This window comes from Bradyrhizobium sp. I71 (assembly GCF_022354745.1).
GTDB classification, from domain to species: Bacteria; Pseudomonadota; Alphaproteobacteria; order Rhizobiales; family Xanthobacteraceae; genus Bradyrhizobium; species Bradyrhizobium liaoningense.
Genome location: NZ_CP059398.1, coordinates 5,090,552 through 5,146,838, shown reverse-complemented (window position 1 = coordinate 5,146,838; position 56,287 = coordinate 5,090,552). Strand labels below are relative to the sequence as shown.

The window sequence follows — 56,287 nt, the reverse complement described above, 5'->3', positions numbered from 1 at the left end:
GCTAAAGCATGATCTGGCAAGTGCGAATTGGGTTTCCGGAAGGATCATGCGCAAACGACAACAAGAGCAGCGACCACTTGGCGCGTAGCGGCTCGGTCAATCGACCTGCCAGGGACGCAGTTCCGGCATGGTGAGGCCGGGAATATCGACCTCGACGCCAGCCCGGCGCAGATCATTGCCCAACTGCCTTTTGTATTTGGGGCTGACATTGGCCAGCGCGGCCAACAACGTGTCGTGAATGGGCCAGCCGGCTCCCATCAGATTCGCTGCTGAGACGCCGATAAAGCCCGAATTGACGAGCGCGGCAAACTCCTTCACCACACTATCCTGCAGCGCCGGCGGCAACAAGGGATAGACGATCAAGGCATATTTGTTGCGGCGGAGCCCGATCCAGCCTTCATACGGACCCAGGTCGTAGGATTTCGACAAGTAGCCGACCAGTTCGTCGCTGAAGCCGTGCTGCATTCCTTCCAGCCAGAACAACGCGAACCAAAGAAACGGATCGCTCGGCGCGCAGCTCAGCGATTTTCTGATCATGGCATTCGCAGCGCCAGCTGATTGTCTGACCTGCTCGGGATCGGAGTTGTCGACTGCGATCTGGACCATTCGCCCCCGAATGATCGCAGCATTGTGCATCGCCTTCGGGAAGCAGCGATCCGCCTTCGCAATCGCGTCGAGCAACGGCAGAGTGTCCTCGAGCAACTCGACCGACAGATCGTCGCCCCTGACGATACGCGACGCAACCCCGTCGAGTGATGCGTAGGTCCAGAAGCGAGGACCAAATTCACCGGCCCACAGCAGGGCAATGACGCCGATCCCCCAGAGTGGGAGCAGCGCCAGCCAGCTAAGGAGCATTCTCATCGAGGATCAGTCAACGTATCCGTAGCGGTGGTAGTAGTTCTTGTAGTAGTAGTTGCCCCGGTAGGAATCGTAACGATTTAGGACACTCACATCGGCCTTGTTCAGAACCGTACCGATGATCTGGTCGTGCAGCATCGGCGCGTCTTTAAGTGAATTGACGATCGCATCGCGGTCCGTACGTCCCCACTCAATAACAAGCACATAGGCATCGATTAGCCGCGAGGTCGAGCGAACGTCAATCACCGGCGTCAAGGGCGACAGGTCGACGACAATCCAGTCAAACTTCTCGCGCAGCGCTCCTATGGTCTTGGCCATCGCGGAAGAGGCCAGAAACTCGGACGATTGGGCGACCCGCGACGGAACGACGGTCGGTAGGAAGCAGAGCTGGGTCTCTGCATCCTTGAGAATCGCGGCATCAAGGTCGACCTTGCCTAATACCACGTCGAGCAAGCCCTGTGTCGCCGTGGGAGCGAGCGACCGGGTCAGTGATGGATTGCGAATGTCGGCGTCGACCAGCACAACCTTGTTGCCGGCGAGCGCCAGTATCTGCGCGAAGGAGGCGCTGATCGTCGTTTTACCCTCGTTGGGCAAAGCCGAGGTGAAGCCGATTACCCTGGACTTGTGATCCATGAAGGCGATGTCGGCCGCGACCTTGATTGATCGCACCGCTTCCGTGAAACGGGAGAATGGAGAATCCTGAACGAAGCGCATCACGTCGTCGACGACCGTGAGGGCACCCGACGCTACGGGCGCGTTTGGTGGAGATATCGCAGTAAGGCCACCAGCCTCGCCCCGCGCGTAACGCTCCTTTCCGACACCGAGCAGCCAGCGGGAGGCCCGCATAATGCGCCCGACAAGGGCCGCCCTGTTCCCTGGCCCATCGTCGCCACCAATCCTCGGCGTCACCGCAAGGCAGCTCACGCCAAGCAGGGCTTCGGCATCATCGCGGGTGCGGACGACCTGATCGAGCGCATCCCGGGTCCAGCCCACGGCGAAGCCGAGCAGAGAGCCGCCAACGATGGCCGCCAGGATGACCAGCATCGTCTTAGGTTCGCTGGGCCTCAGCGGCGGCGACGCTTCCGTGATCAGCCGCGCATCCGTCATCGGGAATGATTGCTGCTGGACGGACAGCATGTAGAGCTGGAGGAAGTTGTCCGCCAGCGCCCGGGCGCTCTGCGCATTGCTGTCGAGGTCGCGCAACACGATTTGTGCCTGGCTCGTATCGTTCGACTGGTCGATGGTCGATTTGAGGCTCGCCTGCACCGACGCTTCGCGGGCGCGCGCGATCTCCAAGTCGCTCTTGTACGACTCGCCGATCCTACGGAGCTCGTCAGTAATCGACTTCCGGATCTCCCGCATCTGGTTGCGGATATTGATCACCGCCAAATGCTGAGGCCCGTAACGCTTGGACCAGTCCGCCTCGCGGGCCGCGAGGTCGAGATATTGCTGCCGCAACCGCGTGATGACGTCGTTGCGCAACGAATCAGTGACGGTCGCAATGTCCTTGAACAGATCGTTCACGTCCTTGTCTTCGTCGTTGAGGATCGACGACAACCGGTCATAGCGCGCCTGCGCTTCTGCCGTCTGCGCTCGCGCGATCGTCAGAGCACTGTTCGTTTCGGCGAGTTGCTGTTCGGTGAGCAGTCGGCCGCCGGTGTCGACGATGTTGTTCTTGGCTTTGTAGTCCGCGACCGCGCGGTCGGCGGCAGACGCCTGGGCGCGTAGCTCCTTCAGGCGGTCCTGGAGCCAGCTCGCCGCCCGCTTCGACGCCTGATACTTCGCCTCGAGCGCATCAACGAAATAGGCTTCGGCGATCGCATTGGCGATGTGGGCCGATAGCTGAGGATCCCGCGATTTGTAGGAAACTTCGATCACGTAGCTCAGCGCCTTGCGCTTGACGGAAAGGTTTCTCTGGAGCTGCATCAGAACGATGCGCGTCAGGGACTGCTCGGAGGGCGGGCTGCTTTCGAAAAACAGACCCAAGACTGATCCCAGCCAGCTCTTCTCGTTGCTGATGAATTCCGGATTGTGGATCAGATCGAGATCCTTGATGACCGCGAGCCCGACCTTCTCCGATTTCAGAATTTCGACTTGGCTGTCGACGGTCGCCGAATCCAGCGGCGTGTCCACCCCGAGCGGCGACGACGAGGACTGCTGGTTCAAGGCTTGGGTCTTGCGACTGTCGATGATCAGTGCCGCCGTGCTGGCGTACTTCTTTTCCGCCGTCATGCAGTAGGCGATGGCGAGGCCGACACACACGATGACAGTCAGCACGATGAATGGCAGCTGCCGACGGATCAGTGCTCTGAGGGCCAGCAGCGAATCCTGCGACGTTGCCGAGTCCCGTTGCGGCTGCTCCGGCGCAGTCGGGGAAGATCGAAGCGCTTTGGGGTCAAACTGAAGCATGAAGCGTCCTATTTATAGGCCCAACACCAACAAGCCGACCTTCGCCGGCCTATCGTTCGAGGTGCTTCGAGAGATCGATCAGGCGGCTATTGGCTCACGCTGCTCGATGCAGTTGTCGTGGACGACGCGGCGCTGATCCCCGAAACGCCGCCGCTGAAATAGCTCGTCCCGGTAGTCGGGGTCCCGCTGGACGAGAAGGGCGTGGCAGTGCCACCATTGGACCCAACCGTCGTCGGGTTGGTCGAGCCTCCCACGCCGCCTGAAGAAACACCGCCGCCGGCACCGCCAGCCGCAACGGATCCGATCGGCTTCCCGGTGGCCAGCGCGAAATTGGTCTGGGCAGGCGTCGAGGTCGCCTTGGCCAGCGCTTCTGCGATATCGGCTGCAAACTTCGGATCCGGAACGTTGCAATCATTGGCAGCACTGCCGAGGCCCGTACCTATCGCGCCCTGCTGCGCAACGTTGGCCGTCTTGAGGAGCTCGATGACCGCAGGCAGCGTGCGTGGATCCGAGGCGACTAGGTTCTCGATGATCCTGGTGAAGCTGTCGCCGGCCGCCTTCGGATTTGGATTCGCGTTCGCCGGATCGTTTAACATCGCGGCGGGATTATTCAGGAAATCGGAAATCGCCTGCGGAGACATCTGCTTGTCGGGCGACAGACAGGCAGCCATTGCGCCCTGGCTGATCAAGACCGTCGCTGCAACGGCCGCAAGAAAAGTACGTCCAAACTTCAACGCCCCCAGCTTACCCATAGCTCCGCACTCCTCTAATTTCCTTAATTTATACCATAGCTTTCAGGGCAATATAGCACATTTTGCGATGCAATATGGCCAGCCCTGGGGCGATTTGTTGCCAATTGCTTAATTCAGCAGAATTCACGCATTCTCTGAAATCACGCGTCCGTTAGCTAGGCATTCGCTAGGTGCGTCCGATCCCTTTTTAGGCCGCGACCGGATCGATTGTGACAGCCCCGTCCCCATGATCGCAAAGACGACGATCGAGAATGCCGGAATCTGAAGAGGAAAATCGACCATGGTATGCAGGGTAGTGGCGACCAGCACGCCAAGGGCAACCGCCGGACCGCCCTTTCGCCTCCGGCGTGTCAGGATACCTCGAACCAGCAACACGAACATCGCGAACCAGCCGAGAGCGAGCAAGACCCCGAGCGGAAGCCCCAGCTCGGAAGTCAGTTCGAGATACGTATTATGCGCGCGATCCCATACGCCCCAGCTCGAGATTGATGGACTCCGATAGGCCGGAAACACCCATGGAAAAGAGCCAAGGCCCGTGCCGAGCCAGGGGGAACCTTCGATGATCCGCCAGGTCGATCGGTAGGCCTGCCAGCGCCCCTCGTCCGACACGCCTTCGATACTCACCCGCTCGGCAACCCCACCACCGAGGAACTGCATCAGGACGCCCGCAGCGACTGCGGCCGCAGCTCCGGCAAAGACGACTGAGCGGCGGGAGGCAAAGGATCGATAGAAGAATCCCAGAAACGCAACGATCAGGCCGACGACCGACGCCAACGATCCTGCCCTCGATCGCGTCATGAACATGGCGACGATACAGATTAGCACCGCGATCGTCGGCGGCAGCAATTCGCTGGACAAGACCGCGCGCCAGTCTCGCAGATTCACCCTGCCGGGTTTCCTTCGCCGGACGCTCTCCAACAGAAAGACCAACCAGACCACTGCACAGCATCCGAAATAGATCGCTGCCGTATTGCGGTTGTAGAAGGTTGCGGTGAGCTCGCCGCGATAGGCAATCTTGTCGTAACCCAGGATCTTGGACGGGTCGATCAGATAGGAAACGATCCCAAAAATCGCATAAAGAAGCCCGCTCAAGGCGAAAGCGACTGCGATCGACCGCGCGTAAGTCTCCCTCGCACCGAGCACGAACGCACAGGACAAGGCCAAAACCGCGAGCAGGAATGGCCCCTGGGACAGGAGCGGCTGACACCTCAGCGCGGACGGGATCGGATCCAGGGCCGTCGAAAGGAGATTGGCCGTGTCCGCCCAGATCGGATTAACCAACCGGTCGGTCGCGGGGGATGGCCAGACCTGCAATAGCAGCACCATCACCCAGCAAGCGCAAAAGGCCCAGAGAGAGAGAAGGACGACGGCTCGCCTCGGCGCCAGCCGCTGGAAGGAGGCGAGCACGCCGGCTGTGCCGAGTACAGCGACCCACACCACGATGGCCGGTGACCCCACCGAGCCGAACGGCATTGGTGAGACGACTATCGCGATACAGAGCAAAGCTAGGGAGGCAAGACCCGACCCGCGGCGAAGGGTTCTCGCGAAGTCCTTCACTGCCGTGAGTTGATTCTCAGGATCTGCACGTTGTTCGCCGCGACGGTTGTGTCATTGGCGGTCGCGATGACCAGGCGCACATATTGGAGCCACTTGGCGGAATCCACCGTCGCCGCATTCGCAGCGAATAGAACATCCTTATCCCGCATCTCGAATTTGGTCGTCAAGAAGAACCCAGCGGGATCACGCAAGTCTACATTGTAGACGACTGGTACCAACGGGCCGACGAACTTGGAGCAATCAACACCAAGGCGTTCCGCCAGCTCCCGCGGCTCGCGGCGGTAGACATAGACGCCTGCAGGTTCGGCCTGCGCATCTAGCAGACCACCCGCCTTGGCGAGAGCCTGGCTCATGTTGATCTTCCACATATCGAAGGTGAACTGGCCCTGCTGGCCCTGGGCACCGAACGCTAGGAACACCTGCGGCTCACGGTAGACATAGATCGTGTCGCCCGGGTGAACCCAGACGTTGTTGGCGGGTTGATAGACCAGCGCCCCAAACGGCACCGTGGCCCGCTTGCCGCGCCGCTCGAGCGTCACCCAGGTCTCGTAGCCTTGGCCCTTCGGGCCGCCGGCGCGCGCGATCACGTCCAGAACATGTTCGCCGGCAGCATTGGCCTGTAAGCGCTGCGGCGTATTGACTTCGCCAAGGACGCTGATCAGCGACGTGTTCTGCGTGATCAGGGCGACGACGACCTGCGGCTCGATGGCGCGGTTGCCGATGGCGCGAACAATGTCCTGCTGGATTTCGCCCGGCGTGCGCCCCGCAGCCCTCACGGCGCCTGCATAAGGAACGGTGATATTACCCGCGGAATCGACATTCTGGTTCGGCAGCTGGACGAAATTGCCAGGACGGACGCCCGCTTCCGCAGGAATGAACAGACCGCCCGCTGCAGCTTCGAAAATGGTAACGGAAACGACGTCGCCGATGCCGAACTTGATCGATGCCGGAGGACGATTATCAGGGAATGAACCTGCCAGTGCGCCCGGCCCATATTCCTTAAGGATATCAACGACGGAAGCTGTGAGCTTCACCAGTCCATAGTCCGGTCCAGCCCTGGTGACTTCACTCTTGATCACATGATCTTCCGGGCCGGAACTCGGCATGAGCGAGCACCCCGTTGTACCCAGCATGGCGATCAGAGCCAGTGCCCCTCGGAAAGCGCCCCTCTTCAAAACTAATCCCCATTCACAATAAACGCCTCCGACGATTGGTTTAAATGTCTAATGGAGTCAACGCCATTTGGATGACAGCAAGTAAGTAAGCTGCACTTGTTGCGCCGCAGCTACAGAACACCAAATTCGAAGTTATGAGCCTGACCCACGATCAACTAATACGCGTTGCGTGGGCGCACCAATTCCAGGCACGTGAAGATCAAGATCTTCACGTCCAGGGTGAGGCTCCAGTTGTTGATGTACCAAAGATCACAGTCCACCCGTCCCTTCATCTGCTCCACGCGGGCCGTTTCGCCGCGGAATCCGTTGACCTGGGCCCAGCCCGTGATGCCCGGTTTGACGTGGTGCCGGAATGCATAGGCGGAGAGCAAGTCGCCATAATGGTCGTCATGGGCGAGCGCGTGCGGCCGGGGCCCAACCAGGGACATGTCGCCGAAAAGGACATTGAGCAGCTGCGGCACCTCGTCGATGCTGGACTGCCGCAGAATCCGTCCGACCCTGGTTACGCGTGGGTCGAACCGTTTGGCCTGCACCACCGTCGCGCCGTCCTCCATCACGCTCATCGTCCGGAACTTGAAGATGGAGAACTGCTTGGCGTTGAACCCGTTGCGCCGCTGCCGGAAGAAGACCGGCCCAGGCGAGTCCAGCTTGATCGCGATCGCGCTCAGCACCATGAGCGGCGCCAGGATGACGAGGCCGAGGGCGGCCCCCATGATGTCGACCAAGCGCTTCGACAGTTGCTCGGCACGGGACAGCGGCCCGCGTTGGATTTCGATCGACAACGACCTGCGAAGTCGGAAGGAGGGATTCTCGGCGAGCGAACGAATTCGGCTGTCGGGAAGGAGCTGGACCGAAAGCGGAGAGATCCTTAGCCGGTCCCGTACCAGCTCAAGCTTGCGGGTGTCATTCCAGGGAAAGGCCAGCACGATCTCGTCGGCGCTGCATTCGCGCGCAATCGCCAGCGCGCGCTCGAGCGACGAGGATTCATCATCGCTCATCGAGAACCGGCTGTTGTTACCCGGGAACAGAACACGATCGACTTCCGTGAAGCCAAAGCGCTCAAGGAGCTCGTCGACGCCGAGGGTTGCGAGCTCATTGCGCGTCCCAAGGACGATCGCGCGGCGCCCCTGCGCCTGCCCTTCGGTCACAGCCGAGGCAACCAGGCGCTTGGCAATCCGCCGCGACAGCAGCAGCAGGAACAGCGCCAGCAGGCCGAAGCAGATGATCGATCCGCGGGAGAAGAGCGCGCCGCTCTTCATCAAGAAGGCGAACAAGGCCAGCAGGAGGCTGACCAGCGACCATTGGGCAAAGATGCGCCCGGCATCCTTCCGCTTCGAGAAGGCGGCACGCAAATCGTAGAAGCCGCTTGACTGGCCGATCAGCACGTAAAGCAATGCAGCGATCAAGCCCGCACCGAGCAATTGATCGACGTTGCGGAAATCGCCCATCACCACGACCTGATAGAGTCCGCCGCCGACGAGGCTTGCGGAGATGATCAGACACGCATCGACGAAGGCGAGCGCGTTCTGGAGCGCAAAATAGGGAATCTTGAGCTTGTGCGCCGCAGAACCAATCTGGGCGTTATGATCGACCGTATGCAGACGGCCAGCCTCCTCGGCGGCGGGTTCGGAGGAATTCTTGTCGAACGGCGACTTCGGTTCCAGGTTGGTCGAACTTTGAGCAATCAAGATCGCCTCCCGCTACGAACAGGTAACTGTATTTTTAGCTTCAAAAATCACAGATTTTGTTGCAATGCAATAAATTTGCGCGATGCAGCGCATCAAAACTTTATGATAAATTACTGCCAACAATTTAGTCGTAGCGTCAAGCCGGTCCTTGTGAACAGACACCAACATCCTTCCTCGATCTCGAACATGCATTTCAGCATCTTAGGCGTGCTGGCATTCGCGGCACTGATCACCCTGTCCGTTGGGCTGGCCCACGCGCAGCGGTTGCAGAACTGCCGTCCCGGCGCCAGCGCCGGACAGATTGAAAGCTGCGACGAGGAGGCATCGAGGCTCGCCAACGCCAGAACCCAAACCACCATTCTCGGCGACGGGTGGCGATTGGTCAAAACGCGCGACACCGGCAGCAACGCCGAAATCGTCTCGGTCATGCACGTCGCCGACATCGCCAAATCGGACATCAATTTGGCCGGATTAAGTCTCCGCTGCACCCAGGACGGACTTCAAGCCGTGCTGATCTTGCTGGAGCCGCTACCGCGCTCCAGTCATCGCTCCGTCGTCGTGAAAGCAGATACGAAGACGTTCGAAGTCCAGGCGGCCGTTGTTCAGGGCGGCGAGGCTCTGTTGCTGCCGGGCCTTGAATCCAGGCTGACGAACGGCGCCTGGCAAACAGCGGCCGAACTGTCGATCGAGATTGCAGCACCCGGCTCGATCCGCGGCGTTGTGCCGATCCGCGGCCTCGCCGCCGCCCTGCGTTCGCTGCCTTCCAACTGCTTAACCAAGTAGAGAAGTCGTGACGTCCCGGCTGCTCATTTCACAGTTTCTTAGGGAACCGGGTGAAATGGTGGCGCTGGAGATGCAGCATGATGTCGGCCGCCATATTTTCGTTTCTCGTGGGTGCCGTCCTGGCGTGGGCATTCCGCGTCTGGATTCTGCTGCCGCTGTCGATACTGGCCTTCCTGCTGGGATTCGGTTTCGGCATTGCTTCGGACGCAACGGTCCTAGAAGCCAGCGGGTACGGACTGCTGGTCGGAATGACGCCGCAATTCGGCTACGCGTTCGGTCTTCTTGCGCGATCGACGCTGACAGGTTTGCGGGCGCCGCTGCGACCGAATTCCTCACGCCCAGCCTCCGTCGCGGCGCTCTACAAGAAGAGCGCGATGAAGCGGCCTCACTGACGGGCGCTAATACGACTGACAAGCGCAGGCGAGCGGTAGGTTTGGCGTCGTGCCTCGGATATGCAATAGTCGAAGACCATTGCGTCAGATGTGACGTTTCAAACCGTCGCATCGCTAGCCGAAGCCTTTGAACTTGCTGATCGCCTTCCGCCTCCTGATCGTATTCATCGCCACTATTCCCGCATTTGCAGCCGTCAACGACGCGCTAGCACGAGGAGGAATCGCACAGATTGCAGCGGTCCTCGTGACCCTGTCCGCGGCGACCGTTCCGCTCGGCGACCTCTCCATCGTTTGGCCGCTCCTGCGCCGCGTTTCACTCGCAATCGCTTTTCCCATCGCCTGGATGGTGCTCCAGATCGTGCCGCTGCCGTTCACCTCGCTGGTGAACCCGATCTGGTCAATCACAACGGCCGCGATGGGCGAGGCTTCGAGATGGGGCCATGTCAGTGTCGATCCCGGCGCCACGTTGCGAAGCCTAGTCTTCTATTTGGCAATGCTGGCGCTGATGATCTCGACGGCATTCATCGCAAGGGATCGCAAACGGGCAGAGACAGCCTTCTTTGTCGTGACCACTGTCCTGACGATCTTGTCCGCCGAAGTTCTGATCGGTCAGGCCAAGTCCTTTGCGGGAATGATTCCGCCCGTCGGCAGCGCGGCGTCAGAATTGTTCATCGCGACGAGTGCGCTGGCAATGCTTTGTAACTGTGCAGTCGCCATCATGGCCGTCGAACGACATCTGAGCCGGAAGGAGGCCGACAACTCCTCGCCCGGCGCCCTGGCGATCCGGCTCGGTCCGGCTCTGATCGGGATCATCATCGCGGGTGCGGCCGCCCGGATCCTTGCGCCGAATTTCGCGATTGCCGCCCTCGTCCTGGGGCTCTCCGCGCTGTTCTTCGTCGCGGCCTTCCGTCGTCTCGGCCTTCAGCCGTCGGCTGCCACGATCGTGTTTCTGATCGTCGCCGGAATCGCCGTTGCGATCGTCTTTCCACATTTACAGGGCAACACCGCCGACGGGATCGCCGGATTTGCGAGCTCTTCGAATGCCGAAGCGCTTTCGGCTACGACGCGAATCCTATCTGCGACGCCCTGGCTGGGCAACGGGGTCGGGACTTTCCGCACTTTAATGCCGGCCTATGGCGATTTTGGCAGCGTGCCGCAGGGGGCTCCGACGACGGCCCTGTCGGTCGCGATCGAATGGGGGTGGCCGGCATTGGCTGTCCTGGTGGCGCTGGCCCTCCATCTCTTCGTTTTCTTGTTTCGCGGCGCGTTACGGAGGGGCCGGGATTGGCACTTCGCCTCGACGGCCGCGGCCAGCATCCTTGTGATGCTCGCCGAAGCTTTCTGTGACACGAGCCTGCTTTCGCCTGCGGTTCAGGTCATCGCCGCAGTGATCGTCGGAATCGGCCTCTCTCAGAGCGTAGGCCGAACCAGCAAGCTGAAATAGCGCTCCTTATACGCCACGACCTGCGATCGTCGCCCAGAGACGGTGATGGCTCGGCGTCTGGATCCGGACCCAGCGATAGGGCGCGCGCGACCACGGGCGGATCTGCGGCGTCAGGTTGTCGAGCACGAAATCGCCACCATTGGTTCGGACCACTAGAACCAGATGATGCTCGCCGGAATTGACGACCACCTCGCTGAGCAGAAGGGCACGCGCCGGCCAGCCACGCCTGAGAAGCTCGTGCCGCTTGCTGACGGCGTAGTCGTTGCAATCGCCGCGATCGGGATTGATCAGCCATTTCTCGGCGGCGAGGCCGAGCTCATTGTGCTCGGGAATGATCTCGCGGTTGACGCTCTGGTTGACCTGCTTCAGCTCGGCCCAACGCTCTTCCGTCAGTTTGACCGGTCCGCCACGAAACATCGGCCGCTTGCGGCACTCGACCTCATATCGGACGCAGAACTGTAGGAAGGCAAAGGGCGGCATCGTCGGCGTCTCGAACTTGATGCGCTGTAGAGCAGCCTGCAGGCCCATCGGCATGCCCAGCAGCCCGGCTTGAGCCCCCTTCAATCCCATCGACATCGCCACGAGCGCCGTGGCAGCCAGTACAGTAAGCTTACGCATGTGCCGCATCCCCAATTTGCTTTGCTGGGGACGCTAGACGTAAAGTTTTGAAATTCCGGGTAGATTTGCCCGTCAATTAGGATCAAATGCGCCGAATGGCGTACCACAATTGTTTACTCATGTGGGTATGGTCAGACTAGTCGAATCAAGCTCCTGCGCGGGTAGCCAGAGTCCCTCCAGATGTTCAAATGGCCACGTTCGAAGATGCCGCGGCGGAAGCCGAGACTGCCGGAGGGGATTCGCGTCTACGCCATCAGCGACATCCACGGATGCGCCGACCTGCTTCAGCAAATGTTCACCGTAATCGACAAGGATCTGACGACCATCGGATCGAGACGTCCGATCCACGTGTTTCTCGGCGACTACATCGACCGCGGTTCGGACTCCCGCCGGACCATCGAATTGCTGATCGAGCGCGGTCGCAAGCATGAATCGGTATTTCTCAAGGGTAACCACGAGGCCTTTCTCGCCGACGTGCTGAAAGACCCCTCACAGCTCGACCAATGGAAGCAGTTCGGCGGCCTCCAGACGCTGACCTCCTACGGCCTGAGACCCTCGCTCAACCCGGATGCGGCCGAGCAGACTGCACTGGTGCAGCAACTCGCGATGAAGATACCGCCGCGCCAGCACCGCTTCTTCGAGAGCCTGCGGCTGCGCTTTATATGCGGCGATTTCTTCTTCGTCCACGCCGGCGTCAAGCCCGGCGTGCCGCTGGCGCAGCAGCAAGAGCAAGACCTGCTCTGGATCCGTGAGGAGTTTCTTCAGAGCGAGAGACAGTTTGGCAAATACATCGTGCACGGCCACACGCCGGTCCAGGAGCCGGATATCCGCCCCAACCGGGTGAACATCGACACCGGCGCCTACGCCACAGGCAATTTGACCTTGCTGACTATCCAGGGCGATAGTCTCCTGGCCCTGTGACGAGAGCCCGGTCCAGATGAAATCTGTCATGAATGCTCGCATCTGCCTGGTTGCGCTTGGTCTGGCGTTAGGCAGCTATGGCCTCGCATCCGCTGCCGCGGAGTTGAGCGGCGCGCCGCGCCCGGCCTTCCCCACCGATCCCGCCAAGATGGTGGCCCCTGCCGGCGACGTGTCGGACTGGCTCGAAACCATTCCGCTGTTCAGGTCGGATCTGGCAAGTAACCACGCCCTGATAGCGGCGCTGCAAACGATCCAACGCGGCAAGCCGGGAGACGCTTCGTCCGCCGACAATTTGCATGCCCGTTCCCGCGTCAAGCAGGCGCTTTCCGCGACACCTTACGATGCCGACCTGTGGCTTGCCCTTGCCTTGCTCGAAAGCCGATACGACCCGAGAGGGCCGGGCGTGATCGAGGCGCTAAAAACGACATACTTTACGGCACCCAACGACGCGCGGCTGATGCCGGTGCGACTTGACACCGCGACCCTGTCCGACGCGCTGATCGATCCGGACCTTGCCGAGTTGGTGCGCGGCGACGTCCGGCTCATGCTCACACGACGGGTGGAAATGAAAGCTGCCGTTCTGCAAGCCTACCGGCGGGCTTCGAAGCAGGGTAAGGAATTTCTTGAGCAGGCGGTCAAGGCGATCGACCCGGCCTGGGCCACGACCTTGCGTCGGTAAGGCGGTTGGATCACGCGTGAGCGCCAGCTTGCCCGTTTACGCCAGACCGTCTAATGTTAGCACCGATTGGGGAAAATACAGCAATGCGATCCTTTCTTGGAATTCTTGCGTTAGCGTCGAGCTTGACTGTCTCCGCCGCGCCTTCCTTTGCCGCCGATTACGCTGTCCAGCCCGTTGCGGCGCGCCACGCGACCCGCGAGCCCTTCATTAATCGCGGCCCGAATCCCTATTGCGGTCCGCGCTGCGGCTGCCCAATCGTAGTTCACGTCCGGCATCGAACCCTGGAGCGCTATTATCCGTCCGGTTTCGATCCGCGCACCAAGAACGAAGATCCGAACTACGCCTATGGCCGGGTCAAGACCTACGTCCGCTTTGCGCATCCGGCCTTTCCCGATCGCGTTCTGGAATATTGAGCTGGTTGACTGACGCCAGCTCGCGGCGCTCCGGTGCGCCATGACGTTGGCCGAAGCGAACGCAACGGCCGCTAATTGTTTTTGGCGGGCGGCGTGAACTGCGGAAACCGGCTCAGCATCGCCGCCTTCAAGAACTTGAAGTGGGCGATCGAGGTCCCCAGCTCTTTGAGACGGCGCTGGCCGTTTAGGATCTCCTTGTCGAATAGATCCTGGTGATAACTATCGAGTGCTTCGCGCTCGAGATATTCGTCGTCACCATTGCCAAACGTCACCGCAGCCCGCGCTAACACATCCTCAACCCGGCGATGCAGGCCCGATTGCTCGCGCTCCGCGGCGTGCAAGGCCTCCTCTATCGCGGTCATGATCGCTCCGATGCGCGAGCGGTCCGTCTCGGCGTCACGCTCGGGCGAGCGAGCACGGAATTGCTGCTCTCCCGCACTGCGATCCTTTAGGAAGTTGTGGGTCCGAGCCCGCAAGAACAGCTGGAACATGTTCGCTTTCTGGTTGGAGGCGACGGACCCGAAAATGGGTCCGGGATGGTTAATAAAGCCTAAAGCCCACCCGACCTCTCCTTACGCCTTTTGCGCCATCCAAGCCTTCCAAGCCCCTTCGTGCTTGGAATAGAGCTCTTGCCAGCGCTCGCCAGCGAAGTGCCATAGACCGCTTCCGTCGCGGGTGACCTGGCTGTCCGGGAGATCCGCGGCCGGCTGCCGATCCAACCGTTCGAACTCGAACGTCTCTTCAAACGTCAAGCCAATGAGGACTCGCCGCCCGCCTTTATCGACGAAATAGCGACGAGGAGCATTATTTCTCAATTCAGTCATGGCGCGCTTCTTCCCAGATCCACGGCCCGTTCAACGCGCGGAGGCGCCGAGCATAGGTCCAAATGAAGAGCGGCATGCCAACAGCGGGTACGGCCAAAGCAACGAGCCAGATCATCAAGTGCAATCCTAACTCAACTGCGCACAGAGGCAATCATTGATCAGCAAAATCCGTGCGCAAGCTAGCTACCACCGTCCCGACGGACAATGGTAGCCGCGATTTAACCTAACCGGACATGGTTGCCTCGATTGTCGCAGAGACGTTTCACCCCAACTCACTTCATACACACGTCGGGCTAAGGCAAGCCATTACCCTCTGGTTGTATATCCTCAGAACGCCCGCCGCGTAGCCGGCCGGGGACCATAGGGCGCGTAGAGCTGTCTCATGAGCTTGCGCCGGCGAGACTGCCAAGCGCGTGCAGCGTAGCCAACTCCGAAACCGGCGGAGAAGATTAAGATCAGGATCAGGACTGGCGTCATTCGGAAGTCTTTCCATTTGCGGAGCGTTTCCTTCTCCCAGACGCAGCATTCTCATCGTGCAGTTGTGTCGACATGATGATGAGCGCTGCTGATTTCGTTGTCAGGCGCGAGAGAACTTGGGCAGCAGTCTGCCTGCGGATCGATCATCCGTTTGCAGTCAACTAAAAAACCACAGGATCATTCTCACCAGCAGCAGCGTGATGAAATAGACCCAGCCCGCCATCGCGATCAGCGCCACGCTGAAGAAGGCACCTTCGAAGGCCCGCTCTCTGATTCTAGTGAGAGGCAATGCCGCCCAAGCTTTCTGAAGCATCTGCGTATTCGCATTGTTTGTTTGGGCGATCATAGCCGAACAAATTCGACGATCTCGTGACGCTCGCCCCATCAAGTGTGTCGGGCGATCATCTAGCAGCGATCTGACCGAAGCATTCGATCTCTGACGGCAAGAACTCGCACGGCGCGGGCATAGCGGAGCACCAAATCCTGTTCAAAGCCCAACGCGGGACAATTGGGACGACATCCGCGGCTTGGCCATCGGCGCCGGAGCGACCGCGAAAGAGCAAGTAGCCCTTCGTCGTCGAGACGATATCTCCCGGCTGCAACGTATCGTCACTCAGCAAACGCTCGGTAGCTATCTTTTCCGGCGGATCCGGCACGATCGTGCGCAGCGGCGCATTTAGCCGCCAATCCCGTCGCGCCTGCTCTGCCCGCGCGCGCCTGCCCGATCCGCTGCTTCCAATCCTCGCGAGAGATTGGGCTATCCGGCGACGAAGCAACATCGTCGGCCCGTTCCTCGGCCACCACGCGCATGGTCGAGGCTTCGTCGGCCGCCCGGCTCCAGCCGCTCCAACCCAGGACTGCCGCAACGAGCACCAATATGGCACCGAAATGCGCATTCATACCGAAACATCGCGGATCTCGCGCGATTTGGCGGCATGGTAATTGATTGTTGCGGCGATGTCTGCCCGCCATTGAACCGATCGCAAGTTGCACCAGCCCCGCTGTGACAAGCCGGTGCGGCTTCGGTCACAGGGCGTGACTCCGGCTCTAGCGTGGCGAACTAGCGCGACAACATCACCCAACGCCGTCCCATGATCGGTAACTCCCGACGGCTTGCTGATTCTCTCACTGGTAGCATATCTTAGATATACTAGTTTTGAATTCTTGCGTCATCGCCTTCGCTGCATCCAATCAGGGCAAGAGTCGCATTTGTACGCAAGGCAATCCGCCATGCACACAATCTCTCGCCAAATTTCTGCTCGATAACCATCTCATCATCCCCTCAGCATGGAACTTGAACGAGGATGACAGTCATGAGTTACGCGAAACGGCCGCTGCTCGCTTCGATCTCGTTCGACTTGGATTGCCGCCGCATTCACTCAGAACGATCGGGTTCTGCCGCCGGTGGCCTTCACTCCTTTTTGTACGCGTTCCCGCGGAATGCAGCCAGTGCGCGGGAACGCAACAGACGACGAGCCGGCTCGACTACGTCGCGCTCTGGCATGACCTGAGCGAGGTCAACAGGGTCGTGAAGACGAACCATGCACCGAGGAACCACGCGATCGTGCGGGCAGAGAGCGATGTAATATCGAAACTCTGGACGTGCCGTTGCACCTAGCCGAAGCCGTAGCGATTTTCCGATTGAGATTCGCCAGGATTGGTCGGAGAACGAGCTGGTTCAACGGATAGAGCAATAGAAATGCGACCAGCAGTATTCTTCGATCGTGACGGCGTTCTTAACGAGGATGATGGCTATGCCTTTGAACCGAGCAAGATTCGCTGGATCAAGGGCGCACCGGAAGCCGTCCGGGCCGTCAACCAATCCGGCTACCTTGCCTTCGTCGTGACAAACCAATCAGGGATCGCACGGGGATTCTATGGAGAACACCAGGTTCACGCACTTCACGAATGGATGGCGGCTCAACTGGCGGATGTAGGCGCGCGCATTGACGAGTTCGCCTACTGTCCTCATCATCCCGAGGGCACCGTCACCGAGTATCGGCAGACATGTTCTTGCCGAAAGCCACAGCCAGGCATGATCAACGAACTGTCAAAGCGACATTCTGTTGACATCCACCGCAGCATAATGATCGGCGACAAGCAGAGTGACCTCGAGGCTGCATCTGCCGCGGGAGTTACAGGACATATGTTTCGAGGGCCGGATTTGAAGGAGTTCGTCGCTCCGCTCCTGAAGCAACTGCCGCGGATACGATGACTCAATCTCGGGACGCGGCCGTCATCTCGAGATGCAGGAACCTCGATCTCGACGTGGCGTAGTCTGAACTGCAGCAGAATGATCGAGGCTGCGATGTCTCGCAACAAAAGCACGCGTTGGACTGAAGACCAGGAAACGTTGCTCCTCAAACTGGATGCCGCGGGAGATTCGCCGCGACTGATTGCCGCAAAGCTGGAGCGCTCCGAGCGATCGGTCGCAATTCGGCTGGCTCAACTCAAGAAGGCTGCGCAGCCCAAGCCACGTTGATTGGCACACAAAATGCTTTCCACATCGCATGCTGGCCCTCGCGTTGCTCTCGAGAGTCTTTGCCATCGGCTTTGCCGCGGGCTACGGCATCCGCGAAGCGCTCTCGCGAAGACGCCGCCGCTTTGGACGACGGACGACATAGACGCGAGATCTGGAGCGGGAGTTCGGGTGCCGTTGCCTTGACGTCATGGGAGTGCTGATAATGAGGCGCGATATTGCCCTCCGACAGAGCCGGTTCCAGGGCGGGAGCACGTCGAAGTGATCGCAAGTCGCCCCGATTCCGCAAAACCGCCTTATCCAAGTTGGATAAGGCCGCTCAAATAAAGTTAAAGCTCGTCCACGTGTCAGGACATGTTCAATGCTCGGCTCCCTCCTCTTGATCGTCATGATGGCGACTTCGTTCGCGGCGGGCTATTGCACTCGTTCCCTCGTGTCACACAGACGCCGCACGAAATACATCAAGTGGGAACCATATGTTCGGCCATCGCGCTCCTCCCAGCCCCCCCAATTCCTGATGCGATCGGGCGACCGCAGCGTCGCGTCGCTGAAGCGATTTGCATCTGGCAGTAGTCGCAACAGTTGATGCTGAATATTTGGTCAACACGGCGAATTTAACGGCCCCGCAGACACCTTCCGTCCAAAAGTCTGGTTGGAAACCATGGGTATCCAGTTCATGCTATAGGCTTATGTAGCGGGACTGGAACCATGACGAGCGCACATCGCGTCCTCCTGGCTGGAGCCATGTTGATCGGAACATCCCTGAGTGCCGAGGCTCAGGGCACCTACGCACCTACCGCGCGTAGCGGGTATGGCAGTAGCAACTCCAATACGTCGAACGCCTTCCATCCGTCGTCGACGCCCTCTTCATTTGCCTCCCAGGCCCCGAGAAATTTGGGAACCGGGCAAGGACGCACGGAAGGCGCGATGGGGCTGTCGCCACAATTGCAGAGAGAGATGGGAATTTCTCGCCAGCAGTAGCGCGTCCTACCTCCTCACGTCCTTCAGCGGAGGGTCAGGAGCCGTTCAAAACCGGAAGACCACGGGCCGCCGATGGCTCAAAAGGACGAATGTTTGCTCTGAAGCAGATCCCTGCGGCAGTTTGAAGGACGTCCCAGATGCGCTTATGTCTTTCCGTCTCCATCGCAATCTTCTCGATCGTCGAGGCCGCGGCCCAGGACAAGCTGCCTCAAGATAGGACACGCCCGCCGGAAGGCGGTCAATGCAGCTATACGGTCGCCGGAAAGCAGTACGAGGTCGCCGTTGGCAGCAAGATCTGCTTCCGGTCGCCACCTCCCTACGGGGATCAATATTCCCTGCAGCAGTGCTTTCCGCCGCTGGACGAGATTGCTCTGGTAAAGCGTGGCGACCCGCGCTGCGATCGATATGAAGACCGACAGTGATCGCCAGAAATATCGGCAGCCGACGGAGCCAATGGAGATCGGGCCGAGACCGCTCCGCCGATTGGCGGGCCGGCGATCTGCTCGACGACATCTTTCCTCGCGCCGATGTACGCCGCGACCTGATCGAGTTCGTGGCGCGACCCGGCCATGATCTCCGCTGCGCCACGGGTCCTGGCAAATCGAGCGCGAGTCGGCCCACGGCCCCGCGAAGATTTCAGGAGCGGGCTTGCGAAGACTGTCCGTTGGTTCTGCGACAACTGGACATGGCGGCGGCAGACCATCCTCGATCGCGGCTATCGAGGCGCGCATATCGGTCTCGATTAACGCAAACCCCGTGATACTACGGAACGACGAACGCCGATTTCTTCTCGGTAAGGTTGAGAGGTTAGCTTAATCCGCGTTGTTTGTTGCGAACTTTCACGCATTCCTTATCCATCTCTCGCACCGGGCTTCCCCAAGGCCCGGCCCCGCCCAAGCAAAGCCGTCGAGCGAATATGGGTCCGCTTGGCGGCTTTGTCGTTGTGTCGACGAGAGGATCATTTCGCTATGGCACGCAGGCCCTGGTCGTTCAAGGAAGACCGCCGGCTCATGGAGCTGGCGAAGTCTTCAGCGTCGCTGGAACAAGCGGCGAAAATTCTCGGGCGCTCACCCGATGCAGTCAAGCGCATGGCGTTACGGCTTGGCCTTTCGTTGAAGTCGAAGACGGGCAAGAAGACCTGACTTCGGCGCGCAGCGCTCGCCTCACGCCGCACGCCTCACTCCGCACAGTGCGTCGCTGCGCCTACAACGTCGAACCGCCCGAACGTATCACCTTGAAAGCAGGCCTGTGCGAGTGGCGCCTTGACGGCGGCAGACGCCTTTAACGATATTCTCGGCTTTCGAACCTGACGAGCGACCAACCTTGTATGTTGGCGTCATGCGCAGGAACCACCTCATAGCAGCTGCGAGCATCTGTCTTGCGCTGATCGTCTATGCCACCCTGGCGAGGCTGGCGGGTAGACCCGCGCTCATGGGGCATCACGAGGCCTATTGGGTCGTCGTGATCGAGCGCTTCAGTGCCTATGGGCTGCTCGGCTTCCTGCTCTCCTTCCTGCTGCCGGGACGGTTCGGCCTGGCCTGCTCGCTCGTCATCGCTGTCGCTATGGGGCTGGAGCTGATGCAGGCGTTCATACCCGACCGCGACCCGGGCTTCCTCGACGTATTGCAGAAGACGGCGGGAGGCACCGTGGGCGTCATGCTCGCCCAGATGATCTTGGCGTTCTTGCCCAGACCACCTTCCTAAAGCGGCATACGTCCCCCGGCGAAGCTGCCGTGGAGCGTCAGATCCTTGCGGACTGCATTGGTTCGGACTTTGCCTTGGCCGGCGGCCACGTGCCGGCTCAAGCCACCCCACGCCTGTTGCGGGACTCGGAAGGAGCCAGGAGTCCAGCCATCTGCCGATGGGTGTTCTGCAGCGCTTCAATGGCGAGATCGAGATCGAAATCCGCCTCGCGAACGGATGCAAAGAATTCGGCCATCAGTGCCAGATCGAGTTTGACGCGTGTCATCCCATCGCGGCTCTTGCGACGATCGAGTGACAGATGGATGGCGCGGTCCCGGGCCTCCATGGAGCCGCAGCCGCAAAGCGCACCGAGTTCGTCGTATGTCATCCAGATTTGAGGCATGTTCTTCCACCACGCTTGACCAGCCGCAATACTAGCTCTCGTTTCTAAAGGCAGCATTGCTTCAGCGCGGCTGCGACGCGACTTCGAGACAACAATGTCAATGCAACGCTAATCAGGGCGGCAGGTGCGAGCTTCTTGTGGCGCTGCGCGGATCGTCGTCGATCTGCCTCTTACTTGGGCGAGCCAGCCGTGAAAGGACGCCGCGTGCGGGAACGGCCGTCGAGCCCCTTGGGCAGCTTATCGGCCTTGAGCTTCACGACCCCGCTGCGGACGTCGGCAGCCGGCGGATCTTCCTGACTATAGATCAGCGTCACCTCGAACTTCACGTCAGGCGCTTCCCGGGCCGTTCCCGAACAAGTCGCCATCGCACCGGTATACACGCCGGAGAGTTCGACCTCGACTTCGTCCAACCCGAATACGGTCGGCGGGCCGTCGGCATGTCGCCGTGTGGTCAGAACGGCCGTGAATCGCTGGTCGTCAAGGAACTGATAGGAGCCGCCATAGGTGAAGAAGCTGTCACTGCCGGAAATCCGACCCTGGGCCACATGCACGATACCGGTGCCTTGCGCTTGCGCGGTTCTGAACCACGCCGCGTATTTGCCTTCTTTCAGCATGGAAACATCCGTCGTGAATTCCACGCGTATTTGCAACGAACCGTAAGGCGCGACAATGACCGACGGGGTGAGCATTCCGCCACGGTTAACGCCGTGCAAAGTCAATCCGTCAAATTTTCCGCCGGCGCAGGAGGTGGCGCCCGCAGCAGGATCAGAACAATTCTATGCCGTCGTCCGCGGTCTCGACTGCCTCGACCCGGCGCACCGTGGCGATCGACGCCAGCCCGAGGGCTTGCAGGAACTCCCGGTGCACGTCGCGCTCGCGTTCCATCGTGTAGCGCGCAAAGAGCTGGTCGAGCACCGCTTCGTCCTGCGCTTGCGGCCGCGGCTGCTGCGCGGCTGCGCTCGCGGCCTCGAGCCGCGCCGCGACCGCGGGTAATGCCGCGGAGCCTTCGCCGAGCGTGGTCATCAGGCCTTGCGCCGAGTTCATCAGGCCCTCGAACTCCGCACCTTCATCGACGAGTCGGCTCATCAGCTTGCCGAGCCGTTCATTGCCGGCCTCGACCTCGCGCAGCGCCTGGAGGATCTGCGGTTCGAGCTTGGCGAGCTGCGTGGGATCGCCCTGCACGCGGAGCTCCTTCAGCTCCCCGGCCGACCGCTCGATGCCGTCGAGCACGGGCCTCAAACGCCCCGCTCCCACCGAGACATGGTCGGCGGTCGCCTTGAGCTCGTTGGCAATGACGACGAAAGCGCTGCCGCGGCTGCCGAGATGGCTGGCCTTGAGGCCCGCATTCATTCCGATCAGCGTGATGTCGATCGTCGCCTCGGCCAGCCCGGCGATCGCCTGGCGAAATTTCGTCAGCGTATCCTCGACGATCGCGAGCGCCTCGTCGACCGAGCGGCCCGCCCCCTCGCAGGTGGCGATCAGCGTCGATGCGTGCGCCAGCGTCTGCTTGATGCGTGTCAGGAATGACGACGAGCCGCCATCCTCGCCGCCAAACAACGTGCGGCCGTGCCCGACGACGCTGCCCGCATCGTGCAGGATGGCGGTCAGCGCGCGAACGATCTGGCCGATGTCGCCGCCGAACTCGCGCTGGGCGTCCCTGAGCTGGGCCGCCTGCAACTGGCAGGTCGCACGCGCGCCGTCATCGCTCGCGATCGGCTCGGGAACGAGGCTCGGGGCGGCTCCAGACACAAGGCCGAGACCGTGGGAGACGTGCTCGAGACGCTGACGCGTGCTGTCGCCCGCCTGCAGGGAAACGATCGCACTGCCGACCGCCTCGGCGATCTTCCTGGTGCTGGAACTTGCGCGGTCGGCCAGATGGCTGCTGTTGCGGCGCTGATCATGCAATCCGGAATAGGCGGAGCCGAGTTCGGCGCTCTCCGCCGCCAGTTGATTCCGGTAGCGGCTCTCGAACTCCTTCTGCCGGCCGAATGCGGTGGCGACCGCCTCCGAGAGGCGCTGCTGATCCCGCGCACAGCCCTCGATCGCGCCCTGCACGGCCTTGCCGAGATCATAGGCCTCCTGCGTGAAGGCGAGAAAGCCCTCGCGATCGCCGTCGAGCGCGGCTGCCTCGATCCGCGCGCTGCGGGCGATGATGGTGATCATCTGGATGTGCTTGAACAACGGCTTGAGCAAGGCAGACGCCTCCGCCGTGCTCTTGCCGATCGTCTCGAGCAGGGCGCTTTCGGCCGGCAGCGCCTGCGCCAGGTCGCTGAGCCGCGCTGCGATCTCCTGTAGCGCGGTCGCGGCGCCTTCGATCTCTGCGCCGGAGAGTTCCGAGGAAAGCGTTGCGAGGCCCTGGTTCAGCTCCTTGAAGATGAGATGTCCGCGTCCGAGCTCGTGACCGACGCGCGCGAACACGTCCTCGATACGCGAGGAGACGTCCTCGATCGCGGCGATCGCCTCGGCAAGGGTGTCGGCGGGAATGACGGACATTGCGCTCAACCTGCCACCGCAACGTGCCCGGTCTGATACCAGAGCATGATTTCGCGCGGGATATGGTTAAGCGATACGACCTTCTCGACGCCGCCATGGGCGATGGCTTCCTTGGGCATGCCGAACACCACGCAACTCTCTTCATCCTGAGCCCGCGTCGAGGCGCCGAGCTTGCGCATCTCCAGCATTCCGCGCGCGCCGTCATCGCCCATGCCGGTCATGATCACGCCGAGCGCGTTGGCGCCGGCATGTTGGGCCGCCGAACGGAACAACACGTCGACGGACGGACGATGCCGGGACACCGGCGGCCCATCCTTGATCGCGATCTGGTAGCGCAGGCCGATGCGCTGGAGCAGCATGTGGCGGGCTCCCGGCGCGATATAGGCACAACCCGGCAGCACCGGTTCGCCGTCCTCGGCCTCCTTGACCCGGATCTGGCAGACGCCGTCGAGACGCCTGGCAAAGGCTGCGGTGAAGCCTGCCGGCATGTGCTGGACGATGACGATGGGCGGACAGTGCAGTGGCAGCACCTCGAGGACGTCATTGAGCGCCTCGGTGCCGCCCGTCGAGGCACCGATGCACACGATGCGTTCCGTGGTCGGCCGGACCTTGCCCTGCACCGGCGGCGGGATGATGGCATCGGCAGTCAGCTTCTTCTCGATTGCGCGACGCTCCGCGCGCGGGCGCACCCGGGCGCGGGCGGCCGACTTCACGGCCTCACGCAGCCGCGTGGAGCATTCGAGCAGCGCCTGCCGTGTGTCGATCTTCGGCTTCGGCACGATGTCGACTGCACCCGCCTCGAACGCCTCGAACATCACGTTCGAGCCCTCCTCGGTCAGCGAGGAGCAGATGATCACCGGTATCGGACGTTGCGCCATGATCTTGCGCAGGAAGGTCATGCCGTCCATGCGCGGCATTTCGAGGTCGAGGATGATGACGTCAGGCAGCTCCTTCTCGAGCCGCTTGGCCGCCACGAACGGATCGGACGCGGTCGCCATCACCTCGATCTCGGGATCTTCACTCAGGATCGTCAGCAGGATTTGGCGGACCGACGCCGAATCGTCCACGATCAGCACGCGAACTTTCTCCCTCGGCATTCTGGTTGTGCTCCGGCTAGATCTGGAAAATGGTTGGCTGAACCTGCTTCAGCCCAGGGACGGCACTGTGAATCATCGATTCCGAATGCCCGACCAGCAGATAGCCGCCCGGACGCAGATGGCTGCACAATTGCTCCACCACCTTGCGCTGGGTCTCGCGCTCGAAATAGATCAGGACGTTGCGGCAAAAGATGATATCGACGTCACGATCGACGGGATAGGACTTGTCCATGAGGTTCATCCTCATGAAGTGCGTCATGCGGCGCAGCTCGGGCACGATCCGCACTTCGCCGCGCGACTTGTCCCGCGACGACGAAAAATATCGCTTCACGAATTGCTCCGGCACGGGGGCGAGCACGTCGCGGTTGTAGATCGCCGTCCTGGCGAGGCGCAGCACCGCGGTCGAGATGTCGGTCCCGAGGATGCGGTACTGGAAGCGCGAGCCGCTCCGCGTCATGTCGTCCAGCACCATCGCGGTCGTGTAGGCTTCCATGCCGGTCGAGCTCGCCGAGCTCCAGATCTTCAGATTCGCGTTTCTCCGTCCACGCGCCTTGAGCAGGGCGGGAATCGCGACTTCGCGCAAGAAAGTGAAGTGCTGCGGCTCGCGGAAGAAATCGGTCTTGTTGGTCGTCACCACATCGATGAGATGAGTGAGCTCGGTGTCGAAATGGTCCGCCTCGAACAGGTTCTCGACATATTCATTGAGGTCGGAGAAGTTCAGCGCGCGCACGCGCTTGTGCAGCCGTCCCTCCAGCATCAGCCGCTTGCCCTGCGGCAGCTTGATGCCGACCTGGCCCTCGATCAATTCGGCGATGGTGCGGAAATGGCGGTCCGAAAGATGCACGGCCGTGTCCTGCATGGCAGGCATCATGGCCGCCTGCCCCGCCCCGGGACGGCCACCTGCATCGCATAACGGGCCATACGGAGCATCTTGAATCCTACACTTTAACTAAAATTGCCGAAGACGGATCGGCCCGCCAATGGGGGGGCCGATCCGTCAGAATCCTAGCGCTGGAAATCCGCGTCCCGATCGTCCTCGCCGTCGTTCATGTCGAACGCGAAACCGCCGCCGCCGGCAGCCTTCACGGCACGCGCCGGCTTGGCCTGCGGCTTCTTGGCCGGCCGCTCGGCCGCCGCCATGGAGGCCGCCTTGGCGCGCAGCTGATTCACAGCCCGGTCGATCGGCGCGGCGGCGTGGCCTTTTCCACCCTGCTCGATGCGGAAGTAGGCGATGGTGGACTGGAGCTGCTCGGCCTGCGAGGCGAGCTCTTCCGAGGTCGAGGACACCTGCTCGGATGCGCTGGCGTTCTGCTGGCCGACCTTGTCGAGCTGCTGGATCGCCTGGTTGATCTGCGCCGAACCAACGTCCTGCTCGCGGCAGGCCGCGGTGATCTCTTCGACGAGCTCAGCAGTCTTCTTGATGTCGGGAACGAGCTTGGACAGCATGGTGCCGGCCTCTTGCGCCACCTTGACGGTGTCGGTCGAGAGCGTGCCGATCTCGGCCGCAGCCGCCTGGCTGCGTTCGGCGAGCTTGCGCACCTCGGAGGCGACCACCGCGAAGCCCTTGCCGTGCTCGCCCGCGCGCGCGGCTTCGACCGCCGCATTGAGCGCGAGCAGATCGGTCTGGCGCGCGATCTCCTGAACGATCGTGATCTTCTCGGCGATGGTCTGCATCGCGTTGACGGCGCGACCGACGGCTGCGCCGGAGGCTTCCGCATCCTTGGCCGACTGCGCGGCGATCTTCTCGGTCTGATTGGCGTTGTCGGCGTTCTGCTTCACGTTGGAGGCCATCTCCTCCATCGAGGACGAGGCTTCCTCGGCGGAGGAGGCCTGCTCGGTCGCGCCCTGCGACAGCTGCTCGGCGCTCGCGGAGAGTTCCTGGCTGCCAGCGGAGACGTTCTGCGCTGCCGTCAAAGCCTCGGACACGATCTGGCGAAGCTTCTCGATCATGCGTTCGAGCGCGAGGCCCAGCGTATCCTTGTCCGACAGCGGCTTGGCTTCGACCGTGAGGTTGCCCTGCGCAATCTCGTTGGCGACGGCCGCAGTCTGGTTGAGGTTGACCGTCATCGCATTCAGCGACTTGATGAGGTCGCCGATTTCATCATTGCTGGACGAATCGATCTTTTGGCTGAGATCGCCGATCGCCACCGCATCGGCAAGGCCGACCGCACTGGAAAGCGAACGGCTGATATTCAGAGCGATCCAGACCGCGGCAGCGATGGCGATGACAAGCGACGCGAGGATCAGGGAAACGAGAATTAGGGTGGCGCGGCCTCCATCGACCTTGGCCTGCTCGCTCTCCCCGGCCATCTGCTTCTTCACAAAATTGATGTAGTCGCTCGCCGCCGTGAGTGCCGGCGTGGAGGCCTTCAGGCCCTCGGTCATCGACCGCTCGGTCGCCTTGGCCTTGTCCTGTTTGGCGAGCGCAAGCGTCTGATCCTGTACCGCGTTGGAGTTCGCGTAGGCAACGGCGAAAGTATCGATCATTTTCCTGCCGGTCTCGCTCGCGCTGGAATAGACCTCGTCCTTTATCTTCATCGCGCGTTCGCGCAGTTGGGCGATCTGGCCGATGAACTTGCCCTGGTCGGCTTCCGCCGCGAGGATAGTGTTCTTCTCGGCCCGCACCTGAAGCAGGACGGCCTCCTGAAGCTCGCCAACCTTGGCCAGCCGGCCGGCACGGGCAGACAGATGCTCGGCCGTCGCGACCATGTCGTTCAACTTCAGATACGCGACGCCGCCGGCGATCATCGACAGCAGGATGACGATGCCGAAGGCGCTGGCGAGCTTGGCTTTGACGGTGAATCTCATGTTCAGTCTCGTTGGTTCGAATTGGGGTGTTTACGCGTGATCACGCTTCACTCTTGCAAACTTAGGCGGCGCGAGGCGCGTCCGCGCCGGCATCGCGCCCTTCCGGGATCCTGTCGTTCGCCATCAGCTTGGCGAGGTCGAAGATGACGACGAACTTCTCGCCCTTGCGTCCGATGCCCGCAGCGTAGTCTGACTGCCACTGGCCGCCGATCTCGGGGATGGGCTCGATCGCCTGCTCGTCGATGTCGGTGACCTCGAACACGCAATCGGCGACGAAGCCGACGCCGACCAGGCGGTCCTTCATCGGCACGTCGAGGATGATGATACGGGTAGCTTCGGTGGCCGGCACGCTCGGCAGGCCGAGCTTGATCCTGAGGTCGACGATCGGATAGCCGCTGCCGCGCACGTCGATCATGCCGAGCAGGAAGTTCGGGGCGTGCGGAAGCCGCGAGATCGGCCGCATGTCGAGGATCTCACGGACATTGCGGATGCTGATGCCGAACGTCTCGCCGGCGAGCCCGAGCGTCAGATATTGCGAGGTTGCGGCCATGATGCAGTCCAAGGATCCGAAGGTTGGCAAATGAATGCGGTCCGGCATAGCGGCCGGACCGGGTGATCAACGCTGGAACTCGGCGTCGCGGTCGTCTTCGCCGTCGTGCATGTCGAAGGCGAAGCCACCACCGCCACCGGCGACCTTCATCGCGCGTGCCGGTTTGCGGACGGCGGCCGGCTTCTTCGTCTCGCGATCCACAGCCGCCATGTGCGCAGCCTTGGCCCGGAGCTGACCGACGGCGCGGTCGATCGGCTCGACCGCGGCATTCGCCTTGCGTGCCGCGTGCTCGATCCGGAAGAACGAGATGGTGGACTGGAGTTGCTCGGCCTGCGAAGCGAGTTCCTCCGAGGTCGAGGACACCTGCTCGGAGGCGCTGGCGTTCTGCTGGCCGACCTTGTCGAGTTGCTGGATCGCCTGGTTGATCTGCGCCGAACCGACGTCCTGCTCGCGGCAGGCCGCGGTGATCTCCTGCACCAGCTCCGCGGTCTTCTTGATGTCGGGCACGAGCTTGGACAGCATTTGGCCCGCCTCTTGCGCGACCTTGACGCTCTCGGTCGAGAGCGTGCCGATGTCCGCCGCGGCCGCCTGGCTGCGCTCGGCGAGCTTGCGCACCTCTGAGGCGACCACCGCAAAGCCCTTGCCGTGCTCGCCTGCGCGCGCCGCTTCCACCGCCGCGTTGAGCGCGAGCAGGTCGGTCTGGCGCGCGATCTCCTGCACGATCGTGATCTTCTCGGCGATGGTCTGCATCGCCTCGACGGCACGACCGACGGCGATACCGCTGGCCTCGGCGTCCTTGGCCGATTGCGCCGCAATCTTCTCGGTCTGGTTGGCGTTGTCGGCGTTCTGCTTCACGTTGGAGGCCATCTCCTCCATGGAGGAGGAGGCTTCCTCGGCCGAGGAGGCCTGTTCGGTCGCGCCCTGCGAGAGCTGCTCGGCGCTGGCGGACAGCTCCTGGCTGCCGGCCGAGACGTTCTGCGCCGCCGTGATCGCCTCGGTGACGATCTGCCGGAGCTTCTCGACCATCGCGTTCAGCGACCTGACGAGATCTCCGATCTCATCGTTGCTCGCCGAGGGAATGGTCCGGCTGAGATCGCCCTCCGCGACCGCGCCCGCAAGGCCAACAGCCCTTCCGAGCGAACGGCTGATCGAGATGGAGATCCAGAGCGCGGCCCCGATCGCAACCGCCAGCGAGATGCCGATCAGCGTCATCAGCAGGAATTGGGCCTGGTGCCCCTCTGCCTTGGACTGGACCGCCTGCTCGGCCATCTGCTTCTTCGTGTTGACGACGTAGGCGCCCATCGCTTCCATCGCGTCCGCGACGACCTTGCGGCCGTCACCCATCGAGCGCTCCATGGCCTTGGGCTTGTCAGTCTTCGCGAGCCGAAGCGTCTCTTCCTGGTACGTATTCATCTTGGCGTATGCGGCTGCAAAGCTGTCGAGCAGCTTCCTGCCCGCCTCGCTAGCGAGCGCGTAGACCTCATCCCTGGTCTTCGTCGCTTCGTCGCGAAGCCTCGCTGCCTCAGCGGCAAACTGCTCGGCTTGAGATTCCGCTCCAAGAACTGCGTTCTTTTCGGCGCGCAGCTGAAGCAGAATATCCTTTTCGATCTGCGTCGCCTTCTCCATCCGGTTTGCACGCAGGACCATGCTGTCGGCGGTGGTCATCATGTCGCCGAGCTTCATGTAGGCGACGCCGCCCGCGAGCCCGGACAGGACGATGACCAAGCCGAACGCGGTGGCAAGCTTTGCCTTGACGGTAAATCTCATTTTCCAGCCCCTACAGGTCTCGCCCCCGAGACCTCATTTCAATTCAGAATGCGTTCCATGTTGGGAACGATGACGAACTCTTCACGCCACTTCGCGATGAAGCGAATGAACTCCGGCTTCCAGTGCATGCCGACGCGCGGCGTCTGCTGCACGTCGGTCTGCGCGATCTCCGTGACCTCGTAGACCTTGTCGGCCGTGAGGCCGACCAGAACCGGCTCGCCGTCGAGATCGAGCTCGATGACAACGATGCGCGTATCGGCCGAATCATCGAGCTGCGGCATGCCGAAGCGGATGCGCAGGTCGGCGAGCGGAATGACGTTGCCGCGCACGTTGATCACGCTGGGAACGAAGGCGCGCGCCCCCGCCACTTTGGTCACCGGGACGGGATCTATGATCTCGCGCACGAGACCAGCATCGAGTGCAAATTTCTCCTCGCCGAGGCCGATCATCACGACCTGCATTGCGCCGGACTGATCCTCGCCCGCCAAATCCTGGTTCATCACGCCGCCTCGCTGATATGCTGCTTCTCGACCTTCGACTGCGCCAGCGAGACCAGCTGCGCGACGTCGAGGATCAGAGCCGCCGTGCCGTCACCGAGGATCGTCGCGCCGGAGAAGATCGTGACGTCGGAGTGCAGCTTGGAGAGCGACTTGATCACGGTCTGGTGGTTGCCGATGATCTGGTCGGCGACGAGGCCGACGCGGGTCTCGCCCGTGGAGATGATGATCGTCTTCTGGTGCTTGTCGGGCGAACCCGTCGAAGACATGATCTCGCGCAGGCGAAGGAAGGGCACGAGGTTGCCGCGCACATTGAGGAAGTTGCGGCCGCGCGAACGCTCGTCCTCGGCCGTCAGCTCGACGCACTCCTCGACCGCCGGCAGCGGAATGATGTAGCGACCTTCGCCGACGCGGATCAGGAGGCCTTCGATGATCGCGAGCGTCAAAGGCAGGCGCAGCGTCACGGTGGTGCCCTGTCCCGGCCTGGTCGACAGATCGATCGAGCCGCGCATGTTCTCGATGGTACGTTTGACCACGTCCATGCCGACGCCGCGGCCCGACAGCGCCGAGATGGTCTGGGCGGTCGAGAAGCCGGGGTGGAACAGGAATTGATGGATCTCGTGATCGGTCAGCACGGCGCCAGCCGCGATCAGGCCCTGCTCTTCCGCCTTCGCGCGGATGCGCGCGGTGTTGAGGCCGCCGCCATTGTCCTTCACGGTGACCAGCACCTGCGCGCCGGAGTGGACGGCGGCGAGCTCGATGCGGCCCTGCTCGGTCTTGCCATTGGCAGCGCGCGTGGCGTTATCTTCGATGCCGTGGTCGATGGCATTGCGGATGAGGTGCACCAGCGGATCGGCCAGACACTCGATCATGGTCTTGTCGAGCTCGGTATCCTCGCCCGTGGTGACGAATTCGACCGGCTTGGACAGATCGCGCGACAGATCGTGCACGAGGCGGCGGAAGCGGCCGAACAAGGAGCCGATCGGCACCATGCGGGCGCCCATCGTGGTGTCGCGCAATGACGAGGCAAGGCGCTCGATCTCCTCGGCGATCATCTTGATCGAGAGGTCGGAGCCGGACGCGGCGAGCTGGGTCAGCCGCGCCTGGGCGATGACGAGCTCGCCGACGCGATCCATCAGCTCGTCGAGACGTTCGGCCTGGACGCGGACGGTGGCGATGCCGCGCTCTTCGCGCTTGGCTTCGGGTTTCGGCTCCGGCCTCGGTTCAGATTTGGGCTCGCTCTTGGCGACGGGCTGGTCGGCGACCGGCGCGGCGGGAAGCTCGGCCGGGGGCGCAGGCGTCTCGGCCATGGGCGCCGGCTCCTCGTCGAGGAGCTGAAAGAGCGGTGCAGGCGCGGGCGCTTCGACATGCTCGAGCGGCGAGAGGGTGAGCTTCAACTCGTCCTGGACGAACATGAAGACGTCGTCGATCGCGTCCTTGTCGCAGGCCGCGTGCAGCTTGACGTCCCACTTCAGGTAGCAGTCTTCCGGCTCCATCTCGTCGAGGAACGGGATGCCGTCGGTGACGGGCACGACGAAGCAAGGTCCGAGCTTGCAGAGATCTTCCAACAGGTCGAGCGGATTCGAGCCGTTGCGCAGGATGTGGGATTCGAACTCCAGGTAGAGGTGCCAGCCGGCCTGCTTGCTCCCGCCAGGTGCCAGCGGCGGCGCCTCGGCGATCTCCATGACCGCAGCGGCGGGCTGGTCGAACGAGACGAAGCGCTTGAGGTCGTCGAGGATGGCGTCGCCGATGACGTCGTCGGTCGACTGCGGATCCTCGATCAGCGCGCGGATGTAGTCCTTGGCGGCGAGCGCGACCGAGATCAGCTCCTGCGTCGGCTTGATCTCGCCCTTGCGGACACGGTCGAAGGCGGTCTCGAATTCGTGGGTGAAGGAGGCGACCTTGTCGAAGCCGAACATGGCGCCCGAACCCTTGATCGTATGCAGGGCGCGGAAGGCGGAATCGACCAGTTCGCGGTCATCGGGACGCTGGCCGAGGTCGAGCAAGGCCCCTTCGAGAACTTCAAAGAGCTCACTGGCTTCCTGACGAAAGACCTCGGTCGGGTCCATTGCGCTCATGTGCGCACCAACTTGCCGACCACGGCGAGCAACTGCTCGGGCTTGAAGGGCTTGGTGATCCAGCCGGTGGCGCCGGCGCTCTTGGCCTCCTGCTTCACCGTCTCGTTGGATTCGGTGGTCAGGAACACGATGGGCATGCCGATCGCGCTCGGCAGCTTGCGCAGTGCGCGGATCAGCTCCAGCCCGTTCATGACGGGCATGTTGAGGTCGGTGATGACGAGGTCGAGCTTGCCGGCCTGGGCCTTGGCGAGTCCTTGCGCGCCATCGCCGGCCTCGATCACGTTGTGACCGGCCGGCTCGAGCACGACCTTGATCATCTGCCGGATGCTGGGGGAATCGTCGACGGTAAGAATCGTGGCCATCAGGTGCCATCTTTCTTTTGCGGGAAGTGCTGATCGATCATCGCCTCGCTGGCGAAGCCGGCGCGGCGAAGGGTGTTGCGCAGAGACTGAGAGAATGACGTGAGCACCACCGGGCGGCCTTGGGCCTCGCCCGTCTTGGCGGTCGACAGCAGAAGCTGGATCGAAGTCACGTCGGCCTTGTCGACGCTCGAACAGTCGATCTCGAGCCGCTCCTGGCGGCCGAACGCCTCGCGAATGAGCTCATAGACGTTGCGAATGGCCGCGATGCTGCAATCGGCGGGTAACCGCAACGACCACTTCGGCTCCATGGGATTGAGCGCCATCGCTGCACCCGCCTTTGCTAGAATTCCGATACTCGTTTGACGCGAATCGAGTGAGCAAACTCCTAACACGGGCATCCGTACAACTACGGGTGACACTCGCTCGGAATTCGCGCAACCGTGTGCAAGCATGCACAATCTGCCGAGAGACATCGAGACGTGCGCATCCGTGCGGCCGTTTGCTTCGCGTTAAATTCGCTTGGGCTATGGCTGGAGTTCGTGTCTTTGCCAGCGAAGAGAGCCCCGGCCACCGATGCTGACCCAAGCGCTCGTGGTTGATGACAGCCGCTCCGTCCTCAACTTCCTGAAACGTCACATCGAGGCTGAAGGTCTGGTCGAGGCCACCACCTTCCTCGATCCCGTGGAGGCGCTGGCCTGCGCGCAGGAGCGCGCCTTCGATCTGGTGCTGGTCGATTACGAGATGCCGCATATGGACGGCATCGGCTTCATCCGCGCCTTTCGCAGGCTTCCCGGCTGCACCGACATCCCGATCGCGATGATCACCTCGCATCAAACCGATGACGTCAAGATGGAAGCGCTGCAGGCCGGTGCAACCGATTTTCTACCCAAGCAGCCGCAAAGCCTCGAGATGACGGTGCGTCTGCGGAATTTGATTCAGCTTGGTGCAGCCGTGCGCAAGCTCAACGACCGCGCCGCGCATCTGGCCAGCGACGTCGCAGCAGCAACACGAAAGCTCGGCGAGCGCGAGGAGGAGATCATCCTGCGGCTCGCGCTCGCGGTCGAATACCGCGACAACGACACCGGCGAGCACACGCTGCGGGTCGCCAGATACAGCCGCATCATCGCCGACCAGCTCGGCCTGCCGGCCCGGCTCTGCCGCGACATCTACCTGGCCGCTCCCCTGCACGACGTCGGCAAGGTCGCCATTCCCGACAACATTCTGCTCAAGCCGGGCAAGCTCACCGACGAGGAGATGGCCGTGATCCGGACGCATGCGACGATCGGCGAGCGGATCCTGGCCGATTCCAGCTGCGAGCTGATCCGGCTCGGTGCGCAAATTGCCGCAGGACATCACGAGCGCTGGGACGGCGCGGGCTACCCGAACGGCCTCAAGGCGGACGAAATCCCGGTCGCCGCGCGCGTGGTTGCGGTTGCCGATGTCTTCGATGCCCTGACGACGCGGCGGCCGTATAAGGAGCCGATGCCGCTCGAGGCGGCGCGCAATTACCTGGCTGAGAACGCGGGGCGGCAGTTCGATCCAGCCTGCGTTGAGGCCTTCCTGTCGCGCTGGGACGAGGTGGTCGAGATCGCCGCCGGCCAGCGGACGACTCCTTTTCAGTGGACCGAGGCCCCTCTCGCTCCGTCGCGGTGAGTGCGGCGGAGAGCGGTTCGACCGAGGGCCGTTCGGCCGGGGCCGCCCCGACCGCGTGACCTGATCAACTGGCCAACAGCTTGTTGCGGCTCCATTTTTTCTCTAGTCGCCGGTTTGAACCTGTTCCTGCTAGAGTGGTACCAACAACTAAGAGTGATTTTGGTCACACTTGCTTCGGGCACCCTGCTGTAAGCATCGAACCGGGACGGGCCGATAGAGCATCGTCGAATTGGATGAGACTTCCCATGAAAAGCCTGATCGGCGCCTTGGTCGGCGCGTTCTGCCTTGCCGCCCCCGCTTTGGCGCAGACTCCTGCCGCGATCGTCGAGGACGTTCAAGGCAAGGTCGACGGCATCGCGTTCATGGACTATGTGGCGCCGGGCAAGATCATCAAGCTCGGACCGAAGGCCAGCATCACGCTCAGCTACCTCAGATCGTGTGAGCGCGAGACGATCAGCGAGGGCGTCGTTCTGGTCGGCACAGAGCAGAGCATCGTACAGCTGGGCGAGGTCAAGCGGGAGAAGGTGCCCTGCGATACCAATGCGGCAAAACTGTCGGAGCGCCAGGCGAACCAGAGTGCCGCAACGTCCTTCCGCAGCGTGGGGCCGGACGCCAAGAGCACCCCGTCCAAGCTGCCGACGCTCTACGGTGTCGCACCACTGGTGCAGGCGAGGAGCGGGAGCACTCTGGTGATCGAACGCACCGACGGCAAGGAGCCCACGATCACCGTGCCGCTCAGGAACGAAACCATGGTCGGCGGCAAGTTCTATGACTTCGCCAAGGCCGGGAAATCGTTGACCCCGGGCGGCAGCTATCTCGCCATTCTCGGCACCAAGCGCTACGCCTTCCAGATCGACGCCAGCGCCACGTCATCGCCGACGCCGATCGTCGGCCGCCTGCTGCGGCTCGAATAGGCGGCTCCGCGAAGGCGCGATGCGGCGGATCGGCAGGCGGGACATCGTTGCGACGATCCTGATTGCGCTCCTTGCGGGCGCGGTCTTCACGTCACCGCCGCTTCAGGCGCTGCAAGCTCTCTCCCTCGACATCCTCACGGCGCTGCGCGGCAAGATCATTGGCGATCGCCGTGATCCCGCCACCTCGCCCGTCGTCGTGGTGGCGATCGACGGAGAGACCTATGACACCCAGCCTTTCAAGGGATCGCCGACGCAGACCTGGACGCGCGAGATCGGCCGGGTGCTCGGGAGCATCGCCGAGGGCGGGGCCAAGGTAATCGGATTCGACGTCATCTTTCCGAGCTCGATCGAACAATCCGAGATTTCCTTTGGCGACGCGCCGCTCGGCACGCGCATGAAGGGCTTTGACCGGGACTACCTGATAGCCCTGCGGCAGATCTCCGACACCGGCAAGCTGGTGCTCGGCGAAATCCTGAGCAACGACCACCCGGAGAGGCCCTACCGCGCGCAGCAGCTGGCAGTGAAGAACAACATCCGCGCTCTCAACGTCCATACCGACCCCGACGACGTGATCCGGCGGATGCCGCTGAGTTTCTCCATCGATGGCAAGCCGGTGCCCACGATGGCCGTCGAACTCGCCGCGCGGGCACTCGGCGCGAAGCCCGCGATCGGGCCATCCGGCGCGATGGAGCTGTCCGGCTACACGATTCCCAGCGCGGTGCCCAACACGCTGACGCTCAACTTTCGCGGCCTGGGCCGCGACGTCCCGACCTATTCTTTCGCCGACCTGCGCGCTTGCGCCGAGAAGGGCGACCGCGATTTCTTCCGCCGCGCCTTCGACGGGAAGGTGGTATTGCTCGGCACCATCCTCAATTTCGAGGACCGCAAGCTGACCTCGATGCGATTGTCGGGCGGCTATGACGGCTCGCCCGCGCCACGATGCGCCCTGCCCGCCCGCGCCGGCACCGCGCAGCAGGCCCGTAGCGACATCGCGGGTGTGTTCGTGCATGCCGCTGCGGTCCGAAATCTGATCGAGCAAGACGCGGTGACCGAGCCCGGCTTTGCCGCGCGGACCGTTCTCACGATTGCGCTCGCGGCGATCATCGCCTGCGCGGCCTGCATGCTTGCACCTGTCGGCGCGGTGACCGCCTGGCTCGCCGTCATCGCCGTTTACGCAGCCTTCGCCGTCGCTGCGTTCGTGCATGCGCTGGCGCTGCCTCTTGTCGAACCGGCCCTGGCAAGCCTCGCCGCGCTGGCGATGATGATCGGCTACCGATTCGTGCTGGCCGATCGCGACGAGCGCTTCCTCCGCAAGAGCTTCGCTTATTATCTCGCGCCCGAGGTCATCGATACCATGGTGGCGTCCGGCAAGATGCCAGCGCTCGGCGGCGAGATGCGCAACGTCACCATGTTCTTCTCCGATCTCAGCGGCTTCTCCTCGATCGCGGAGACCATCACGCCGGTCGAACTGGTCACGCTGATGAACGAATATCTCTCCGCCATGACCGACATCATCGAAAGCCATGGCGGCTACGTCGACAAATATATCGGCGATTCCATCGTCGCCATGTTCGGCGCGCCGGCCGACGATCCCGCGCACGCGCGCAACGCGGTTCGTGCCGCGCTGAAGTGCCACGAGAAGCTGGCGGAGCTCAATGCCGGCCATCCCGCCTTCGCCGGCCACGGCCTGTCGCATCGCATCGGACTCAACAGCGGCGAAGCCGTGGTCGGCAATATCGGCTCGCGGCGCCGCTTCAATTACACCGTGATGAGCGACACCGTGAACGTCGCCTCGCGGCTCGAGGGCGCCAACAAATATTACGGTACCGCGATCATGGCATCGGAAACCACGATGGCGCAGACCGGCGACACCTTCGCCTGGCGCGAGCTCGATGCGATCAGGGTCCAGGGGCGCGGCGAGGCGATCAGGGTGTTCGAGCCGCTGGCGGAGAAGGACGCCGCGAGCGACGAGCAGGCGAAGGTCGCCGCGGCGTATGCGGAAGGGCTGGCATGCTGGCGGGCAAGGGAGTTTGCGAAAGCGGCTGATGTGTTCGACGGCGTCGCGAAGATCGATCCTGCGTCAGCCCGGTTCGCCAAGCGTGCGCGGGCATTCATCGTAAATCCGCCACCTTCGGATTGGACGTCAGTCAACACGCTGGAAGGAAAGTAATACAGCCAGCCAAGGCGCCGACTTCCCCTCTCCCGCAAGGGGAGAGGGGAATCTATCCTCACGAAAAGCATTGCGATCGGGGAGAACCCCTCATCCGGCGCTTCGCGCCACCTTCTCCCACAGGGGGAGAAGGAAGAAGAGCGACGTCGATATCACCCTAAAACGGCAGCCCCACGTAGTTCTCCGCGAGCAGGCGCTGCGCCGTCTCGGACGAGAGCAGGTAGTCCAGCTCCGTCTGCTGAAGCCGGTCCTCGTATTCGAGCCGGTCGGGAAATCGGTGCAGCAGCATCGTCATCCACCAGGAGAAGCGTTGTGCCTTCCAGATCCGCGCGAGCGCCTTGGCGGAATAGCCTTTGAGACCGGAATCGTCGCCGCTCTGATAATGCGCGAGCAAGGCGTGGTAGAGATAGTAGATGTCGGAAGCGGCACTGTTCAACCCGCGTGCGCCGGTCGGCGGCACGATGTGGGCCGCATCGCCTGCGAGGAACAGCCGGCCATAGCTCATCGGCTCGGCGACGAAGCTGCGCAACGGCGCGATGCTCTTCTCGATCGACGGCCCCGTGATCAGGCGGCCGGCGACCTGCTCCGGCAGGCGGCGCTTCAGCTCGGCCCAGAACGCATCGTCGCTCCAGTCCTCCACCTTGTCGGCGAGCGGCACCTGGATGTAATAGCGGCTGAGCACCTGCGAGCGCAGCGAGCAGAGCGCAAAGCCGCGCTCGTGCTTCACATAGATCAGCTCGGGCGACACCGGCTTGGTGCGCGACAGCACCCCCAACCAGCCGAACGGATAGACCTTCTCATATTCACGCAGAACGTCCTTCGGGATCGACCTGCGGCTGACGCCGTGGAAACCATCGGCGCCGACGATGTAGTCGCAATCGACGCGAACGATGTCGTCGTTCGAGCGATACGTTACGTAGGGACGGTCCGACGTCAGATCGTGCGGCGTCACATCCTCGGCATTGTGCACGACCTTGCCGCCGAGCCGGTCGCGCGCCTCGTAGAGGTCGCGCGTCAACTCGGTCTGGCCGTAGACCAGCACCGAATTGCCGCCGGAATGCTTGTGCAGGTCGATCTTGGAGAGCACACCGTCATGGGCGATCTCGAACCCGCGGTGGATCTCCCCCTCGCGGTCCATCCGCTCGCCGCACTGGGCTTCGCGCATCAGCTTCGCAAAGCCGTGCTCGAGCACGCCGGCACGGATGCGTGCGAGCACGTGATCGCGGCTGTATTTCTCCAGCACGATTGTGTCGATGCCCTTCAGGTGCAGAAGCTGGGACAGCAACAACCCGGACGGCCCACCGCCGATGATACAGACCTGAACTTTCATTTTTGCATCCTCCCGTCGGCACTTTTTTGCAGATCCAGCGCTGCAAACCGATGGAGGGTTTTGCCTTTGTCTTGTACTATTCGAACATGAGAAGCTCAGCCCCTGCCCCGGGGATCCGGGTTTACAATCTGTTCGGCGAGTCCGGCGATCTGCCCGACGTCGTGCATTGCGAGACGATCGCGTCGCGCTCGGTGCTGCACGACTGGACGCTGGCCGTGCATCGCCATGCCCGGCTGCACCAGGTGCTGCTGATCGAGCGCGGCGGCGGCGAGGCGACGCTCGACGGACGCGTGATACCCTTGAGGCCGATGCAGATCGTCAACGTGCCTGTCGGCCACGTCCACGGCTTCCGCTTCGTGCCTGATACCCAGGGCTGGGTGCTGACCATCGCGGCGGAGATTCTGGACGAGGCGCTGCTCGCCGCCGAGGGTCTGCGCGGCCCGCTGTCGCGATCGGCCGTGGTGCGCGGCACGCCGCAGATCCGCGCCACCATGAAGCAGATCTTCGCCGAACACGCCGCCCGCGATTTCGGCCGTGCGCACGTGCTGCGGGCCTTGTCGTCGGCCATGATCGGGCTCGTGGCCCGCGCGCTCACGGGCGAGAGCGGCGGCAACGGCACGGCGGAAAGCGGACTATTCCGTCGCTTCGAGGCGCTGCTCGAACAGCACCATCTGGAGCGCTGGAGCGTCGCGGACTACGCTGGTGCGCTGTCGATCACGCCGACCCATCTCAACCGGATCACGCGGGCGGCGACCGGCGACACCGCCTCGCATCTGATCCTCAACCGGCTGATCCGCGAGGCGCGGCGCAACCTCGTCTACACCAACCTGCCGGTCTCGACGATTGCCTACGCCCTCGGCTTCGACGATCCCGCCTATTTCAGCCGGATCTACGCGGCGGCCACGGGCGTATCGCCGCGCGCGTTTCGTGCGCAGCTGCATGACCGCGAAGGCTGAACCATCGGACGAAAGACCACGCGTGCTGATGGTCGGAGGCCACGCCGCAGTCGCGTTGGTTGCCGGCGCACCCCACTTACCTTCGTATAAGGGGAGCCATCCTTTGGATAGGGGCCCTTTACCTCCGTACAATTGAGCGGCGAATGCGCGCGCCTTAGCGTGACTGTATTCAGCGCCCTGGCGCTGGTGGCATGGAACCTCCCTAACCTCGGCGCAAGGCGGCCCCCCTGTCCGGTCGTCTGCGCCGCCTTTTCGGCAAGCCATCGGCGCCTTCAGTATTTTTCGGCCGACACATCGCGCCATTTCGGCCGGATCGCGTCGTGTCGAACTCGGGATCTGTGCATAATGTCTTCGTTTGGGAAGATCGCGCTCTTTATCGATGGCTCCAATCTCTATGCCACCTCCAAGGCGCTCGGCTTCGACATCGATTACAGGCGGTTGATCAGCGAGTTTCAAGCCCGGGGTACGCTGCTGCGCGCCTTTTACTACACGACCATCGTCGAGGATCAGGAGTTTTCGTCGATCCGCCCGCTGATCGATTGGCTCGACTACAACGGATACACCGTCGTCACCAAGCTCACCAAGGAGTTCGTCGACGCCACCACCGGCCGCCGCAAGGTGAGGGGCAGCATGAATGTCGATCTTGCCGTGAGTGCGATGGAGCTCGCCGAACACGTCGATCAGATCGTACTGTTCTCGGGGGATGGCGACTTTCGGTCGCTGGTCGAGGCCCTGCAACGCCGCGGTGTCCGCGTGACGGTCGTCTCCACACTCTCCACTCAGCCGCCCATGGTCGCCGACGACCTGCGCCGGCAGGCGGACGCGTTCATCGACCTGGCAGACCTGAAACCGAAAGTGGCGCGCGATCCGGTCGACCGGCCGGGATCGCGCGAGGTGCGGCAGCCACCGCAATTCCTCGCGCGCGGATTCATCAATCGGAGCGACCGGGTGGAATGAACCGGGGACGGCCGCTGGCACCTCAGACGTCGAAGAACACCGTCTCCTCCGGCCCCTGCAAATTGATCGTGAAGGAGTACACGACCTTGCCGGCACGCTCGCTGCGCGTTGCGATCAGCGTCTTGCGACGGGTCGGCTGCTCGATCAGGTTGAGCACCGGATCGGCGGCGTTGGCTGCCTCTTCGTCCGAGAAATAGAGCCGCGTGTTGAGGCCGATGTTGATGCCGCGCGCGACGACCCAGACATTGATGTGCGGTGCACATTTGCGGCCCGCCTTGTCGGTGATCGCGCCCGGCTTGATGGTCTCGAAGGTGACGAGGCCGCTCTCGAAGTCGGAACCGGCGCGGCCCCAGCCGCGAAACTCCGGCTCCAGCGCGCCCGCCGAGCGATCGGCCGGATGGTTGTAGCGTCCAGCCGCATTGGCCTGCCAGATCTCCAGCAGCACGTCGCGCAGCGGCGTGCCGGTGCCGTCGAGCACCTTGCCTTCCAGGGTGATGCGTTCACCTGCGGTGTTCGGCGTCACCAGCACGTTGGAGAAGTTCTTCTCGAAGATGTCGAAACCGGCCATCGCCGGGATCAAGCCGATATGGACGTAGGGCCCGGCCGTCTGCGAGGCGGTTTCCTTGAGATAGTTGAGCGGCTGCGGCATGGCTCAGTTCCCCTCGGTACGATTTTCGAAATAGGTGGAGCGCTGGCCGCGCAGGACGATGTCGAAGCGGTAGGCGAGCGAGTCGAAGGGCGACGAGGCGTTGAGGTCGAGCGGCGCGACGAGGCGGTCGAGCGCATCCTTGTCCGGAATCGTCGTCAGGATCGGGCAGACCGGGATCAAGGGATCGCCCTCGAAGTACATCTGCGTGATCAGCCGCTGCGCGAAGCCCGAGCCGAACACCGAGAAGTGGATGTGGGCCGGGCGCCAGCTGTTGACGTAGTTGCGCCAGGGATAAGGACCCGGCTTCACGGTGCGGAAATAGTAGTAACCGGTCTCGTCGGTCAGCGCGCGGCCGCAGCCACCGAAATTCGGGTCGATCGGCGCCAGATAGGTGTCCTTCTTGTGCCGGTAGCGGCCGCCGGCATTGGCCTGCCAGAACTCGACCAGCGTGTTCGCCACGCCGCGGCCGGTCTCGTCCAGCACGCGGCCATGGACGATGATGCGTTCGCCGACGGGATCGCCGTCCTTGGCGTAGTTGCGGATCAGGTCATTGTCGAGCGGGCCGAGATCATTGTGCCCGAACACCGGCCCCGTGATCTCCGAGACCGAGTTCTCCAGCGACAACAGCGCCTGGCGCGGCGAGCGCAGCACCGAGGATTTGTACCCCGGTGCATGCGCCGGCGGATGGATGGAACGGTCACGCTGGAAGAAGCCGCCGTCGCCGAGCGGCGGCGTAAAGGGCTCGGGACGATTGAGGCGGGGATCCCGCAAGGCTGGCGCCTGGGCATTCATCGGCGTTGTCTCTCCCTGTGGCGCCCGGGTCCGGGCGCCCGGCTTGTCGGGGGATCATGGAACGGTCTATTCTCAAGATAAATAGATCGATTATAATGAATTCCATGAAGGAAATCGATCATTTGGCCCTCGACGGCCACGCTCTCGAGCTGTTCCTCGCCGTGCTGGAGGAAGGTTCGGTGACGGCGGCGGCGACACGGCTCGGCCTGACGCAATCGGCGGTCAGCCACGGGCTGAACAAGCTGCGGCGGATTGCCGGCGATCCCCTGTTCGCCAAATCCGGCCGCGGCATCGTCGCCACGGCGCACGCCCAGGCCCTCGCCGCGAAGGCGCGCGCGTTGATCGACGAGATGCGCAGCTTTGCCGGCGGCGTCAGCTTCGCGCCGGCGCAGGCCCAGCTGTCGCTGACGATCGCCGCCAACGACTTCCAGCGCGACCTGCTGCTGCCGCGGTTCTTCGGTCACGTCGCCGAGCAGGTGAAGAGCCTGAACCTGCGCGTGATCCCCTCGCAATCGCCTTCGCCCGCGATGCTGCGCGAAAATCGCTGCGATCTCCTGGTCACGCCCCTGCCGCCGTCCGGCGTCGACATCGTGCAGAAGCGGCTGCTGAGGGATCACTATGTCTGCTATTACGATGCAAAGGCGCGTGCTGCGCCTGCCAGCCGCAACGCCTATCTCGCGGCGCGTCACATCACCGTGGTCTACACCGACAACGAGCGGCTGGACTTCGACCGCCGGCTGGCAGCGAACGGGCTTCACCGCGACATCGCGATCTCCGTGCCGAGCTTTTCCGGCGTGCCGTCCTTCCTGCGCGGCTCGCAGATGCTTGCGAGTATGCCGAGCCTGCTCGCGCCCGGCGTGATGCGCGGTTTCGCGCACACGCAAATTCCATTGGCCTCCCGCACGCGAACGCTGGCCGAGCTGCCGATGTTCATGGTCTGGCACCAGCGCTATCAGAAAGACCCGGCCCATCGCTGGATCAGGAGCCAGCTCGAGACTGTCGCGGCGACGGCCGCCGCCTGAACGACGGGCCCTCCGTCGCAAAACCTGATTCCTGCCAAACCCACTGGTTGCGCAAGGGGAGCCACGCTAAAATCCCCCCATGACAGTGACCGACATTGCGAGCCGGACCTACAATCACAGCTGGCGGCTGGATCCCATCATCCGCAGCCTGCTGGATACCGACTTCTACAAGCTATTGATGTTGCAGATGATTCGGGAAGACTATCCGAATCAGCAGGTGACCTTCTCGGTCATCAACCGCTCGCGCCATGTGCGGCTCGCCGAGATCATCGACGAGGGCGAGCTGCGCGCCCAGCTTGATCACGCCCGCACCATCCGCTTCAGCAAGAAAGAGCTGATCTGGCTTGCCGGTAATACCTTCTACGGCAAGACCCACATGTTCTCGGCGGACTTCATCCGCTGGCTGGCGGAATTCCGCCTGCCCGAATACGAGCTGCGGAAGGTCGACGGCCAGTACGAGCTGCATTTCCACGGCCCCTGGACCCACACCACGATGTGGGAGATTCCGGCGCTCGCCATCCTCAACGAGCTGCGCTCCCGTGCGGCGATCAAGGGCCGCGGCCGCTTCGAGCTCGACGTGCTCTATGCCCGCGCCAAGGCCAAGCTCTGGACCAAGGTGGAGCGTCTTCGCAAGCTGGAAAATCTGCGCCTGTCCGACTTCGGCACCCGCCGCCGTCACGGCTTCCTCTGGCAGCGCTGGTGCGTCGAGGCGGTGAAGGAAGGCCTGGGCTCGTCCTTCATCGGGACGTCCAACGTGCTGCTCGCGATGGACAACGATCTCGAGGCGATCGGTACCAACGCGCATGAGCTGCCGATGGTCGCGGCCGCGCTCGCCAGGGATGACGAGGAATTGCGCTGGGCGCCCTACCGCATTCTCGACCAGTGGCGCCAGACCTATGGCGGCAATCTCCTGATCGCACTTCCCGACGCCTTCGGCACCAAGGCCTTCCTGCGCGATGCGCCGGAATGGGTCGCCGACTGGACCGGCTTCCGCCCCGACAGCGCGCCGCCGATCCAGGCCGGCGAGGAGATCATCGCCTGGTGGGACAAGAAGGGCCGCAACCCCAGGGACAAGCTGCTCGTCTTTTCCGACGCGATGGACGTCGGCTCGATCGAGGAGACCTATCACCACTTCACCGGGCGCGTGCGGCTCTCCTTCGGCTGGGGCACCAACCTCACCAACGACTTCGTCGGCTGCACGCCGGACGGCTCGTTCAACCTCGATCCGATCTCGCTGGTCTGCAAGGTCTCGTCGGTCGACGGTCATCCGGCCGTCAAGCTCTCCGACAATCCGGAGAAGGCGACCGGCCTTCCCTCTGAGATCGAGCGTTACCTGCGCGTGTTCGGCGACGCGGGCCGCGTGCGCAAGCCGGTGCTGGTCTAGCCGATCTCCCCTTGATCGGGTGAATCGCGCACGACGAATGCGCTGCATTGGCTCGCCGGTGCCGCGCCGGTCCCGGTTCGCCGGCATTTGAAGCGATTTGCGGGCACCTGCTTCACGACGGCTTCACCCTGCGACGGAGTCCTCCGCACCATTCAGGTCGAGTTAAGCAACCATCCCGTCTACTTGGCGTTGCAGGCGCAACGCTCCGTTGGGATCGTTGATCGACTTGGGGAATAAGGTGTTTCGCAGAACAGCGACGTCGGTGGAGGGACACTGCTTCCTTCACGTCATCAAGCTCGTCTCGCCTTTCGTGATGGTCGTCGTGCTCCAGGCGGCGATCGCGGGATTCAGCCTCGAGGTGATGTCTTCGGTCCGCGCCTATGTCGCGGGCGAAGCGCTATGGTCGCGCTCGCAGAAGAATGCCGTCTACTTCCTCAATCGCTACCTGCATTCGGGCGAGGCCAGCCAGTTCGCGCAGTACCAGGCCGCGCTCGCCGTTCCCATCGGGGACGAGTTCGCGCGCTGGGCGCTCGAACGCGATCCGGTCGACGTCGAGGCCGCCCGTATCGGCTTCCTCCAGGGCGGCAACCATCCCGATGACGTACCGGGACTGATCTGGCTGTTTCGCTACTTCAACCGCGTCAGCTTCCTCCAGGACGCGATCCGCGAATGGGCGGCCACAGATCCCATGCTGCTGGAGCTGAGCGTGTTCGGCGAGTTGATCCGCTCCGAGCTGGAGAACGGTCCCATTCAAGACGGCCGCCTGCAATTCCTGTCGTCGCGGCTCTCGGAGCTCAATACCCAGTTCACGGTGCATGCCACGCGGTTCTCCGCCGTCCTCAGCGAAGGCTCCCGCACCATCAAGGTGACGCTGACTTGCATCAACATCGTCACCGCCGCGGCGCTGATCCTGCTTCTGATCTGGCATACGCGGCGGCTGGTGCTGCAACGACAGGCGTTCGAAAACGCCCTGCATGCCGAGACACAGCGCCTGGCCTGGCAGGCTTCGCACGACTGGCTGACCGGCCTGTCGAACCGTCGCGCCTTCGAGGCGCGCCTGCAAAGCGAGCTGGACAATGCCGCGGCGGGTCCGCTCGGCCTGATCCTGCTCGACCTCGACCAGTTCAAGAGCGTCAACGATAGCTGTGGCCACCTTGCCGGCGACCGTCTGCTCCGCGATGTCTCGCGCCTCCTGCAACAGGGCCGGCACGCGCATGATCTGGTGGCCCGGCTCGGCGGCGACGAATTCGCCCTGATCCTGCCGCAATGCTCGCCCTTCGATGCCGTCGACATCGCCGAGCGTCTGCGCAGATCGCTCGAGCTGCTCAGTTTCGCCTGGGACGATCGTTGCTTTGTGGTGACCGCCAGCATCGGAGTGACCTGCATCGTCGACCGCAACATCACGCTCGAGGATGCGATGCGGCGCGCGGATGCTGCCTGCTATCGCGCCAAGGAAAAGGGACGCAACCGCGTTCAGGTCGAGAGCGGAAGCCCGGGCGCCGTCGCCGTCGCAACCCGCCAGCGCGAAGCTGCGCGCGCCTGACGCGGCTCGCAGCTGTCAGCGCTGGGGCAGAATCCCGAGCCCTCTGAGATGCACGTCGAGGAATTGTTCGATCTGCTGGCGCAGCATCTGCGGCGGCACGGCCACCATGCGCTCCTCGAGGCCGAGCGAGATGATGCCATGCACCGCGGAAAACAGCGTGCGCGACAGCAGCGCGATCTTCACGTCATCCGCATCCGGCAATAGCCGCACCAAGGGTGGATGCATCAGCGCAAAGGCATCCATCACCATCTGAAGGATGTCGTCCGGATAAGGTCGATCGTCCTCCATCCGATGCTCGAACAAGGAGCGCAGCAGATTGGCGTGTCCTGCAAAGAAATCGAGATAGGTCTCGGCAAGCCCATAGAGCTGGCGAACCGGATCCTCGGCGGGAACGCCCCGCAGCCGCGCCGTGAGCGCCTGAACCGTCTCCCGATTGACGGTCAGGATGACCCCGTCGAAGTCGCCGAACTCGTTATAGACGCTGCCGACCGAACAGCCGACAGCCTCGGCAACGTCCCGAACCTTCAACGATCTCAGCCCTTTAGCTGCGATAATGCCGCGGGCGATCTCCAGGATCTGGCGCCGCCGCCGGTTTTTTTTCTGGTCGCGCAGCGATTCTTCTTGAACATTGTTCATTTTCAAGCTACTCATATGAACATTGTTCAATTTAACTCGGAGACCTGCGAAATGCAAACCCTCGCTGTTGATATCGCCGTCACCTTCGTCGATGACGCCACGGCTCTCGTGACCGGCCTCGGCCGGGCCGCCCTCAAGGTCGTGATGGCGCCGATCGATCGCATCGCCAATGCCTGCGACATTGCCGGCGTGCTCGCCGAGCGCCGCGCGACCTTCCGGATGTGGCGGACGAACCGCGCCCGAGCCCGCCACGAGCGGCGCCGGTTCAGCCTGCTCGGTCGCTTCTCGCCGTTTCGGCACCTCGCCCATCTCACCTGAGACGCAGCCGGCACGCCCCGATCGGTTCGAATGCAAGAGCCGGTTACAATGTTGGACTCACCATGCCCCGACATGCGCGCCGGATGGCGCGGCCCTCGGCGATGCGGTTCAGCTTTTCCTCATCGCCCGGCGCGATATCCGTGGAGCTGCGGCCTTCCTGCCGGAGCCTGATACGCCGCGACCGAAGTCATTTGCGAACCTAACGACGCCAATCGGAGACCAACAGGATCGGAAGGAGCGACGGCGCAAAGCAAGCCGGGACGATCGTCCTCACCTCGCAATTTGCCCATTGCTTATCTCTGGTCCCGACGCCCCACCGACAGCGTAACACCCCCAAGATGCGTTTCCAAAACAGGACTGGTCATGATCAGGGAATTGATGTCGTCACGCCGCTTCGCGCCGCTGTTCTGGGCGCAGTTCTTCTCGGCGCTCAATGACAATGTGCTCAAGAACGCACTCGTCATCATCCTGCTTTACAGTGCAGCGACCGGCCACGGCGATGCCCTGGTGACGGTCGCAGGCGCCGTCTTCATCTTCCCCTATTTCATCCTGTCGGGGCTCGGCGGCCAGCTCGCCGACAAATACGTCAAATCCGTCGTCGCAAGGCGGCTCAAATTCGCCGAGATCTTCGCCGCCGGCTTTGCCGCTGCCGGCTTCTTTCTGCATTCGGTGCCGCTGCTGTTCGCAGCGCTGGCGCTGTTCGGCGTCATCGCCGCCCTGTTTGGCCCGGTGAAATACGCCATGCTGCCGGACCAGCTCGAGCTCGGCGAGCTCGCGACCGGCAACGCCCTGGTCGAAGGCGCCACCTTCATGGCCATCCTGCTCGGCACCGTCGCCGGCGGCCAGTTCGTGGCCGGCTCCGCGCATATGGGCTGGGTCGCCTCGGCCGTTGTCGTACTGGCCCTGCTGTCCTGGGCCTTCGCCGCCCGCATTCCCGCGACCACGCCCTCAGCGCCCGATCTGCCCGTCGACGCCAATCCCTGGACCTCTACGGTCAGCCTGCTCAGGACGCTGCACGCCGATCACCGCCTGTGGGACGGTACCGTGATCGTCTCCTGGTTCTGGCTGGTCGGCGCCATCGTGCTGTCGCTGCTGCCGGCGCTGATCAAGGAGGTCGTCGGCGGCACCGAGGGCGTGGTGACGCTGTGCCTTGCGATCTTCGCGATCGGCATCGCCATCGGCTCGCTGTTCGCCGCAAGCCTCAGCCACGTTCGCCCCAACCTTGCGCTAGTGCCGATCGGCGCCATCATCATGGGATGTGCCGGCCTCGATCTCGCCTGGGCCATCGGCGTGACCGCCAAGGCTCAGGACGTCACCGCGGCCGGTTTCGCGACCTCGTTCGCGGGCCTGCGCATGCTGGTCGACTTCGTCGCCTTCGCCTTCGGCGGCGGCCTGTTCGTCGTGCCGTCCTTCGCCGCGGTCCAGGCCTGGTCGGCGCCGTCCGAGCGCGCCCGGATCATCGCCGCCGGCAACGTGCTGCAGGCAGCCTTCATGGTCGTGGGCTCGCTGTTCGTCGCGCTGTTGCAGGCCGCCGGTCTCCATATCGGCTGGATCTTCTTCGGCCTCGGCGTCGCCAGCTTCGGCGCGATGTGGTTCGTCCTGACCAAGTGGGGCAAAGAAGGCGTGCGCGATGCCGGCGGGCTTCTATTCCGCGCCCTGTTCCGCACCGAGATCCGCGGGCTCGAAAACCTGCCGCCTCCGGGCACGCGCATGCTGATCGCGCCCAATCATGTCAGCCTGATCGACGGCCCGCTGCTGCACGCCGTGCTGCCGATCGACGCCAGCTTCGCGGTGGATACCGGCATCGCCAGGGCCTGGTGGGCCAAGCCGTTCCTGCGCGTCGTCAAGCACTACACCATGGATCCGACCAAGCCGCTGGCCGCACGCGACCTGATCAAGCTCGTCGCCGCCGGCGAGCCGGTTGTGATCTTCCCGGAAGGACGCATCACCGTCTCCGGCTCACTGATGAAGGTCTATGACGGCACCGCGATGATCGCGGACAAGGCCGACGCCGTGGTCGTGCCGGTTCGCATCGAAGGCGCGCAGCGCTCCTATCTCAGCTATCTCAACAGCAGCCAGATCAAGCGGTCGTGGTTTCCGCGCGTGACAGTCACCATCCTTCCGCCGGTCAAGCTGCCGGTCGACGAAACGCTCAAGGGCAAGGCGCGCCGCAATGCCGCCGGCGCCGCGCTCCAGGACGTGATGATCGACGCGCTCGTAAAGAACGCCATGCTCGATCACACCCTGTTCGAAGCACTCGGACACGCCTATCGCGACCGCGACACCGGCAAGGTCATCATCGAGGACGCGCTCGGCACCAAGCTGACCTATCGCAAGCTGATCCTCGGCGCGCAGGTCCTGAGCCGCAAGCTGGAGAACGGCACCGCAATCGGCGAGAATGTCGGCGTGCTGCTGCCGAATTCGGCCGGCGTCGCCGTCGTCTTCATGGCGCTGCAGAACAGCGGCCGGGTGCCGGCGATGCTCAACTTCTCGGCCGGCCCGGTCAACGTGCTCGCCGCCATGAAAGCCGCGCAGGTCAAGACCGTGCTGACGTCGAAGGCGTTCATCGAGAAGGGCAAGCTCGACAAGCTGATGGCCGCGATTTCGGCCGAGGCGCGCGTGGTCTATCTCGAGGACGTCCGCGCCTCGATCGGTGCCGTCGACAAGATCAAGGGCCTGCTCGCCGGCACCGCGCCGCGGGTGTCCCGCCAGGCCAACGATCCGGCCGTCGTGTTGTTCACCTCGGGCTCGGAAGGCACGCCGAAGGGCGTTGTGCTGTCCCACCGCAACATCCTCGCCAATGCGGCGCAGGCGCTGGCGCGCGTCGACGCCAACGCCAACGACAAGGTGTTCAACGTGCTGCCGGTGTTCCACTCCTTCGGGTTGACCGGCGGAATGATGATGCCGATGCTGGCGGGCATCCCGATCTATATGTATCCGTCGCCGCTGCACTACCGGATCGTGCCCGAGCTGATCTATCAGACCGGCGCCACGATCCTGTTCGGCACCGACACGTTTCTCACCGGCTATGCGCGCTCGGCGCACCCTTACGACTTCCGGACCCTGCGCCTCGTCATCGCCGGCGCCGAGGCGGTCAAGGACCGCACGCGGCAGGTGTTCATGGAGCGCTACGGCATCCGAATCCTCGAAGGCTATGGCGTCACCGAGACCGCGCCGGTGCTGGCGATGAACACGCCAATGGCCAACCGTCCCGGCACCGTCGGCCGCCTGTCGCCGCTGATGGAAAGCCGCCTCGATCCGGTCCCCGGCATCGAGGAAGGCGGCCGCCTCTCCGTGCGCGGGCCGAATGTGATGCTCGGCTACTTGCGGGCCGAAAATCCCGGCGTGCTCGAAAAGCTTCCCGAGGGCTGGCACGATACCGGCGACATCGTGGCGATCGACGCCGCCGGCTTCCTCACCATCAAGGGCCGCGCCAAGCGCTTCGCCAAGATCGCAGGCGAAATGGTCTCGCTGTCGGCGGTCGAAGCCATCGCAACGGCGCTGTGGCCGCAGGCGGCCTCCGTCGCAGTGTCGATCCCGGACCAGCGTAAGGGCGAGCGCATCGTCTTGCTGACGACGCAGAGGAACGCCGAGCGTAGCGCGATGCAGGCCCAGGCCAAGGCGATCGGCGCGTCAGAGCTGACGGTGCCTGCCACGATCATGGTGGTCGACAAGGTGCCGCTGCTCGGCACCGGCAAGACCGACTATGTCACGGCAACGACGATGGCCCGCGAGCAAGCGTCCTCGCCCGAGCGCGACGTAGCGTAACCCGGCTCGTTCACCTCTCCCGCTTGCGGGAGAGGTCGCGCCGAAGGCGCGGGTGGCTTTCTCCTCTTGGGGATTGTCCCACTGCGGAGCGACCCTCTCCCCGACCCTCTCCCGCAAGCGGGAGAGGGAGCGATCACGCTGCGGTCCGCCGTTCCTGCGCATAGCGCACCAGCGCGGCAAAGCGATAGATGCCATGCACGAACTTGCCGTAGGGCATGGTGATGAACAGCGCGAACACCGCGCCGAGATGCAGCGCGAGCAGCGGCCCCATCGCGCCGGTCTCGCGCATGACCAGCAGCAACATTCCCGTGAGGCCGGTCAGGAACAGCATGGCGATGAAGCCGACATCCATGCCGTAACGGCTCTCGTCAAGCAATGCCGGATCGCGGCGCATCTTGGCCGTGAACAGGCCGATCGGGCCAATGATCAGTCCGATGCCGCCGAGCGTGCCCAGCACCACGGGCAGGTCCCACCACGGATATGGTGCCTCGCGCCCGAGCAGATAGTGATAGAGCGTTGCCACCGACGTCGCGGCGAAGCACAGCAGGAAGCCGTAGAAGGTCAGGTGGTGATAGAATTCGCGCCGGTCGGTGGGCTTGTCGTCCTCGTTGTAGCAGCCGACGCCGCCGCCATGGAGATAGCGCAGCTCGCCGGCATCGCGGATCGCCTGAAAGATCGAACCGCCGTCGGCACGGTTGCCAATGGGTGCGCCGATGTCGCGCCAGAAGGCGCGCACGCACATGATCAGCGCGAGAACGGCATAGAGGAATGCGGCGCTGAACAAGGCGGCCATCGCATTGTGTGGCATCAGCTTGTAGAAGGCGCCTGGCCCGGTGTGCACGCCGAACAGCACACTGCGATCGTTGAGCGCAGCGAAGCCGAGGATGAAGGCGGCCATGCTGAGCGCGGCGATGACGCTGATGACGAGCCCGTTGCGCGCGAACGCACCGGACAGCGCCTGCGGCCAGGCATAGGCCGCGTAGGATTCCGCGCGCGCGACCGCGAGCGTCTTGGGGACGTTGACGTTGAACTCGTGCGGCGGCGAGAACTGGCAGTCGACGTAGCAGGCGCCGCAGCCATGGCAGAGATTGGCGAGATAGTTGAGGTCGCCGTCGGAGAAGGCGCGGCGCATCTCCATGGCCGGAAACACCGCGCACAAGCCCTCGCAATAGCGACAGGAATTGCAGACCGTCATCAGACGGTCGGCTTCGTCCAAAATCCTAGTTCCGTGCATGTCTTGCCGCTTCCCGTCCCGCGATCCGCCCGAACACGCTGCCGATGGTCATCCCCATGCCGGCGGCATAGCCCTTGCCGAGCACGTTGCCGGCCATGATCTCGCCGGCCGCGAACATGTTGCCTGACGGCTTGCCGCCCTTCATCAGCATCCGCGCCTCCTTGTTCACGCGCGTGCCGAGATAGGTGAAGGTGATGCCGGGCCGGACCGGATAGGCGAGATAGGGCGGTGTCTCGATCCGGCGCGCCCAGTGCGTCTTCGGCGGCGTGATGCCTTCGGTACGGCAGTCGTCCAGGATGGTATGGTCGAAGGTGCCTGATAGCACCGCGGCGTTGAACTCGGTGATGGTCTTCTCCAGCGCGGCCGGATCGAGCTCGAGCTTACCGGCGAGCTCCGCCACCGTCTGTCCGGCGATCGGCGGAAACAGCGTCGGCATGAAAGAGGTGACCACGGTGGAATCGAAGATGATGTAGGCGATCTGGTCGGGCTGCGCCGCAACCAGCCGGCCCCAGATCGCATAGCGCTTCGGCCAGATGTCCTCGCCCTCGTCGTAGAAGCGCTGCGCGTGCCTGTTGACGACGATGCCGAACACGACCGAGTCGTGCCGCGTGATGATGCCGCCGTCGAATTTCGGCGCACGGGCGTCGATCGCGACCGCGTGGCACTGGGTGGGATCGCCCACCTCCTGCACGCCCTTGTCGAGCAGCATCTTCAGGACCGAGCCACGATTATAGGGCGTGCCGCGGATCAGGAAATTGTCGGCGGCCTCGCCCCAATATTGCTTCAGCCATTCGATGTTGGCCTCGAATCCGCCCGCGGCGGCCACCAGCGAGGTCGCGCGGATCTCGGTCTCGCCCTTGATCGGCCGCTTGAGGCAGGCAGCGAGGAACATGCCGTCCTCGATCACGAGGTCGGTGACCTCGGCGTCGTATTCGACCTCGACGCCGAGCCGTTCGGCGGTGAGATAGAGCGCGTTGAGCATCGCGCGGCCCCCGCCGAGAAAGAAGGAGTTGGTGCGGCCGAGGCTCAGCGTGCCGCCGAGCGAAGGCTGCCAGCGCACACCCTGCTCCACGATCCAGTTCAGGATGTCCTTGGATTCGTGGATCATGTGGCGCGCCAGCACCTCGTCGGTCTGCCCGCCGGTGACGCGCAGCAGGTCCTCCCAGAACTCATCTTCCGTATAGGGACCGGTCAGGATTTCGGTCGCCGCGTCGTGGGCGCAACGCATGTTGCGGGTGTGACGGGTATTGCCGCCGCGATAGAACTTTGGCGCCCCCTCAAGCACCAGCACCGAGGCGCCGCCGCGCCTGGCGCTGATCGCTGCACACAGCGCCGCATTGCCGCCGCCGATCACCAGCACGTCGTATTTGCTGCTCATGCCGTCTGCCCGATGGCACCCGAGACTAGAGATTTTCTGTCCGTCAGCGGCATGCTCGACCACTTCCACCATTGCGCACGTTTGTATACAAAGATATACATCGGGCGTGCAAGCGGCGTCTCTGCATGGGCAGGATGCGCATCGAGGGATAATGGCCAGACGCCCGGCAAGGACAGGCGGGTCGATTTCGCGCAGCGCCGGCGTTGCGCTGGGCGAAGCCGTATTCCGCTCTCTGTGCGAGGCGCTCCAGGCCGGCAGCTACCGCGCGGGCGACCGCCTGCGCGAGGAGGAAGTCGCCCAGCGGCTCAAGGTCAGCCGCACTCCGGTTCGCGAAGCGCTGGGCCGCCTCGCGGCACGCGGCTTCGTCGAGCCTGCCGGCGGCCGCGGGCTGATCGTCCGCAATCTCGACATTTCCGAGGTGCTCGAGCTCTACGCCATGCGCGAGATCATGGAAGGTGCCGCGGCGCGCCTCGCCGCCGAGCACGCCTCAACGACGGAGATCGAGGCGCTCCGAGACATCGAGCAGGCTTTTGTCGAGGCGTCCGGAACCGACACCGCGGAGATGGCGCGGCTCAACCGCGCCTTCCACGAGTCGATCTGCCGCGCCGCGCGCAACCGCTATCTCGACAACGCTTCGCGCGAATTGCAGGACTGGATCGCCCTGCTCGGCCCGACCACCTTCACCGTATCGGGCCGCCCCTCGACCAGTCACGGCGAGCATCAGGCCATGATCGAGGCCATTGCCGCACGCGACGGCGACAAGGCGGAAAAGCTGGCACGCGCGCATATCCGGGAAGCGCTGCGCTGCCGGCTGAAATTGTTGCAGAAGCAATAGGCCGCCTACCGCCTCACCCTGCGCGCGGGACGCGCGTCTTCAGCCGAGGCCCGCAAAGCATCGTCAAGCAGTTCGGTCGGACCGCCCAGCGTGCGCGTCAGGCGGACGGCCGCCTTCAGCAACAGCGACGTCATCGCCCTGATATTGTCCCGCGTGAAGCGCAGCTTCGGCCCCGAGAGCGACAGGGCGCCAACGCATTTGCCAGCGGGCCCGAACACCGGGCAGGCAAGTCCGGCGCAATCCGGATCACGCTCGCCAAAGGACACGGCGATGCAGTCTTTTCGGATCTCGTCGTAGCCCTCGCCTTTCTCGCCGTCGAAGGCGAGAATAACGCGGCCGGCTGCGCCGCGGTCGAGCGGCAGGAGCATGCCGGCCTCGACCCGGTCGAGCGTCGAATGCCCGGAATCGACACGAAAGACGCACAGCCTGCGCTTGGCGTCATGCCGCACATGATACGACGGGCTTTCGGTGCCGTCGGCCACGAGCTGCCGCAACAGCGGCACCACCTGATCATGCAGATTGTTGCTGCGCTGGTAGACCGCGCCGAGCCGGAACGGCGTCGGGCCGAGGTGATAGCGACCGTCGGCGAACTGCACGAGATAGCCGAATTCCTGAAGCGACGTCATCAGCCGCAGCAGCGTGCTCTTGTACATTTTGGTGCGCCGGGCGAGCTCGGCCAGAGTCATCGGCTCCGGCGCATCCTCGAAGGCCGCAAGGATGCTCAGGGCGCGGTCGACGGCGGCGACACCGGACGAAGGCATGCGGTCTCCTAGTCAGGGAATCCGGAGGGATCGATGAGCTTTGCGATGACGGGAAAATAAGCGTCGCCCATGCCCTTGTCGATCGTCTCCTGGAAGATCGTGCGCATCAGCGCCGCGCCGCGCAGATTTAGCCCGGCCTGCGCACCCAGCTCCAGCGCGTAAGAGAGATCCTTCATTGCATACTCGGTCGAGAAGGCGCGCAGCGGAAACTCCCTGGCGACGATTGCCTTCATGCCATGGTTACGCAGGGCAAAACTGTCCGCCGACCCCTTGGACAGGGTCTCCAGCAGCAGCTTCGGCTCGACGCCGCTGTGCTTGGCGATCGCGACCGCCTCCGCCAGCGCATTGACGGTCTCGAACAGCACCATGTTGTTGAGGATCTTCGTGACCTGCCCGGCCCCGGTGTCGCCGCAGAGGGTGACATCCGTGGCGAAATGCCGGATCAGCGGCTCGACCTTCACGAACTGCTCGACTGTCGCGCCAACCATGACGCTGAGCGTGCCGTCCTGCGCAGCCTGACGCGTGCGCGCGATCGGCGCGTCGATCCAGAGCGCACCCTTGTCGGCGAGTTGCCTCGCGAACGACCGCGTCAGGCCGACATCGGAGGTGCCGAGATCGACCACGGTCTGGCCGCTTCCGATGGCCGGCAGGATGCTTTCGAAGACCGACATCACATGCCTGGCACTGGGAAGGCACAGGAAGATCGTCTCGGTGCCGCCGACGACATCTTCGACCGACCTTGCCGCGGTCCCTCCATCCGCAACGATCCGCGCCAGTGGCTCTGCGGCGAGGTCGAACGCCAGCACCGGCCGTCCGCTCTTGCGCAAGAGGTTGCGGCAGATCGGCTCGCCCATGACCCCGAGACCGATGAACCCAATCGAACCAGACATTCCGTTATTCTCCCTCGAAAATCCTGCGGCCGGGCGGGTGCGGGCCCGCCCGGCCGACGCAGTTACTTCACCAGCGGACAGCCGCCCTCGCTCATCGGCCGGAACACCTCTTCACCCGGCTTGGAGCTGACGATCCGGTAATAGTCGAACTTGTACTTGGACTCCTCCGGCTTCTTCACTTGAACCAGATACATCGTATGCAGCACGCGCCCGTCGGGACGGATCGCAACGTCCTTGTTGTACATATCGTTGACTTTCATCTCGTGCATCTTGGCGGCAACGGCCGTCGCATCCGTCGTGCCCGCCGCCTTCACCGCGGCAAGGTAGTGATGCACGCCGCTATAGACCCCGGCTTGCACCATGCTCGCGACCTTGCCGTCCATCAGAGCGGCATAGCGCTTCGACCAGGCCCGGGTTTGCTCGTTGAGGTCCCAGTAGAACGAAGTCGTCACCTGCAAGCCCTGGGTGACCTTCAGGCCGAGGGAATTCACGTCCGTGATGAAGACGAGAAGACCGGCGAGCTTCTGACCGCCTTCGACGATGCCGAACTCGCCCGCCTGCTTGATCGCGGTCTGCACGTCCGCGCCGGACGTCGCCAGCCCGACGACGTCGGCCTTGGAGCCCTGCGCCTGCAACAGAAAGGACGCGAAATCGGCGGTGCCGAGCGGATGCGCGGCCGAGCCGATCACCTTGCCGCCGGCGGCCTCGATGAATTTGGTCGCGTCGCGCTGAAGTGCGTGGCCGAAGGCATAGTCCGCCGTCACGAAGTACCAGGTCTTGCCACCGGCCCGCGTGATCGCGTCGCTGGTGAGCTTCGACAGCGCGTAGGTGTCGTAGTTGAAGTGGAAGCTGACCGGCGAGCACGACTTCCCGGTGAAGTCGGAGGAGCCGGGGCCCGAGATGACGAAG

Annotated in this window: 54 protein-coding genes (1 of these 54 only partly in view); 22 read left to right on the top strand and 32 right to left on the bottom strand. The window is 63.2% G+C overall.

What is annotated here, in order from left to right:
- Positions 1-96: 96 nt before the first annotated feature.
- From FJV43_RS24790 to FJV43_RS24765, 6 genes are all read right to left on the bottom strand, one after another.
- Positions 97-861 carry a hypothetical protein gene (locus FJV43_RS24790; RefSeq protein WP_239621708.1) on the bottom strand — a complete coding sequence of 255 codons (765 nt, stop codon included), beginning with the start codon at positions 859-861 and terminating at the stop codon, positions 97-99.
- 6 nt (positions 862-867) lie between these two features.
- Positions 868-3,267, bottom strand: coding sequence for a polysaccharide biosynthesis tyrosine autokinase (locus FJV43_RS24785; RefSeq protein ID WP_239621707.1), 2,400 nt, complete (start codon positions 3,265-3,267; stop codon positions 868-870).
- 86 nt (positions 3,268-3,353) lie between these two features.
- Positions 3,354-4,019: a hypothetical protein gene (locus tag FJV43_RS24780; RefSeq protein ID WP_239621706.1), complete on the bottom strand. Its 666-nt coding sequence runs from the start codon at positions 4,017-4,019 to the stop codon at positions 3,354-3,356.
- 123 nt (positions 4,020-4,142) lie between these two features.
- A complete protein-coding gene (locus FJV43_RS24775) occupies positions 4,143-5,492 on the bottom strand; it encodes an O-antigen ligase family protein (protein WP_239621705.1) in 1,350 nt (449 codons plus the stop codon).
- An 80-nt stretch (positions 5,493-5,572) separates the two neighbouring features.
- The gene (locus FJV43_RS24770; protein WP_239621704.1) at positions 5,573-6,682 is read right to left on the bottom strand and encodes a polysaccharide biosynthesis/export family protein; all 1,110 of its coding nucleotides are present in this window, start codon (positions 6,680-6,682) and stop codon (positions 5,573-5,575) included.
- A 224-nt stretch (positions 6,683-6,906) separates the two neighbouring features.
- Entirely contained in the window at positions 6,907-8,202 is a 1,296-nt protein-coding gene (locus FJV43_RS24765) for an undecaprenyl-phosphate glucose phosphotransferase (RefSeq protein ID WP_239621703.1), read from the bottom strand.
- Here FJV43_RS24765 and FJV43_RS24760 point away from each other — a divergent pair.
- From FJV43_RS24760 to FJV43_RS24750, 3 genes are all read left to right on the top strand, one after another.
- Complete coding sequence (locus FJV43_RS24760) at positions 8,173-9,222, top strand: hypothetical protein (protein WP_239621702.1); 1,050 nt, start codon at positions 8,173-8,175, stop codon at positions 9,220-9,222. The genes FJV43_RS24765 and FJV43_RS24760 overlap by 30 nt on opposite strands.
- A gap of 77 nt (positions 9,223-9,299) precedes the next feature.
- The gene (locus FJV43_RS24755) at positions 9,300-9,614 is read left to right on the top strand and encodes a hypothetical protein (protein ID WP_239621701.1); all 315 of its coding nucleotides are present in this window, start codon (positions 9,300-9,302) and stop codon (positions 9,612-9,614) included.
- A gap of 133 nt (positions 9,615-9,747) precedes the next feature.
- On the top strand, positions 9,748-11,058 hold the full coding sequence (locus FJV43_RS24750; RefSeq protein WP_239621700.1) for a hypothetical protein: 1,311 nt from the start codon (positions 9,748-9,750) through the stop codon (positions 11,056-11,058).
- 6 nt (positions 11,059-11,064) lie between these two features.
- Here the strand turns inward: FJV43_RS24750 and FJV43_RS24745 are convergent, their stop codons facing one another.
- A complete protein-coding gene (locus FJV43_RS24745) occupies positions 11,065-11,676 on the bottom strand; it encodes a transglutaminase-like cysteine peptidase (RefSeq protein ID WP_239621699.1) in 612 nt (203 codons plus the stop codon).
- A gap of 180 nt (positions 11,677-11,856) precedes the next feature.
- On the opposite strand from FJV43_RS24745, the gene FJV43_RS24740 reads away from it, so the two are divergent.
- The 3 genes from FJV43_RS24740 (at position 11,857) to FJV43_RS24730 (ending at position 13,689) form a co-directional block, all read left to right on the top strand.
- Positions 11,857-12,597: a metallophosphoesterase family protein gene (locus FJV43_RS24740; protein WP_239621698.1), complete on the top strand. Its 741-nt coding sequence runs from the start codon at positions 11,857-11,859 to the stop codon at positions 12,595-12,597.
- Between the two features lie 16 nt (positions 12,598-12,613).
- On the top strand, positions 12,614-13,276 hold the full coding sequence (locus FJV43_RS24735; RefSeq protein WP_239621697.1) for a hypothetical protein: 663 nt from the start codon (positions 12,614-12,616) through the stop codon (positions 13,274-13,276).
- An 83-nt stretch (positions 13,277-13,359) separates the two neighbouring features.
- Complete coding sequence (locus FJV43_RS24730) at positions 13,360-13,689, top strand: hypothetical protein (protein WP_239621696.1); 330 nt, start codon at positions 13,360-13,362, stop codon at positions 13,687-13,689.
- Positions 13,690-13,760: 71 nt separating this feature from the next.
- On the opposite strand, the gene FJV43_RS24725 is transcribed toward FJV43_RS24730, so the two are convergent.
- The 4 genes from FJV43_RS24725 to FJV43_RS24710 form a co-directional block, all read right to left on the bottom strand.
- Positions 13,761-14,180 (bottom strand): hypothetical protein, encoded by a 420-nt coding sequence (locus FJV43_RS24725; protein ID WP_239621695.1) that lies wholly within the window; start codon positions 14,178-14,180, stop codon positions 13,761-13,763.
- A gap of 81 nt (positions 14,181-14,261) precedes the next feature.
- Positions 14,262-14,513 (bottom strand): hypothetical protein, encoded by a 252-nt coding sequence (locus tag FJV43_RS24720; RefSeq protein ID WP_239621694.1) that lies wholly within the window; start codon positions 14,511-14,513, stop codon positions 14,262-14,264.
- A gap of 634 nt (positions 14,514-15,147) precedes the next feature.
- Entirely contained in the window at positions 15,148-15,303 is a 156-nt protein-coding gene (locus tag FJV43_RS24715; RefSeq protein ID WP_239621693.1) for a hypothetical protein, read from the bottom strand.
- A 296-nt stretch (positions 15,304-15,599) separates the two neighbouring features.
- Positions 15,600-15,890, bottom strand: coding sequence for a hypothetical protein (locus FJV43_RS24710; RefSeq protein WP_239621692.1), 291 nt, complete (start codon positions 15,888-15,890; stop codon positions 15,600-15,602).
- Positions 15,891-16,689: 799 nt separating this feature from the next.
- Between FJV43_RS24710 and FJV43_RS24705 the strand changes: the two genes are divergently transcribed.
- The 5 genes from FJV43_RS24705 to FJV43_RS24685 all read left to right on the top strand — a co-directional run bounded on the left by FJV43_RS24705 (position 16,690) and on the right by FJV43_RS24685 (position 20,154).
- Positions 16,690-17,205 (top strand): HAD family hydrolase, encoded by a 516-nt coding sequence (locus FJV43_RS24705; protein ID WP_239621691.1) that lies wholly within the window; start codon positions 16,690-16,692, stop codon positions 17,203-17,205.
- Positions 17,206-17,283: 78 nt separating this feature from the next.
- Complete coding sequence (locus FJV43_RS24700; RefSeq protein ID WP_239621690.1) at positions 17,284-17,472, top strand: hypothetical protein; 189 nt, start codon at positions 17,284-17,286, stop codon at positions 17,470-17,472.
- Between the two features lie 1,115 nt (positions 17,473-18,587).
- Entirely contained in the window at positions 18,588-18,872 is a 285-nt protein-coding gene (locus tag FJV43_RS24695; protein WP_239621689.1) for a hypothetical protein, read from the top strand.
- Positions 18,873-19,418: 546 nt separating this feature from the next.
- Positions 19,419-19,592, top strand: coding sequence for a hypothetical protein (locus tag FJV43_RS24690; protein WP_162832048.1), 174 nt, complete (start codon positions 19,419-19,421; stop codon positions 19,590-19,592).
- Between the two features lie 196 nt (positions 19,593-19,788).
- Positions 19,789-20,154 (top strand): VanZ family protein, encoded by a 366-nt coding sequence (locus FJV43_RS24685; protein ID WP_239621688.1) that lies wholly within the window; start codon positions 19,789-19,791, stop codon positions 20,152-20,154.
- Positions 20,155-20,251: 97 nt separating this feature from the next.
- On the opposite strand, the gene FJV43_RS24680 is transcribed toward FJV43_RS24685, so the two are convergent.
- The 12 genes from FJV43_RS24680 to FJV43_RS24625 all read right to left on the bottom strand — a co-directional run bounded on the left by FJV43_RS24680 (position 20,252) and on the right by FJV43_RS24625 (position 32,511).
- Positions 20,252-20,536 carry a hypothetical protein gene (locus FJV43_RS24680; RefSeq protein WP_345946203.1) on the bottom strand — a complete coding sequence of 95 codons (285 nt, stop codon included), beginning with the start codon at positions 20,534-20,536 and terminating at the stop codon, positions 20,252-20,254.
- Positions 20,537-20,706: 170 nt separating this feature from the next.
- Complete coding sequence (locus FJV43_RS24675) at positions 20,707-21,150, bottom strand: hypothetical protein (RefSeq protein ID WP_239621686.1); 444 nt, start codon at positions 21,148-21,150, stop codon at positions 20,707-20,709.
- Between the two features lie 151 nt (positions 21,151-21,301).
- Entirely contained in the window at positions 21,302-23,029 is a 1,728-nt protein-coding gene (locus tag FJV43_RS24670; RefSeq protein ID WP_239621685.1) for a chemotaxis protein, read from the bottom strand.
- A 5-nt stretch (positions 23,030-23,034) separates the two neighbouring features.
- Positions 23,035-24,126, bottom strand: a complete 1,092-nt coding sequence (locus FJV43_RS24665) for a chemotaxis response regulator protein-glutamate methylesterase (RefSeq protein ID WP_239621684.1) — start codon at positions 24,124-24,126, stop codon at positions 23,035-23,037.
- A 16-nt stretch (positions 24,127-24,142) separates the two neighbouring features.
- On the bottom strand, positions 24,143-24,997 hold the full coding sequence (locus tag FJV43_RS24660; protein ID WP_239621683.1) for a CheR family methyltransferase: 855 nt from the start codon (positions 24,995-24,997) through the stop codon (positions 24,143-24,145).
- Positions 24,998-25,131: 134 nt separating this feature from the next.
- A complete protein-coding gene (locus tag FJV43_RS24655; RefSeq protein WP_239621682.1) occupies positions 25,132-26,934 on the bottom strand; it encodes a methyl-accepting chemotaxis protein in 1,803 nt (600 codons plus the stop codon).
- A 61-nt stretch (positions 26,935-26,995) separates the two neighbouring features.
- The gene (locus FJV43_RS24650; RefSeq protein WP_239621681.1) at positions 26,996-27,484 is read right to left on the bottom strand and encodes a chemotaxis protein CheW; all 489 of its coding nucleotides are present in this window, start codon (positions 27,482-27,484) and stop codon (positions 26,996-26,998) included.
- A gap of 66 nt (positions 27,485-27,550) precedes the next feature.
- A complete protein-coding gene (locus FJV43_RS24645; protein WP_239621680.1) occupies positions 27,551-29,251 on the bottom strand; it encodes a methyl-accepting chemotaxis protein in 1,701 nt (566 codons plus the stop codon).
- Between the two features lie 38 nt (positions 29,252-29,289).
- Positions 29,290-29,751 (bottom strand): chemotaxis protein CheW, encoded by a 462-nt coding sequence (locus FJV43_RS24640; RefSeq protein WP_239621679.1) that lies wholly within the window; start codon positions 29,749-29,751, stop codon positions 29,290-29,292.
- Entirely contained in the window at positions 29,751-31,826 is a 2,076-nt protein-coding gene (locus tag FJV43_RS24635; protein ID WP_239621678.1) for a chemotaxis protein CheA, read from the bottom strand. Before FJV43_RS24635 ends, FJV43_RS24640 begins: the two co-directional genes overlap by 1 nt.
- Positions 31,823-32,188 carry a response regulator gene (locus FJV43_RS24630; RefSeq protein WP_239621677.1) on the bottom strand — a complete coding sequence of 122 codons (366 nt, stop codon included), beginning with the start codon at positions 32,186-32,188 and terminating at the stop codon, positions 31,823-31,825. Before FJV43_RS24630 ends, FJV43_RS24635 begins: the two co-directional genes overlap by 4 nt.
- Entirely contained in the window at positions 32,188-32,511 is a 324-nt protein-coding gene (locus tag FJV43_RS24625; RefSeq protein ID WP_239621676.1) for an STAS domain-containing protein, read from the bottom strand. Before FJV43_RS24625 ends, FJV43_RS24630 begins: the two co-directional genes overlap by 1 nt.
- 250 nt (positions 32,512-32,761) lie before the next feature.
- Here FJV43_RS24625 and FJV43_RS24620 point away from each other — a divergent pair, with 250 nt between their 5' ends.
- From FJV43_RS24620 to FJV43_RS24610, 3 genes are all read left to right on the top strand, one after another.
- The gene (locus tag FJV43_RS24620; protein ID WP_239621675.1) at positions 32,762-33,841 is read left to right on the top strand and encodes an HD domain-containing phosphohydrolase; all 1,080 of its coding nucleotides are present in this window, start codon (positions 32,762-32,764) and stop codon (positions 33,839-33,841) included.
- A 245-nt stretch (positions 33,842-34,086) separates the two neighbouring features.
- The gene (locus FJV43_RS24615; protein WP_239621674.1) at positions 34,087-34,755 is read left to right on the top strand and encodes a hypothetical protein; all 669 of its coding nucleotides are present in this window, start codon (positions 34,087-34,089) and stop codon (positions 34,753-34,755) included.
- A 19-nt stretch (positions 34,756-34,774) separates the two neighbouring features.
- Positions 34,775-36,925 carry an adenylate/guanylate cyclase domain-containing protein gene (locus tag FJV43_RS24610; protein ID WP_239621673.1) on the top strand — a complete coding sequence of 717 codons (2,151 nt, stop codon included), beginning with the start codon at positions 34,775-34,777 and terminating at the stop codon, positions 36,923-36,925.
- Between the two features lie 157 nt (positions 36,926-37,082).
- Here the strand turns inward: FJV43_RS24610 and pobA are convergent, their stop codons facing one another.
- Positions 37,083-38,255, bottom strand: a complete 1,173-nt coding sequence (gene pobA / locus FJV43_RS24605) for a 4-hydroxybenzoate 3-monooxygenase (RefSeq protein ID WP_239621672.1) — start codon at positions 38,253-38,255, stop codon at positions 37,083-37,085.
- Between the two features lie 50 nt (positions 38,256-38,305).
- On the opposite strand from pobA, the gene FJV43_RS24600 reads away from it, so the two are divergent.
- Entirely contained in the window at positions 38,306-39,211 is a 906-nt protein-coding gene (locus tag FJV43_RS24600; RefSeq protein ID WP_239621671.1) for a helix-turn-helix domain-containing protein, read from the top strand.
- A gap of 345 nt (positions 39,212-39,556) precedes the next feature.
- Positions 39,557-40,168 carry an NYN domain-containing protein gene (locus FJV43_RS24595; RefSeq protein WP_239629588.1) on the top strand — a complete coding sequence of 204 codons (612 nt, stop codon included), beginning with the start codon at positions 39,557-39,559 and terminating at the stop codon, positions 40,166-40,168.
- A 22-nt stretch (positions 40,169-40,190) separates the two neighbouring features.
- Here the strand turns inward: FJV43_RS24595 and pcaG are convergent, their stop codons facing one another.
- Together pcaG and pcaH are read right to left on the bottom strand one after the other, a co-directional pair.
- Positions 40,191-40,817, bottom strand: coding sequence for a protocatechuate 3,4-dioxygenase subunit alpha (pcaG, locus tag FJV43_RS24590; RefSeq protein WP_239621670.1), 627 nt, complete (start codon positions 40,815-40,817; stop codon positions 40,191-40,193).
- A 3-nt stretch (positions 40,818-40,820) separates the two neighbouring features.
- Positions 40,821-41,609 carry a protocatechuate 3,4-dioxygenase subunit beta gene (pcaH, locus tag FJV43_RS24585; protein WP_239621669.1) on the bottom strand — a complete coding sequence of 263 codons (789 nt, stop codon included), beginning with the start codon at positions 41,607-41,609 and terminating at the stop codon, positions 40,821-40,823.
- A gap of 95 nt (positions 41,610-41,704) precedes the next feature.
- Between pcaH and FJV43_RS24580 the strand changes: the two genes are divergently transcribed.
- The 3 genes from FJV43_RS24580 to FJV43_RS24570 all read left to right on the top strand — a co-directional run bounded on the left by FJV43_RS24580 (position 41,705) and on the right by FJV43_RS24570 (position 45,558).
- A complete protein-coding gene (locus tag FJV43_RS24580; protein WP_239621668.1) occupies positions 41,705-42,631 on the top strand; it encodes a LysR family transcriptional regulator in 927 nt (308 codons plus the stop codon).
- A 79-nt stretch (positions 42,632-42,710) separates the two neighbouring features.
- Positions 42,711-44,015 carry a nicotinate phosphoribosyltransferase gene (gene pncB, locus FJV43_RS24575; RefSeq protein ID WP_239621667.1) on the top strand — a complete coding sequence of 435 codons (1,305 nt, stop codon included), beginning with the start codon at positions 42,711-42,713 and terminating at the stop codon, positions 44,013-44,015.
- Between the two features lie 238 nt (positions 44,016-44,253).
- The gene (locus FJV43_RS24570) at positions 44,254-45,558 is read left to right on the top strand and encodes a GGDEF domain-containing protein (RefSeq protein WP_239621666.1); all 1,305 of its coding nucleotides are present in this window, start codon (positions 44,254-44,256) and stop codon (positions 45,556-45,558) included.
- Between the two features lie 15 nt (positions 45,559-45,573).
- Here the strand turns inward: FJV43_RS24570 and FJV43_RS24565 are convergent, their stop codons facing one another.
- Positions 45,574-46,194, bottom strand: a complete 621-nt coding sequence (locus FJV43_RS24565; protein ID WP_239629586.1) for a TetR/AcrR family transcriptional regulator — start codon at positions 46,192-46,194, stop codon at positions 45,574-45,576.
- 51 nt (positions 46,195-46,245) lie between these two features.
- Between FJV43_RS24565 and FJV43_RS37255 the strand changes: the two genes are divergently transcribed.
- Both FJV43_RS37255 and FJV43_RS24560 read left to right on the top strand, forming a co-directional pair.
- The gene (locus FJV43_RS37255; RefSeq protein ID WP_345946099.1) at positions 46,246-46,512 is read left to right on the top strand and encodes a hypothetical protein; all 267 of its coding nucleotides are present in this window, start codon (positions 46,246-46,248) and stop codon (positions 46,510-46,512) included.
- Between the two features lie 363 nt (positions 46,513-46,875).
- On the top strand, positions 46,876-50,280 hold the full coding sequence (locus tag FJV43_RS24560) for an acyl-[ACP]--phospholipid O-acyltransferase (RefSeq protein ID WP_239621665.1): 3,405 nt from the start codon (positions 46,876-46,878) through the stop codon (positions 50,278-50,280).
- Positions 50,281-50,413: 133 nt separating this feature from the next.
- Here the strand turns inward: FJV43_RS24560 and tcuB are convergent, their stop codons facing one another.
- Positions 50,414-51,514: a tricarballylate utilization 4Fe-4S protein TcuB gene (tcuB, locus tag FJV43_RS24555; RefSeq protein WP_239621664.1), complete on the bottom strand. Its 1,101-nt coding sequence runs from the start codon at positions 51,512-51,514 to the stop codon at positions 50,414-50,416.
- On the bottom strand, positions 51,501-52,892 hold the full coding sequence (gene tcuA, locus FJV43_RS24550; protein WP_239621663.1) for an FAD-dependent tricarballylate dehydrogenase TcuA: 1,392 nt from the start codon (positions 52,890-52,892) through the stop codon (positions 51,501-51,503). Before tcuA ends, tcuB begins: the two co-directional genes overlap by 14 nt.
- Before the next feature lie 151 nt (positions 52,893-53,043).
- Here tcuA and FJV43_RS24545 point away from each other — a divergent pair, with 151 nt between their 5' ends.
- Positions 53,044-53,727: a GntR family transcriptional regulator gene (locus FJV43_RS24545; protein WP_239621662.1), complete on the top strand. Its 684-nt coding sequence runs from the start codon at positions 53,044-53,046 to the stop codon at positions 53,725-53,727.
- 5 nt (positions 53,728-53,732) lie between these two features.
- On the opposite strand, the gene FJV43_RS24540 is transcribed toward FJV43_RS24545, so the two are convergent.
- From FJV43_RS24540 to FJV43_RS24530, 3 genes are all read right to left on the bottom strand, one after another.
- Positions 53,733-54,488, bottom strand: coding sequence for an IclR family transcriptional regulator (locus FJV43_RS24540; RefSeq protein WP_239621661.1), 756 nt, complete (start codon positions 54,486-54,488; stop codon positions 53,733-53,735).
- A gap of 8 nt (positions 54,489-54,496) precedes the next feature.
- Positions 54,497-55,378, bottom strand: a complete 882-nt coding sequence (locus FJV43_RS24535) for an NAD(P)-dependent oxidoreductase (RefSeq protein WP_239621660.1) — start codon at positions 55,376-55,378, stop codon at positions 54,497-54,499.
- A gap of 62 nt (positions 55,379-55,440) precedes the next feature.
- Positions 55,441-56,287, bottom strand: the 3' portion of a protein-coding gene (locus tag FJV43_RS24530; protein ID WP_239621659.1) for an ABC transporter substrate-binding protein. 350 nt of this gene lie beyond the right edge of the window; only the last 847 of its 1,197 coding nucleotides appear in the window; its start codon lies beyond the right edge, outside the window — the gene reads right to left on this strand; it ends in the stop codon at positions 55,441-55,443.

Coding starts and splice junctions, on each gene's coding strand:
- FJV43_RS24680 (WP_345946203.1), bottom strand. CDS start 20,536: ATGCCTCAAATCTGGATGACATACGACGAACTCGGTGCGCTTTGCGGC.
- FJV43_RS24770 (WP_239621704.1), bottom strand. CDS start 6,682: ATGCCGAGTTCCGGCCCGGAAGATCATGTGATCAAGAGTGAAGTCACC.
- tcuA (WP_239621663.1), bottom strand. CDS start 52,892: ATGAGCAGCAAATACGACGTGCTGGTGATCGGCGGCGGCAATGCGGCG.
- FJV43_RS24705 (WP_239621691.1), top strand. CDS start 16,690: ATGCGACCAGCAGTATTCTTCGATCGTGACGGCGTTCTTAACGAGGAT.
- FJV43_RS24640 (WP_239621679.1), bottom strand. CDS start 29,751: ATGAACCAGGATTTGGCGGGCGAGGATCAGTCCGGCGCAATGCAGGTC.
- FJV43_RS24545 (WP_239621662.1), top strand. CDS start 53,044: ATGGCCAGACGCCCGGCAAGGACAGGCGGGTCGATTTCGCGCAGCGCC.
- FJV43_RS24710 (WP_239621692.1), bottom strand. CDS start 15,890: ATGAATGCGCATTTCGGTGCCATATTGGTGCTCGTTGCGGCAGTCCTG.
- FJV43_RS24625 (WP_239621676.1), bottom strand. CDS start 32,511: ATGGCGCTCAATCCCATGGAGCCGAAGTGGTCGTTGCGGTTACCCGCC.
- FJV43_RS24650 (WP_239621681.1), bottom strand. CDS start 27,484: ATGGCCGCAACCTCGCAATATCTGACGCTCGGGCTCGCCGGCGAGACG.
- pncB (WP_239621667.1), top strand. CDS start 42,711: ATGACAGTGACCGACATTGCGAGCCGGACCTACAATCACAGCTGGCGG.
- FJV43_RS24785 (WP_239621707.1), bottom strand. CDS start 3,267: ATGCTTCAGTTTGACCCCAAAGCGCTTCGATCTTCCCCGACTGCGCCG.
- FJV43_RS24540 (WP_239621661.1), bottom strand. CDS start 54,488: ATGCCTTCGTCCGGTGTCGCCGCCGTCGACCGCGCCCTGAGCATCCTT.
- FJV43_RS24775 (WP_239621705.1), bottom strand. CDS start 5,492: ATGCCGTTCGGCTCGGTGGGGTCACCGGCCATCGTGGTGTGGGTCGCT.
- FJV43_RS24535 (WP_239621660.1), bottom strand. CDS start 55,378: ATGTCTGGTTCGATTGGGTTCATCGGTCTCGGGGTCATGGGCGAGCCG.
- FJV43_RS24620 (WP_239621675.1), top strand. CDS start 32,762: ATGCTGACCCAAGCGCTCGTGGTTGATGACAGCCGCTCCGTCCTCAAC.
- FJV43_RS24615 (WP_239621674.1), top strand. CDS start 34,087: ATGAAAAGCCTGATCGGCGCCTTGGTCGGCGCGTTCTGCCTTGCCGCC.
- FJV43_RS24610 (WP_239621673.1), top strand. CDS start 34,775: ATGCGGCGGATCGGCAGGCGGGACATCGTTGCGACGATCCTGATTGCG.
- FJV43_RS24740 (WP_239621698.1), top strand. CDS start 11,857: ATGTTCAAATGGCCACGTTCGAAGATGCCGCGGCGGAAGCCGAGACTG.
- FJV43_RS24695 (WP_239621689.1), top strand. CDS start 18,588: ATGCGCTTATGTCTTTCCGTCTCCATCGCAATCTTCTCGATCGTCGAG.
- FJV43_RS24720 (WP_239621694.1), bottom strand. CDS start 14,513: ATGACTGAATTGAGAAATAATGCTCCTCGTCGCTATTTCGTCGATAAA.
- FJV43_RS24690 (WP_162832048.1), top strand. CDS start 19,419: ATGGCACGCAGGCCCTGGTCGTTCAAGGAAGACCGCCGGCTCATGGAG.
- FJV43_RS24665 (WP_239621684.1), bottom strand. CDS start 24,126: ATGCCGAGGGAGAAAGTTCGCGTGCTGATCGTGGACGATTCGGCGTCG.
- FJV43_RS24725 (WP_239621695.1), bottom strand. CDS start 14,180: ATGTTCCAGCTGTTCTTGCGGGCTCGGACCCACAACTTCCTAAAGGAT.
- FJV43_RS24635 (WP_239621678.1), bottom strand. CDS start 31,826: ATGAGCGCAATGGACCCGACCGAGGTCTTTCGTCAGGAAGCCAGTGAG.
- FJV43_RS24790 (WP_239621708.1), bottom strand. CDS start 861: ATGAGAATGCTCCTTAGCTGGCTGGCGCTGCTCCCACTCTGGGGGATC.
- FJV43_RS24660 (WP_239621683.1), bottom strand. CDS start 24,997: ATGATGCCTGCCATGCAGGACACGGCCGTGCATCTTTCGGACCGCCAT.
- FJV43_RS24675 (WP_239621686.1), bottom strand. CDS start 21,150: ATGCTGAAAGAAGGCAAATACGCGGCGTGGTTCAGAACCGCGCAAGCG.
- FJV43_RS24700 (WP_239621690.1), top strand. CDS start 17,284: ATGATCGAGGCTGCGATGTCTCGCAACAAAAGCACGCGTTGGACTGAA.
- FJV43_RS24655 (WP_239621682.1), bottom strand. CDS start 26,934: ATGAGATTCACCGTCAAAGCCAAGCTCGCCAGCGCCTTCGGCATCGTC.
- FJV43_RS24780 (WP_239621706.1), bottom strand. CDS start 4,019: ATGGGTAAGCTGGGGGCGTTGAAGTTTGGACGTACTTTTCTTGCGGCC.
- FJV43_RS24715 (WP_239621693.1), bottom strand. CDS start 15,303: ATGCTTCAGAAAGCTTGGGCGGCATTGCCTCTCACTAGAATCAGAGAG.
- FJV43_RS24595 (WP_239629588.1), top strand. CDS start 39,557: ATGTCTTCGTTTGGGAAGATCGCGCTCTTTATCGATGGCTCCAATCTC.
- FJV43_RS24560 (WP_239621665.1), top strand. CDS start 46,876: ATGATCAGGGAATTGATGTCGTCACGCCGCTTCGCGCCGCTGTTCTGG.
- FJV43_RS24645 (WP_239621680.1), bottom strand. CDS start 29,251: ATGAGATTTACCGTCAAGGCAAAGCTTGCCACCGCGTTCGGCTTGGTC.
- FJV43_RS24600 (WP_239621671.1), top strand. CDS start 38,306: ATGGAGGGTTTTGCCTTTGTCTTGTACTATTCGAACATGAGAAGCTCA.
- tcuB (WP_239621664.1), bottom strand. CDS start 51,514: ATGCACGGAACTAGGATTTTGGACGAAGCCGACCGTCTGATGACGGTC.
- pobA (WP_239621672.1), bottom strand. CDS start 38,255: ATGAAAGTTCAGGTCTGTATCATCGGCGGTGGGCCGTCCGGGTTGTTG.
- FJV43_RS24730 (WP_239621696.1), top strand. CDS start 13,360: ATGCGATCCTTTCTTGGAATTCTTGCGTTAGCGTCGAGCTTGACTGTC.
- FJV43_RS24670 (WP_239621685.1), bottom strand. CDS start 23,029: ATGTCCGTCATTCCCGCCGACACCCTTGCCGAGGCGATCGCCGCGATC.
- FJV43_RS24745 (WP_239621699.1), bottom strand. CDS start 11,676: ATGCGTAAGCTTACTGTACTGGCTGCCACGGCGCTCGTGGCGATGTCG.
- pcaH (WP_239621669.1), bottom strand. CDS start 41,609: ATGAATGCCCAGGCGCCAGCCTTGCGGGATCCCCGCCTCAATCGTCCC.
- pcaG (WP_239621670.1), bottom strand. CDS start 40,817: ATGCCGCAGCCGCTCAACTATCTCAAGGAAACCGCCTCGCAGACGGCC.
- FJV43_RS24755 (WP_239621701.1), top strand. CDS start 9,300: ATGATGTCGGCCGCCATATTTTCGTTTCTCGTGGGTGCCGTCCTGGCG.
- FJV43_RS24580 (WP_239621668.1), top strand. CDS start 41,705: ATGAATTCCATGAAGGAAATCGATCATTTGGCCCTCGACGGCCACGCT.
- FJV43_RS24630 (WP_239621677.1), bottom strand. CDS start 32,188: ATGGCCACGATTCTTACCGTCGACGATTCCCCCAGCATCCGGCAGATG.
- FJV43_RS24565 (WP_239629586.1), bottom strand. CDS start 46,194: ATGAACAATGTTCAAGAAGAATCGCTGCGCGACCAGAAAAAAAACCGG.
- FJV43_RS24735 (WP_239621697.1), top strand. CDS start 12,614: ATGAAATCTGTCATGAATGCTCGCATCTGCCTGGTTGCGCTTGGTCTG.
- FJV43_RS24685 (WP_239621688.1), top strand. CDS start 19,789: ATGCGCAGGAACCACCTCATAGCAGCTGCGAGCATCTGTCTTGCGCTG.
- FJV43_RS37255 (WP_345946099.1), top strand. CDS start 46,246: ATGCAAACCCTCGCTGTTGATATCGCCGTCACCTTCGTCGATGACGCC.